50 protein-coding genes and 8 pseudogenes (1 of these 58 cut by a window edge) are annotated in these 56,662 nt (G+C 71.2%); 43 read left to right on the top strand and 15 right to left on the bottom strand.

The features are described 5' to 3' along the window. The 3 genes from LE548_RS38650 to LE548_RS45715 all read right to left on the bottom strand — a co-directional run. Positions 1-1,265, bottom strand: the 5' portion of a protein-coding gene (locus tag LE548_RS38650; protein WP_225101728.1) for an NRAMP family divalent metal transporter. Its footprint begins 640 nt before the window's first position; only the first 1,265 of its 1,905 coding nucleotides appear in the window; its start codon is at positions 1,263-1,265; its stop codon lies beyond the left edge, outside the window. After that, positions 1,262-2,551 (bottom strand): magnesium transporter MgtE N-terminal domain-containing protein, encoded by a 1,290-nt coding sequence (locus LE548_RS46225; protein WP_225101727.1) that lies wholly within the window; start codon positions 2,549-2,551, stop codon positions 1,262-1,264. Before LE548_RS46225 ends, LE548_RS38650 begins: the two co-directional genes overlap by 4 nt. Positions 2,552-2,627: 76 nt before the next feature. Then, positions 2,628-2,753 carry a hypothetical protein gene (locus LE548_RS45715; RefSeq protein WP_263637069.1) on the bottom strand — a complete coding sequence of 42 codons (126 nt, stop codon included), beginning with the start codon at positions 2,751-2,753 and terminating at the stop codon, positions 2,628-2,630. A 279-nt stretch (positions 2,754-3,032) separates the two neighbouring features. Between LE548_RS45715 and LE548_RS38640 the strand changes: the two genes are divergently transcribed. The 3 genes from LE548_RS38640 to LE548_RS38630 all read left to right on the top strand — a co-directional run bounded on the left by LE548_RS38640 (position 3,033) and on the right by LE548_RS38630 (position 4,920). Beyond that, positions 3,033-3,749 (top strand): hypothetical protein, encoded by a 717-nt coding sequence (locus LE548_RS38640; RefSeq protein ID WP_225101726.1) that lies wholly within the window; start codon positions 3,033-3,035, stop codon positions 3,747-3,749. A gap of 62 nt (positions 3,750-3,811) precedes the next feature. Continuing rightward, the gene (locus LE548_RS38635) at positions 3,812-4,387 is read left to right on the top strand and encodes a TerD family protein (protein WP_225101725.1); all 576 of its coding nucleotides are present in this window, start codon (positions 3,812-3,814) and stop codon (positions 4,385-4,387) included. 143 nt (positions 4,388-4,530) lie between these two features. Further along, positions 4,531-4,920: an ArsR/SmtB family transcription factor gene (locus tag LE548_RS38630; protein WP_374116230.1), complete on the top strand. Its 390-nt coding sequence runs from the start codon at positions 4,531-4,533 to the stop codon at positions 4,918-4,920. A 244-nt stretch (positions 4,921-5,164) separates the two neighbouring features. Here the strand turns inward: LE548_RS38630 and LE548_RS38620 are convergent, their stop codons facing one another. Both LE548_RS38620 and LE548_RS38615 read right to left on the bottom strand, forming a co-directional pair. Next, positions 5,165-9,814 (bottom strand): cation-translocating P-type ATPase, encoded by a 4,650-nt coding sequence (locus LE548_RS38620; protein WP_225101724.1) that lies wholly within the window; start codon positions 9,812-9,814, stop codon positions 5,165-5,167. A gap of 101 nt (positions 9,815-9,915) precedes the next feature. Further along, positions 9,916-10,500 carry a hypothetical protein gene (locus LE548_RS38615; protein ID WP_225101723.1) on the bottom strand — a complete coding sequence of 195 codons (585 nt, stop codon included), beginning with the start codon at positions 10,498-10,500 and terminating at the stop codon, positions 9,916-9,918. Between the two features lie 722 nt (positions 10,501-11,222). On the opposite strand from LE548_RS38615, the gene LE548_RS38610 reads away from it, so the two are divergent. The 8 genes from LE548_RS38610 to LE548_RS38575 all read left to right on the top strand — a co-directional run bounded on the left by LE548_RS38610 (position 11,223) and on the right by LE548_RS38575 (position 17,309). Next, the gene (locus tag LE548_RS38610) at positions 11,223-11,402 is read left to right on the top strand and encodes a hypothetical protein (RefSeq protein ID WP_225101722.1); all 180 of its coding nucleotides are present in this window, start codon (positions 11,223-11,225) and stop codon (positions 11,400-11,402) included. A 276-nt stretch (positions 11,403-11,678) separates the two neighbouring features. Then, complete coding sequence (locus LE548_RS38605; RefSeq protein WP_225101721.1) at positions 11,679-13,196, top strand: DUF4158 domain-containing protein; 1,518 nt, start codon at positions 11,679-11,681, stop codon at positions 13,194-13,196. Continuing rightward, entirely contained in the window at positions 13,139-14,704 is a 1,566-nt protein-coding gene (locus tag LE548_RS38600; RefSeq protein ID WP_225101720.1) for a transposase, read from the top strand. Before LE548_RS38605 ends, LE548_RS38600 begins: the two co-directional genes overlap by 58 nt. Positions 14,705-14,714: 10 nt before the next feature. Beyond that, the gene (locus LE548_RS38595) at positions 14,715-15,170 is read left to right on the top strand and encodes a hypothetical protein (protein ID WP_225101719.1); all 456 of its coding nucleotides are present in this window, start codon (positions 14,715-14,717) and stop codon (positions 15,168-15,170) included. A 155-nt stretch (positions 15,171-15,325) separates the two neighbouring features. Next, on the top strand, positions 15,326-15,994 hold the full coding sequence (locus LE548_RS38590; protein WP_225101718.1) for a recombinase family protein: 669 nt from the start codon (positions 15,326-15,328) through the stop codon (positions 15,992-15,994). After that, on the top strand, positions 15,991-16,164 hold the full coding sequence (locus tag LE548_RS38585) for a hypothetical protein (RefSeq protein ID WP_225101717.1): 174 nt from the start codon (positions 15,991-15,993) through the stop codon (positions 16,162-16,164). Before LE548_RS38590 ends, LE548_RS38585 begins: the two co-directional genes overlap by 4 nt. A gap of 246 nt (positions 16,165-16,410) precedes the next feature. Continuing rightward, positions 16,411-16,680: an SHOCT domain-containing protein gene (locus LE548_RS38580; RefSeq protein ID WP_225101716.1), complete on the top strand. Its 270-nt coding sequence runs from the start codon at positions 16,411-16,413 to the stop codon at positions 16,678-16,680. 47 nt (positions 16,681-16,727) lie between these two features. Beyond that, positions 16,728-17,309, top strand: coding sequence for a hypothetical protein (locus tag LE548_RS38575; protein WP_225101715.1), 582 nt, complete (start codon positions 16,728-16,730; stop codon positions 17,307-17,309). A 610-nt stretch (positions 17,310-17,919) separates the two neighbouring features. On the opposite strand, the gene LE548_RS38570 is transcribed toward LE548_RS38575, so the two are convergent. Continuing rightward, a complete protein-coding gene (locus tag LE548_RS38570; RefSeq protein WP_225101714.1) occupies positions 17,920-18,417 on the bottom strand; it encodes an HPP family protein in 498 nt (165 codons plus the stop codon). 329 nt (positions 18,418-18,746) lie between these two features. Between LE548_RS38570 and LE548_RS38565 the strand changes: the two genes are divergently transcribed. From LE548_RS38565 to LE548_RS38535, 7 genes and pseudogenes are all read left to right on the top strand, one after another. Then, positions 18,747-21,434 carry a bifunctional GNAT family N-acetyltransferase/acetate--CoA ligase family protein gene (locus tag LE548_RS38565; protein ID WP_225101713.1) on the top strand — a complete coding sequence of 896 codons (2,688 nt, stop codon included), beginning with the start codon at positions 18,747-18,749 and terminating at the stop codon, positions 21,432-21,434. Positions 21,435-21,462: 28 nt separating this feature from the next. Further along, positions 21,463-22,191: a CBS domain-containing protein gene (locus LE548_RS38560; RefSeq protein ID WP_225101712.1), complete on the top strand. Its 729-nt coding sequence runs from the start codon at positions 21,463-21,465 to the stop codon at positions 22,189-22,191. A 638-nt stretch (positions 22,192-22,829) separates the two neighbouring features. Further along, positions 22,830-23,286 (top strand): annotated as a pseudogene (locus LE548_RS38555) (cyclic nucleotide-binding domain-containing protein). A gap of 26 nt (positions 23,287-23,312) precedes the next feature. Beyond that, positions 23,313-23,966, top strand: coding sequence for a CBS domain-containing protein (locus LE548_RS38550; RefSeq protein ID WP_225101711.1), 654 nt, complete (start codon positions 23,313-23,315; stop codon positions 23,964-23,966). Positions 23,967-24,228: 262 nt separating this feature from the next. Further along, positions 24,229-26,915: pseudogene (gene ppdK, locus LE548_RS38545) on the top strand (pyruvate, phosphate dikinase). A 111-nt stretch (positions 26,916-27,026) separates the two neighbouring features. Next, a complete protein-coding gene (locus LE548_RS38540; protein WP_225101710.1) occupies positions 27,027-27,464 on the top strand; it encodes a pyridoxamine 5'-phosphate oxidase family protein in 438 nt (145 codons plus the stop codon). A gap of 401 nt (positions 27,465-27,865) precedes the next feature. Continuing rightward, positions 27,866-28,438, top strand: coding sequence for a hypothetical protein (locus LE548_RS38535; RefSeq protein WP_225101709.1), 573 nt, complete (start codon positions 27,866-27,868; stop codon positions 28,436-28,438). 380 nt (positions 28,439-28,818) lie between these two features. Here LE548_RS38535 and LE548_RS38530 read toward each other — a convergent pair whose 3' ends face one another. Then, positions 28,819-29,502 (bottom strand): HdeD family acid-resistance protein, encoded by a 684-nt coding sequence (locus tag LE548_RS38530; RefSeq protein ID WP_225101708.1) that lies wholly within the window; start codon positions 29,500-29,502, stop codon positions 28,819-28,821. A gap of 32 nt (positions 29,503-29,534) precedes the next feature. Beyond that, the gene (locus tag LE548_RS38525) at positions 29,535-29,882 is read right to left on the bottom strand and encodes a YidH family protein (protein WP_225101707.1); all 348 of its coding nucleotides are present in this window, start codon (positions 29,880-29,882) and stop codon (positions 29,535-29,537) included. On the opposite strand from LE548_RS38525, the pseudogene LE548_RS46755 reads away from it, so the two are divergent. Together LE548_RS46755 and LE548_RS45695 are read left to right on the top strand one after the other, a co-directional pair. Further along, a pseudogene (locus LE548_RS46755) lies at positions 29,881-31,071 on the top strand (sulfatase-like hydrolase/transferase). The gene LE548_RS38525 and the pseudogene LE548_RS46755 overlap by 2 nt on opposite strands. After that, on the top strand, positions 31,068-32,507 hold the full coding sequence (locus LE548_RS45695) for a sulfatase-like hydrolase/transferase (protein WP_263637066.1): 1,440 nt from the start codon (positions 31,068-31,070) through the stop codon (positions 32,505-32,507). Before LE548_RS46755 ends, LE548_RS45695 begins: the two are co-directional and overlap by 4 nt. Positions 32,508-32,525: 18 nt before the next feature. On the opposite strand, the gene LE548_RS38515 is transcribed toward LE548_RS45695, so the two are convergent. Then, positions 32,526-32,849: a hypothetical protein gene (locus LE548_RS38515; protein WP_225101706.1), complete on the bottom strand. Its 324-nt coding sequence runs from the start codon at positions 32,847-32,849 to the stop codon at positions 32,526-32,528. 166 nt (positions 32,850-33,015) lie between these two features. Here LE548_RS38515 and LE548_RS38510 point away from each other — a divergent pair, with 166 nt between their 5' ends. Further along, positions 33,016-33,291: a hypothetical protein gene (locus tag LE548_RS38510; RefSeq protein WP_225101705.1), complete on the top strand. Its 276-nt coding sequence runs from the start codon at positions 33,016-33,018 to the stop codon at positions 33,289-33,291. Between the two features lie 234 nt (positions 33,292-33,525). Here the strand turns inward: LE548_RS38510 and LE548_RS38505 are convergent, their stop codons facing one another. Together LE548_RS38505 and LE548_RS38500 are read right to left on the bottom strand one after the other, a co-directional pair. Then, positions 33,526-34,398 carry a universal stress protein gene (locus tag LE548_RS38505; RefSeq protein ID WP_225101704.1) on the bottom strand — a complete coding sequence of 291 codons (873 nt, stop codon included), beginning with the start codon at positions 34,396-34,398 and terminating at the stop codon, positions 33,526-33,528. Between the two features lie 24 nt (positions 34,399-34,422). Further along, positions 34,423-35,328 (bottom strand): universal stress protein, encoded by a 906-nt coding sequence (locus LE548_RS38500; RefSeq protein ID WP_225101703.1) that lies wholly within the window; start codon positions 35,326-35,328, stop codon positions 34,423-34,425. Between the two features lie 188 nt (positions 35,329-35,516). Here LE548_RS38500 and LE548_RS38495 point away from each other — a divergent pair, with 188 nt between their 5' ends. Together LE548_RS38495 and LE548_RS38490 are read left to right on the top strand one after the other, a co-directional pair. Continuing rightward, positions 35,517-36,191, top strand: a complete 675-nt coding sequence (locus LE548_RS38495) for a CBS domain-containing protein (RefSeq protein WP_225101702.1) — start codon at positions 35,517-35,519, stop codon at positions 36,189-36,191. Positions 36,192-36,268: 77 nt separating this feature from the next. Next, positions 36,269-36,529, top strand: a pseudogene (locus LE548_RS38490) (response regulator transcription factor); the annotation flags it as partial. A gap of 37 nt (positions 36,530-36,566) precedes the next feature. Here the strand turns inward: LE548_RS38490 and LE548_RS38485 are convergent. Further along, positions 36,567-37,136 (bottom strand): maleylpyruvate isomerase N-terminal domain-containing protein, encoded by a 570-nt coding sequence (locus LE548_RS38485; RefSeq protein WP_225101701.1) that lies wholly within the window; start codon positions 37,134-37,136, stop codon positions 36,567-36,569. 70 nt (positions 37,137-37,206) lie between these two features. After that, positions 37,207-37,485, bottom strand: a pseudogene (locus LE548_RS38480) (helix-turn-helix domain-containing protein); the annotation flags it as partial. A gap of 86 nt (positions 37,486-37,571) precedes the next feature. On the opposite strand from LE548_RS38480, the pseudogene LE548_RS38475 reads away from it, so the two are divergent. After that, positions 37,572-38,031 (top strand): annotated as a pseudogene (locus LE548_RS38475) (LuxR C-terminal-related transcriptional regulator); the annotation flags it as partial. Here LE548_RS38475 and LE548_RS38470 read toward each other — a convergent pair. After that, the gene (locus tag LE548_RS38470) at positions 38,018-38,893 is read right to left on the bottom strand and encodes a CBS domain-containing protein (RefSeq protein ID WP_225101700.1); all 876 of its coding nucleotides are present in this window, start codon (positions 38,891-38,893) and stop codon (positions 38,018-38,020) included. The pseudogene LE548_RS38475 and the gene LE548_RS38470 sit on opposite strands and share 14 nt — an antisense overlap. A 167-nt stretch (positions 38,894-39,060) precedes the next feature. Here LE548_RS38470 and LE548_RS38465 point away from each other — a divergent pair, with 167 nt between their 5' ends. The 10 genes and pseudogenes from LE548_RS38465 to LE548_RS38420 all read left to right on the top strand — a co-directional run. Next, positions 39,061-39,498, top strand: a complete 438-nt coding sequence (locus tag LE548_RS38465) for a hypothetical protein (RefSeq protein ID WP_225101699.1) — start codon at positions 39,061-39,063, stop codon at positions 39,496-39,498. After that, entirely contained in the window at positions 39,495-40,424 is a 930-nt protein-coding gene (locus LE548_RS38460) for a hypothetical protein (protein ID WP_225101698.1), read from the top strand. The genes LE548_RS38465 and LE548_RS38460 overlap by 4 nt, the downstream gene beginning before the upstream one ends. Then, positions 40,411-41,847: a V-type ATPase 116kDa subunit family protein gene (locus tag LE548_RS38455; protein ID WP_225101697.1), complete on the top strand. Its 1,437-nt coding sequence runs from the start codon at positions 40,411-40,413 to the stop codon at positions 41,845-41,847. The genes LE548_RS38460 and LE548_RS38455 overlap by 14 nt, the downstream gene beginning before the upstream one ends. Further along, on the top strand, positions 41,832-42,245 hold the full coding sequence (locus tag LE548_RS38450) for an ATP synthase subunit C (protein ID WP_225101696.1): 414 nt from the start codon (positions 41,832-41,834) through the stop codon (positions 42,243-42,245). The genes LE548_RS38455 and LE548_RS38450 overlap by 16 nt, the downstream gene beginning before the upstream one ends. A 2-nt stretch (positions 42,246-42,247) precedes the next feature. Next, entirely contained in the window at positions 42,248-42,478 is a 231-nt protein-coding gene (locus tag LE548_RS38445) for a hypothetical protein (protein ID WP_225101695.1), read from the top strand. Next, positions 42,475-42,984 carry a hypothetical protein gene (locus LE548_RS38440; protein WP_225101694.1) on the top strand — a complete coding sequence of 170 codons (510 nt, stop codon included), beginning with the start codon at positions 42,475-42,477 and terminating at the stop codon, positions 42,982-42,984. Before LE548_RS38445 ends, LE548_RS38440 begins: the two co-directional genes overlap by 4 nt. Continuing rightward, positions 42,981-44,750: a V-type ATP synthase subunit A gene (locus LE548_RS38435; RefSeq protein ID WP_225101693.1), complete on the top strand. Its 1,770-nt coding sequence runs from the start codon at positions 42,981-42,983 to the stop codon at positions 44,748-44,750. Before LE548_RS38440 ends, LE548_RS38435 begins: the two co-directional genes overlap by 4 nt. Beyond that, a complete protein-coding gene (locus tag LE548_RS38430) occupies positions 44,747-46,141 on the top strand; it encodes a V-type ATP synthase subunit B (protein ID WP_225101692.1) in 1,395 nt (464 codons plus the stop codon). Before LE548_RS38435 ends, LE548_RS38430 begins: the two co-directional genes overlap by 4 nt. Then, positions 46,138-46,758, top strand: a complete 621-nt coding sequence (locus LE548_RS38425; protein WP_225101691.1) for a V-type ATP synthase subunit D — start codon at positions 46,138-46,140, stop codon at positions 46,756-46,758. The genes LE548_RS38430 and LE548_RS38425 overlap by 4 nt, the downstream gene beginning before the upstream one ends. Before the next feature lie 85 nt (positions 46,759-46,843). Then, positions 46,844-47,053, top strand: a pseudogene (locus LE548_RS38420) (IS5/IS1182 family transposase); the annotation flags it as partial. Between the two features lie 299 nt (positions 47,054-47,352). Here LE548_RS38420 and LE548_RS38415 read toward each other — a convergent pair. Then, positions 47,353-48,411 (bottom strand): endonuclease/exonuclease/phosphatase family protein, encoded by a 1,059-nt coding sequence (locus LE548_RS38415; RefSeq protein ID WP_225101690.1) that lies wholly within the window; start codon positions 48,409-48,411, stop codon positions 47,353-47,355. 303 nt (positions 48,412-48,714) lie between these two features. On the opposite strand from LE548_RS38415, the pseudogene LE548_RS38410 reads away from it, so the two are divergent. The 9 genes and pseudogenes from LE548_RS38410 to LE548_RS38370 form a co-directional block, all read left to right on the top strand. After that, positions 48,715-49,395, top strand: a pseudogene (locus LE548_RS38410) (nicotinate phosphoribosyltransferase); the annotation flags it as partial. Positions 49,396-49,572: 177 nt separating this feature from the next. Then, positions 49,573-49,851, top strand: a complete 279-nt coding sequence (locus tag LE548_RS38405; protein ID WP_308030989.1) for a DUF1918 domain-containing protein — start codon at positions 49,573-49,575, stop codon at positions 49,849-49,851. Next, positions 49,835-50,719 (top strand): universal stress protein, encoded by an 885-nt coding sequence (locus LE548_RS38400; RefSeq protein WP_225101689.1) that lies wholly within the window; start codon positions 49,835-49,837, stop codon positions 50,717-50,719. Before LE548_RS38405 ends, LE548_RS38400 begins: the two co-directional genes overlap by 17 nt. A 103-nt stretch (positions 50,720-50,822) precedes the next feature. After that, positions 50,823-51,281 (top strand): CBS domain-containing protein, encoded by a 459-nt coding sequence (locus tag LE548_RS38395; RefSeq protein WP_225101688.1) that lies wholly within the window; start codon positions 50,823-50,825, stop codon positions 51,279-51,281. Next, positions 51,271-54,138, top strand: a complete 2,868-nt coding sequence (locus tag LE548_RS38390) for a cation-transporting P-type ATPase (protein WP_225101687.1) — start codon at positions 51,271-51,273, stop codon at positions 54,136-54,138. Before LE548_RS38395 ends, LE548_RS38390 begins: the two co-directional genes overlap by 11 nt. After that, positions 54,135-54,794: a TrkA family potassium uptake protein gene (locus LE548_RS38385; RefSeq protein ID WP_225101686.1), complete on the top strand. Its 660-nt coding sequence runs from the start codon at positions 54,135-54,137 to the stop codon at positions 54,792-54,794. Before LE548_RS38390 ends, LE548_RS38385 begins: the two co-directional genes overlap by 4 nt. Then, complete coding sequence (locus tag LE548_RS38380; protein ID WP_225101685.1) at positions 54,791-55,447, top strand: TrkA family potassium uptake protein; 657 nt, start codon at positions 54,791-54,793, stop codon at positions 55,445-55,447. The genes LE548_RS38385 and LE548_RS38380 overlap by 4 nt, the downstream gene beginning before the upstream one ends. Positions 55,448-55,542: 95 nt before the next feature. Continuing rightward, positions 55,543-56,085, top strand: a complete 543-nt coding sequence (locus LE548_RS38375) for an MOSC domain-containing protein (protein ID WP_225101684.1) — start codon at positions 55,543-55,545, stop codon at positions 56,083-56,085. A gap of 80 nt (positions 56,086-56,165) precedes the next feature. After that, a complete protein-coding gene (locus LE548_RS38370) occupies positions 56,166-56,636 on the top strand; it encodes a transposase family protein (RefSeq protein ID WP_225101683.1) in 471 nt (156 codons plus the stop codon). Positions 56,637-56,662: the final 26 nt, after the last annotated feature.

Here is a 56,662-nt window from a genome sequence, read left to right as displayed (position 1 = left end):
GCCGCCCCGATGATGCTGGCGTCCAGCAGGACGATCGCGAACAGCACGCCCAGCACGGGGTCGTGCCGGCCGAGGGCGTCGGCGACTCCGGCGGCGTCGGTGAAGTGACCATGGGCGGCGGTGCCGCGGGCCGCGAAGTCGGCGATCATGATCAACGCCGCGGCGCCCGCGACGACCACGACAGAGCCGATCACCGTGTCGGTACGCTCGTAGCCGATGAAGCGCGGGGTGATGCGCTTGTCGATGACATTCGACTGCTGGAAGAACAACTGCCACGGCGCGACGGTCGTACCGACGATCGCGATGATCAGCAGGACGGCCTCGCTGCTGACGCCGCCCTGGACCCCGGGCACAACGAAGGCGCGGGCCACGTGACCCCACCGCGGCCCGGACATCAGGGTCAGCGGGATCAACAGCAGGCTGGCGCCGATGAAGGCGAACATCGCACGCTCCCAGCGGCGGAAGGAACCGCTCGCGGTCACGGCGACCAGGACGACGGCGGCCACCGGGACCACGACGTACTGCGAGACGCCGAGATAGCCGGCGGCCAGGGAGACGCCGATGAACTCGGTCACGATGGTGAGGAAGTTCAGCAGGAAGAGGTCACCGACACTGAACCAGCCCCAGAACCGACCGAACCGCTCGGTGATCAGGCGGGCGTGGCCGACGCCGGTGACCGCGCCCAGTCGTACGACCATCTCCTGATTGACGATCAGCACGGGGATGAGCAGGAGCAGCACCCACAGCAGCGAGTAGCCGTAGTTCTGGCCCGCCTGCGCGTAGGTGGCCACGCCGCCCGCGTCGTTGTCACCGACCATCACGATGATGCCGGGCCCGACGATGGCCAGCAGTGTCAGCAGCCGGGCCTTGAAGCCGGGCCGTTCCTCACCGCGTTCGCCGGGGACGCGGCCGAAGGCGCCCTGGATCTCGCCGAGGTGGGCCTCGTCGAGCAGAACGCCGGGCCGTGCGGGCCGGTGGGCGGCTTTCCGGGCGGCGGCTTCGGCGGGTCGCTTGGGCGGCGGCCCGACCGGATGCCTGCGCTCCGGTGGCCCCGTCGCACGCTTCCGCTCCGGTGTCTCCGGGGTGGGTTCGCGCGCCGCAGTGGTCGGGGGTCCCGGTCCGGCGGGCGGCTCGGTGCGGTGCGCAGGCTTCGGACGCTCCGGTCCGGGGCGGTCGGTCGGAGGTGTCGGGCGGGTGGGCCGATCGGGCCGGCCCGGGGGCTCGGGGTGGCCGGATGCACCTGCGGGCCGGTCGTCCGCGCTCATGATCCGGGGAGCGTGTCGTGCGGGCTGGATTCCTCCCTGCGGTGGGCCGGGTGCGGGGCGGGCTCGCGTCGGCGCCAGTCCTCCGGGATCACTGTCTCCAGGACGTCGTCGACCGTGATGACGCCCAGGACGCGGTCTTCGTCGTCGACCACGGGGACGGTGAGCAGGTTGTAGTCGGTCATGAGCAGGGCGACGTCCTCGACGTCGGTGTCCGGCCCGGCCCGGACCGGATCATGGTCGGCCACCTCGTCCAGCCGAACGGCAGGATCGGCCTGGAGCAGTTCCACGAGGGTGACCACGCCGAGCAGCCGATTCCCTTCCCCGACCAGGTACACGCTGGTCAACGCCTGCGGCTGCATGGTGCGGGCCTCACCCGCCGCCCGCAGTGCCTGCTCGACGGAGCGGTTGCCCGCCATGGCCAGAACATCGAGCGCCATCAGACCGCCGGCACTGGAGGGATTGAACCCCATCAACGTCAGCACCTTGGTGCGCTGCCCGGCGGGAAGCGCGTCCAGGACGGGCTGGCGCCGGCTCTGCGGCAGCTCGTTCAGGGCATCCGCGGCGTCGTCGGCACGCATCCGGGCGAGGACCTGGGCGATCTCGGCGTCACTGCGTTCGCCCAGCAGCCGGGTCTGTGAGTCCGGCTCCAGCTCCTCGAACACGTCGGCCTCGAGTTCGGGGTCGGCGTGCACGGTCTGGAGGATCTCGCGCGACTCGACGCGGTTGGCATCCTCCAGCAGATCGGCGAGGTCCGCGGGCCTCAGCTTCCCGAGGCGGGCGAACGGCCCCCGTACCCGGGCGGAACGGGCGTGGCCGATCAGCGGTTCGAAGGACTTCCAGTCCCGCCAGTCGGGCTGCCTGGCACGCCCTCGGCGGAAACTCCACAGGCGCGGCGGTCTCCGCGTGTCCAGACAGGTCAGGACCCATTGGTCGAGCCGCTGCTCCAGTTCGATGTCGTATGCCCGGACCAGCTCGACATCGGCCACGTCGATCACTCTGTGGCCCAGCACGTCCGACCGCAGCAGCACCTCGCCCTCGCGTCGCTCGAAGTGGCGAAGGTCCACCCGGGGGCTCGCCAGCGTGATCTTCTCCACGTCCAGGTCCGCGACCTGCTCGGCCGGCAGGAAGACCTCGCGCCCGCCCACTCGTGCGACCAGGCCGGTGACCAGCGGATAGTCGCGTCCCCGGAGGCGCACGATGACATCGGCGAGCCGCCCCACCACCTCGCCTTCTCCGCCGACTACCGGTCGGCGGAGAAGTTGTGCGAGACGTACGACACGGTCCACACCCCCACGCTAGACACACATCGGCAAATTGGGACAGAAGCGCCTTTTCGTGTCCCGCGTCCGGGTGATGGCCGTTCTACTTGCAATAAGCGCGCAGCAGGACCACAGCAGACGCCGCGACGCCTACCATCACGACGACGAGGACGATCCGGAGTCCTGCGCCCGCCAGGAGCGGGGCGGCCATGTCATGGGGCTGGCTCATCGTATGCACCTACAGCCTTTCAAGTCGCTGCGTACCACATGTGCTTTGTGTACGGCGGCTCGGCGCCACCGGTTCCACGTCCCCGATGCCGCGTCCAATGCCGGTCGCGCCTCTTGTCCGGCGAGCCGTCGTCCATGCTTGACTAAGGTTTCATAGTTGCGCAATTAGAGAATCATTACGATGCCTGTCGCGTCGGTCCCAGAAGACGGTGCGCGGCATCTCCCTTCAGGTTTGCCTGCCGTCGCCGGGACCCTCTTCACTTCCAACGGGGAGCCACACATGTCCACGCCCGACCGTTTGCCGGCAAGTGGTGGTGCCGCCTTCGAACGGATCCTGGACCGAGCCCTGGACTCTCCGGAAGTGAGTCAGGCGCTGCGTCGGCATGCGGGGAGGGCCACCCGTGAGGACCTGCGTGCCCGGGCGCTGGCGGCGCGAGAAACGATCACGGCCGCAGCCGGAGTCGAGTACCAGGACTATCTTGAGCTGAAGGGAGCGTCCGCCCAGCACGACGAAAGCGCTGCCTCACGTTCGGCAGGCGGGATCCTGCCGGTGCTGGCCGTGTTCGTGCCGAGCCTTTCGGCCATGGCGGGGGCCGTGTTCCTGGTGTTCGGGTATGGGCTGCGCGCCCTGGATCAGGCCCGGCACATCGGCGACGCCCTGGTCACCGCAGGGGCGGTCGCCGCCGTCGTGGCCGTCGGATCCGGGGTCGCCGATCTCATATGGCTGTTGGTCGCCGCGGCGCGCAACCGGTCGTCGACGGGACACGCGGACCATGGCGGCAGAGATCCGCGCGTGCGTCAGGCGTGGGATGCGTGGCAGGCGGCGCTGCTGGAGCGCGGCATGGTGCCGTTCCTCCTCAGCCTCCTGGAACAGGAGCACATGGCAGAAGAAGCCGTCCGTTCCGCTCACGAGGCAGCCGCCGGCTGGGCAGGCGCCGACGGTGACAATCCTGGCAGTCCGGGCTTCATCGGCCCCACACCTCCGCGACTGCGATAGCACGCAGGCACGGAAGCCGCAGAGGCGGCACCCTACCCACCATCATCGCGGGAGGACATCTCATGGGCGTGACCCTGGCCAAGGGCGGCAATGTCTCGCTGAGCAAGGAGGCGCCGGGACTGACCGCCGTAACCGTCGGGCTCGGCTGGGCCGTACGCACCACCACGGGCGCCGACCACGATCTGGACGCCTCCGCGCTGCTGTGCGACGCGTCCGGGAAGGTCTTGTCCGACCAGCACTTCGTGTTCTACAACAACCTCCGTAGTCCGGACGGTTCGGTCGTGCACTCGGGTGACAACCTCACCGGCGGCAGTCACGGTGACGACGAGCAGATCCAGGTCGATCTCGCCGCGGTCCCGCTTCAGGTGGAGAGGATCGCCTTCCCGGTCTCCATCTACGAGGCCGAGCAGCGCGGGCAGAACTTCGGTCAGGTCCGCGACGTCTTCATCCGCGTCGTCAACCAGGCCGACGGCCGCGAGATCGCCCGTTACGACCTGACCGAGGACGCGTCCACCGAGACTGCGATGGTCTTCGGCGAGCTCTACCGGTACGGCGGTGAATGGAAGATCCGCGCCATCGGCCAGGGCTATGCCTCCGGTCTGCACGGCATCGTCCAGGACTACGGCGTCAACGTCTGAGGCCGGCCTCGGCGCCGAGCGGACCCGGTGCGCGTCCCCTTGATCCGCCGCGCGCTGTGGGGTGCGAGCGCCCGTGCACGTCCGACAGGGCAACTTGACTGAACGTCAAGGCACGAAGTGATCCATGCGCAGCGGGAGAAGACGTGGCAGCAGAGGCTGGCAGACTCGTCGAGCCGTCTGCCGACGTGCTCGCGGAGGCGGGCATGCTGCTCGGACCGCTGGTGTCCTCGGTACGGCTGCATCTGCTGTGGGTGCTCTCCCAGGGTGAGAACGACGTGACCCGCCTAGCCGACCAGGTGGACGCGGCGATGCCGGCGTTCAGCCAGCACCTGTCGAAGCTGAAGCTGGCGGGACCCGTCGGCTCCCGACGCGAGGGCCGACGCCAGGTCTACTTCGCCACCGACACGGATGCTTCCGCCGTCGTAAGGGAGTTGACCGGCCAGCTGGCCGTTCGGGCCGGGCGGAGCCCCCCCCGCCTCCCCGATTGCGCGCCCCCGGTACATGAGGCGGTTGCCCACATGTCAGCGGTCTGAGTCGGGCTGGTGGTGGCGGCGGCGTACGCCTGGGCGGGGGTCATGTCTCCAGCCGCGAGAACCGCGGCTGTCTGTGACGACGGGGGATCAAGGCGACCACGGCGCAGCCCGATGACCAGCGGGCCAGCCGCCGGCGCAAAGGACCGGCCGGAGGGCGCCCGCTGGCCTTCGACAGCGTCCAAGAGCCGGCAGAAACGACCTGGTCGTCGCCGAAGTCCGCACCCGGCTCTCTCGTGTACGGCTGTCAGGAGACGATCCGCACGGCGGGACGTAGCCGTGTGGTGAGGTCGGCCAGCAGTCGGTCGGCGTACGGGAGGACATAGGGGCCGAGTGAGGCGGCACCGATCGCGAGGGCAACGCCGGTCCAGGCGAGTGGGCCCAGTGGTGTGCAGTCGAAGAAGTGGCTGACGCCGGGGGTCTGGACGAGGGCGACGAGTACGGCTGCGGTGCCGAGCGCGGTGGCCAGGATCAGTGGGCTGCTGCGGCGTCCCGCGATGGTCTGGGTGAGCTGGGCGCCGACCACGCCGCACAGGGCCATGGTGCTGGTGCGTCGCGCCGTACCGGGCGTAAGGGTGCCGATCAGCCAGGCGATGGCCGCGCCGATCCCGGTGATCAGTCCGCGGTGCCGGATCTGGCGGGTCAGCGGTCGGCCGAGGACGGCAAGGCCGACGGGGTGGTCGTCGGCCTCGGCCGGCGCGTCGGCGGGTTCCGGGGAGTGGGGGGTGACCGCGACCGCCATCGCCGGGAACATGTCGGTCAGCAGGTTGACCAGCAGCAGCTGACGCGTCGAGAGCGGCGACGTACCGGACAGCAGGGTGCCCAGGACGGAGAAGCCGACTTCGCCGGCGTTCCCGCCGAGCAGGATGCTGATCGCGTCGGCCACGCTGTGCCACAGGGCGCGGCCCTCGCCGATGGCGTCGATGAGGACCGACAGATCGTCGTTGGTGATCACGAGGTCGGCGGCGTTGCGCGCGGCTGCCGATCCGCGTGCCGCGATGCCGACTCCGACGTCGGCGGCGCGGATGGCCGCGGCGTCGTTGGCGCCGTCGCCGACCATGCCCACCACGCGTCCCGCCTCCCGTAGCGCCTCGACGACCTGGAGCTTCTGCTCGGGTGCCACGCGTGCCACGACGCCGCAGTCCTTGAGCAGGCGTGCCCGCCCGGCCCGGTCCCGTGCGGCCAGTTCGTCGCCCGTGACCACGGTGACATCCGGTGGCCAGCCGAGGGTGACGGCCACCGAGCGGGCGGTCTCGGGGTGGTCGCCGGTGAGCATCACGGGCCGTACGCCTGCTTCGCCGAGCCCGGCGACCAGGGGGGCGGAGCTGGCGCGGGGGGTGTCGGCCAGGGCCACGAAGCCGATGAGTTCCAGCAGTTCGAGGGGCTTGTCCAGGGCAGTTGCCGCCTCCTGTGCCGCGAGCGGGCGCTGGGCGACAGCAAGCAGCCGCAGGCCCTTCGCGGCGAGGGCGTGTGCCGCGTCGACGGCTGCCCGGTCGGCATCGGGGCAGCAGGGCAGGACGACTTCCGGTGCGCCCTTGACGACCAGCAGGTCCGCGCCGCCGCGGACCTCACTGTCCGTCTCCGCGGCTCGTCCTGCGGCGGCCGCGTAGCCCCGGCTCGCCTCGAACGGCTGGGCCCACACCATGGCCCAGCCTGATTCGCTCGGGGCGGCTGCCAGGACGGCCTCGTCGGTGGCGTGGGCGTGGAGGCCGACCTGTTCGGCGGCGCGCGGGCAGGCCCGGGCGGCGACACGGAGGACCGTCTGCGCATCGAGGTCGGGCACCGAGCGGTCGGCGCCGGTGGCGGTGATGACGCGGATCACCCGCAGCCGGTTCTCGGTGAGGGTCCCGGTCTTGTCGAAGCACATGGTGTCCACGCGCCCGAGCGCCTCCAGGCTGCGAGGCGTGCGCACCAGGACGCCGAGCCTGCTGAGCCGCCGCGCCGCGGCCATCTGCGCCACGGTCGCCACCAGGGGCATACCCTCGGGCACGGCGGCCACCGCAACCGCGAGACCGCCCTGGAGCGCGGTACGCACCGGACGGCCGCGCAGCAGGGACAGGCCGGTCACCGCGGCGCCGCCCGCGAGGGTGAGGGGCAGCACCCGGCGGGTGAGCCGGTGCAGCCGTGCCTGGACTCCTGCCGAGGTGGGAACCCGGGCGGCGAGGGACGCGGCGCGGCCCGCCTCGGTCTGGTCGCCAGTGTGCACCACGACCGCACGCGCGTGGCCCGCCACCACCGTGGTGCCCTCGAAGACCATGCAGCTGCGGTCGGCGACGGCCGCCTGCGGCACGGGATCCACCTGCTTGCGGGTGGGCAGCGACTCGCCGGTCAGCGAGGACTCGTCCACCTCGAATCCGCTGGCCTCCAGCAGCCGCGCGTCGGCCGGCACCACGTCATTGGTGTGCAGCTCGATCACCTCGCCCGGCGACAGGCGCGCGGCATCGACGAGAAACGTCTCACCAGCCGCGGTGTCGGCGACGCGACGCGCCGTCCGCCGTTGCCCCCTGACCAGGGCGGACAACGCCTGCTCGGCACGCAACCGCTGCACCCCGCCGACCAGGGCGTTCATCGTCACGGCGCCGATGACGAGGAACGCGTCCACGGCCGACCCCAACAGCGCCGACGCAGTCGCGCCGACCACCAGAACGGGAGTGAACGGATCATCGAGCTCCGCCCACACGGCGCCTGCCAGCCGCGCACCCACCCGCGCCGGCGCGAACACCGGGTACCCCACCGCAGCGCGCCCGGCCCGGTCCCGTAGCACCGCCCATGCCGTGGGCGCGGCCCGCGACGCCTTCGCCAGCCGGGCCATGACGTCGTCGGGGCGCAGGGCGTGCCAGGGCACCCGCGGTCGGGGGTGCGGGGTCGCGCTGAGGGCGACGGGCAGCGCGGTGAACCAGCCCGACACCAGGGACACGGCGGTCGCGAGGGTGACGGGGCTGAGCCGCAGTTCGAGGGGGAAGGGGATCCGTTGCGACCGTGCCCCGTGGGTGAGAACCAGGAGCTCGGCGAGCGCGGTGCCCGCCTCGGCGAGGAACGTGGCCCGTCGGCTGACCGCCCGCGCCGCGGGTACGGCCGACAGCAGCCGCCAGGCGCCCTCCAGCCCGCGCAGAGCCAGGATGTCCGCGCCCCAGACGACGGCGCTGCGCTCGTCGGTGACGGCGACGGCGATGTCACTGCGGAGCAGCCCGTCGAGCACGTCGCGAGCGGACTCCGTCAACTCCTGTCTTTTTGTGGATCGTTCGTGCGGGATGCGCGCCACTGTCAGCACAGTCCGGCCGCCGTGCTGAAGATCGGCCACCAACTGGGCCAAGGGGACCTCTGCCGGGACGAGTTGGTCGGCGAGGCTTCCGAACTCACCGAGCATGTGGTCGTCCACCACCACGACGTGCAGCCCGGCCCGGCGCGCCGCGTCCAGCACAGCCTCGGACATCGGGTCGACCTCCCAGCCGACCAGGACGGTGCCGACGTCCCTGCCGCGCGCCGACGCGATCATCAGTCCTGTGGCGGGCGGTCCCGTCTCCGCGGGCACTGCCTGCCGAGCCCCCGTGCCAAGCGCCCTCTCGTCGGGCACCTGCCGTAGCCCGAGTCGCCGACCGCGGGGCGGTTTTGCCCCCTCCTCCCGCGCGCTGACGACCGCCGTGGCCTCCAGCCACAACCGGGTACGGTCCCAGCCGGGCGCGCTGGGATGGACCTCCAGCACCGTGCGTCGCGTGCTGCGCAGCGCCTCGGGATGCAGAACCACGGTGTCCACGAGTTCCAGCCGACGCAGCCGCTCGGAGTCGCGGACCAGGACGTCCTCGCGCGCCAGGGCGGTGCCGAGCGCCGCGGTGAAGCCCGCCGGGCCGTAACGCGCGGCCTTGGGCGAACCACCCAGCGCCGCCTCGGCCGCCTCGTCGAGATCGCGGGTGAACAGGAACGTGGTGAGGCCGCCGAACAGCATCCCGTTGACCGCAGCTTCGGCGAACTCGTCGCCGGGACACGAACGCAGCCGCGGACGCTCGACGTCACCTCTGGCAACTGATAGCCGATGCGGGGCGCACAGCGTGTCGTGCACGGCGTCGAACGTCGCGAGCTGAGCCAGGGACTCCACCAACTGGACACCTCGCAGCGCCGCATCGAGCAGCAGCGCACTCGGCGATTGTCCCATTCCGCAGACGGCCGCGTGGGTCGCGGCCAGCAGCAGATCGGCCGCGTCCGGGCCCACCGTGCGGCTCAGCACGGCCCTTGCCCGCGAGTCCTCGCGCAGCACCACGACCGCGGCAACCAGGGCCTCCGGCGCACGCCGCAGAAACGCCAGCCGCGCCGCGAGGGCGATGGTGATGCCCGCCGTGTCGCACGCCAGGGCGAGAGCATTGGTACGCACGCCCCCGGCGGCGCCGGGGTGGGCGTGTTCCAGTGTCTGCTCGCCGATGTGCACCAGCCCGTGCTCGGCTGCCAGTTCGGACACCCTGCCGACCAGCTCTTCACCGGCCGCGTCCTCGGCGGTCTGCACCACCAGCCGCTCCAGCCCGCCGTCCCAGTAGGCGAACAGGACGTCAGGGTGCTCGGCCAGCTCTACGGCCACCTTCCTGGCCGCTGCCTCCAGCCGCTTCGCCGTGGGAGCCGCCGCATCCGGGTGATGCTCCAAAGCGAGATGCATCCGAGATCCGGCGCGCCAGTAACCGACCTGAGGGGTCGCCGCGTTACGGACGACCCTGCCGACCCGCCGCGTCGCCGCCGACACCGCCGCCGCGCCCCTCGCAGCGCCGTGCGCGCCGGTTCGCAGGAGGTCGGCCGCCGTGCGTGCCGCTTCCGTGACCGGCGGGGCGATCCGGCGCCTGGCCTCGACGGGGGCAGCGAGAGCGGATTGAAGGGCCGCGGCCGCGGCAGGCAGCATCAGCGAGCGGAGCAGCATCTGTCACCTTTACAGGCTTGCCGCTCGGGCCGCGGACGGAACGGCGGTCGCCGGGGACGAAGTGGGGAAGGAACGGGGATCTCAGGGGGCGGAAACGTGCGTCAGGACTTCTTCCTCCTGCCTGCCGTGGCGGACGAGGCGCTCGACGCGCTCGCGGCCGCGCGCTTGGACGACCGGGCCTTCGCCGTACCCGAGGAACTCGTCGACTTCACCGGACGGGTCTTCGCCTTCACCGACCCCGACGCCGCCTTGGCAGAGCGGCTCCGCGCCGCCCCTGCAGTGGCCGACGCCTTGGCCGACCTCGCGGCCTGCTTCGCCCTCAGCCCTTCGGTACGGGACCCCGCAGCCTCGTCGGCCGTGCCGGCACCCTTGGGACGCGGCTGCGTGAGCCACACCACCGCCGCGCCCGCCGCGGCCACGGGCCACTCGATCACACCGGCCACGCCGAGCAGCCCGGCACCGGTGTACGCGGCGACCCGCCGGGCGTGGGGGGAGACGATGCCGACGGAGTCCAGGACACCGTCGACCACTCCCTTGACCCGGTCAAAGCCGGGCCTGACCTTCTCGGCACCGGGAACCTTCTCGGCGGCCGTCATCACCGTCTGCACGGGATGCGCCAGCGTGTCCTGGACAAGATGGGTCGCCTTCGTGTCGTGTGAACCACGCGTATGGGAACTGACAGTCATGGTCGCTCTCCCTCTGTAGAGCAGGTGAGGCGCGGCCAAGCGCCGTAACGGCTCTCATTTCCTCCTCACCTTGACAAGATCGTACAACTCCGGCAAGCCTGGAAATATCAACATGCCGCCGAGCGAGGTAATCGGCGGCAGACTTTTCGACGGACATCTCGACGCATCGGTATCTTCCGGGTCAGGGCGCCCGGGAACTAGCCGCCCGGCCCCGGCAGGGGTGCGGCGAACGCCGACCGACACCCGCGTGTGTCCCCGGCCGCAAGGAGGTGAGGGCATGAGTACCCGGTCCGGTCCACAGCCGAAGTCCCGAACCCGTGTCCATCACCGCCTGACCGCGGCTCCCGCGCTCGCCAGCTGACCTGTCGTATGCCGCGCCCCGCCCATCCGGCCGGGCCGGAGCGACGTGCGCAGCGACGGCGCCATGCGTACCGCAGGCGTCAGGCCCGCCCCTACCTCCCCGTGGAGGCCGCCATGCGCATCGAACTCACCTGGCCGCGCCCCGGCGCAGACGACCGCACCCTGACCCTCACGCTCCCCGACGTCCCCGTACTGCGACAGGCGAGCCGCCTGCTGACCCCCGCCGCCCTCCGCCGCGCCATCGCAACCGCAGGCCCCTTCGTCACGGCCGCCGCCCACGCCGGCGGCGCCGGTCCCACTACCCGCGCGGCCCTCCCCTACGCAGTCCGCATCGCATGCCAAGCACTCGACGGCGGTACACCTTGCAGTTCGCCGTCGCCGACATCCTCACCGGTTGGCAGCTCCTCGCCCATCGTGCGGCCGAGAATGCCTCATTGATCCGCGCCATCGTCCAGGCCCTGAGTGCCATCGCCGGCAACAACCCCCGCGAGGGCTTCTTCCTCGACCTTTCACAGATTCACCCGGCCAGTGGCTGGATATAGGTGGCGCCCTTGAGCTCAGAGGGCCCGATGAAGTGGGCGAGGATGATGGGTATGTCGCTTCGCGGGTGTCTCCCGCCGTGCCGTAGATCGTCAGGGCGCGCTCGTCGAGCACGCGACCAACGAAATCGAGGCTCACAGGCCGACCCTTTCAGGCCCCGGTGTCCTATCTCTGACCCACGGTGCAAAGTAGCCGCGGCCCTCTGCCTCTCCCCGTTGCTTCGTGCCTGGCCCCTTCGTTAGGCCGAACGAGTTGTCGACGGAGGGACGGGGACGTTCATGCGTCAGGAGTGGTCACCCGAGGACGTGGTGGCGTGCTGGACGCCGGTAGGCCCTGGCTGGGAGCTGGTCGCGAACAAGTCGGGCCCGACCCGGCTCGGGTTCGTGCTGATGCTGAAGTTCTTCGAGCTGGAGGGCCGGTTCCCCCAGTTCGTGGAGGAGTTCCCGCAGGCCGCGGTCGACTACGTGGCCAACGTGGTGAAGGTGCCGGCGGAGGACTTGGCGAAGTACGACCTGTCGTCCCGCTCCGCGAAGGGGCACCGTACGCAGATCCGCGAGGCCCTGGGGTTCCGCCCGGCGACCCGGGCGGATGAGGAACGGCTGACCGGCTGGCTCGCCGATGAGGTCTGCCCGGTGGAGCTGGTGGAGGACCGGCTGCGCGAGGCCCTGCTCGTGCAGTGCCGCAGCGACCGCGTCGAGCCCCCGGGCCGCATCGAGCGGATCGTGGCCGCCGCGCGGGCGCGGGCGGACCGGGTCTTCTGCGCGCAGACCGCCGCGCGCCTGGGCGAGGTGTGCGCCCGTCGTCTGCTCGACTTGGTGGCGGAGGGCAACGAGGAGGGGACCGCGCTGCTGGCCTCGCTTAAGCGGGACCCGGGCGCGGTGGGGCTGGACTCGCTGCTGGCGGAGATCACCAAGCTGACCGCCGTGCGGCAACTCGGTTTGCCGGAGGGGCTGTTCGCGGACTGCTCGGAGAAGCTGGTGACCGCGTGGCGGGCGCGGGCGATCAAGATGTACCCCTCGGACCTCCGGGACGCGGGCGAGGACGTGCGGACGACGCTGCTGGCCGCGCTGTGCGCGTCCCGTCAGGCGGAGATCACCGACGCCCTGGTGGAACTGCTCGTCGCCCTGGTCCACAAGATCAACGCCCGTGCCGAGCGGCGGGTGGAACGGCAGCTCACGGCGGAGCTGAAGAAGGTGCGGGGCAAGGAGGGCATCCTCTTCCGCCTCGCCGACGCGGCGGTGGACCGGCCGGAGGGGACCGTCAGGGCGGTGCTGTACCCGGTGGTCGGGGAGAAGACACTGCGTGACCTGGTCGCGGAGGCGAAGGCGAACGAGAAGGCCTTCAAGGCCAAGGTCCGCACCACGCTGCGCTCCTCGTACAGCTCGTACTACCGGCAGATGCTGCCGCCGCTGCTGAACACGCTGGGCTTCAAGTGCAACAACACCGCCTACCGGCCGGTGATGGACGCCCTCGCGCTGCTGGCCAAGTACGCCGACGTCGACGGCAAGACGCGGTTCTACGACGCCGGCGACGCGGTGCCGATGGACGGCGTTGTACGCAAGGACTGGCGCGAGGCCGTCGTCGACGACAAGGGCAAGATCGAGCGCATCCCGTACGAGCTGTGCGTCCTGGTGGCGCTGCGGGACGCGATCCGGCGCCGGGAGATCTACATCGAGGGCGGAGGCGGTGGGGCGACCCGGAGGACGATCTGCCCGGCGACTTCGAGTCGACCCGCACCGTGCACTACGCAGCGATCCGCCACCCCGAGGATCCCAAGGAGTTCGTCACCGGGCTGAAGCGGCGGATGACGGACGGCCTGGACCGGCTGTCGGCGGCGCTCACGGACGGCTCGGCAGGTGGGGTGAAGGTCACCACCCGCAAGGGCGAGCCGTGGATCACCGTGCCGAAGCTGGAACCGCTGGACGAGCCCACGGGCCTTCAGGCCCTCAAGGACGAGGTCGTACGACGGTGGGGCGTGCTCGACCTGCTGGACGTGCTGAAGGACGCCGACTTCCTCACCGGCTTCACCGACGAGTTCTCCTTGGTCGCCGCGTACGAGCGCATCGACCGCGCCACCCTTCAGCGGCGCCTGCTGCTCGCCCTGTTCGCGCTGGGCACCAACATGGGCATCCGGGCGATCGTGGCGACCGGCGAGCACGGCGAGACCGAGGCCGCGCTGCGGCACGTGCGCCGGCACTTCATCACCGTCGACAACCTCCGCGCGGCCGTCACCCGGCTGGTGAACGGCACGTTCGCCGCGCGGGATGCCGCCTGGTGGGGCGAGGGAACCTCGTGCGCGTCGGACTCGAAGAAGTTCGGGTCCTGGTCCTCGAACTTCATGACCGAGTACCACGCCCGCTACGGCGGCAACGGCGTGATGATCTACTGGCACGTCGAGAAGAAGAACGTCTGCATCTACTCCCAGCTCAAGAGCTGTTCGTCGTCCGAGGTCGCGGCGATGATCGAGGGCCTGCTGAGGCACTGCACGGACGCCGAGATCGAGTCCAACTACGTCGACACCCACGGCGCGAGCGTGGTCGGGTTCGCCTTCACCGAGCTGCTCAACTTCCGCCTGCTGCCCCGCCTGAAGAACATCGGCAGCATCCGCCTGTACCGCCCCGACGACACCCCGCCCGGCTGGCCCGCGCTCGGCGGCTCACTGACCCGGCCGATCCGCTGGGACCTGATCGAGCAGCAGTACGACCAGATGGTCAAGTACGCCACCGCGCTGCGGCTCGGGACGGCCGAGGCCGAACAGGTGCTGCGGCGCTTCACCCGCGGCGGCCCCAAGCACCCCACCTACCAGGCCCTCGAAGAACTCGGCCGCGCCGTGCGCACCACCTTCGCCTGCGACTACCTCGCCAGCCCCGACCTCCGCCGCGAGATCCACGGCGGCCTCCAGGTCGTAGAGAACTGGAACAGCGCGAACACCGTGCTGCACTACGGCAAGGACGGCGCCCTGACCGGCCCGGACAAGGAGCACGCCGAGACGTCCATGCTCGCGCTCCACCTGCTCCAGTCCGCGCTCGTCCACGTCAACACCCTGCTGCTCCAACAGGTCCTGGCCGAGCCGAAGTGGGCGAAGAAGCTCACCCCCGAGGACCGGCGCGGCCTGACCGCGCTGTTCTGGTCGAACATCAACCCGTACGGCACCTTCCGCCTGGACATGAACAAGCGGCTCGACCTCGCGCCGGCCGCCGCCGTGCCCCGCCCCCGCACCCCGGCGGACACCGCCGCCCGACCCGTCACGGAGACACGATGGCCGAGTTCCACGACTTCCAGGACATCACCGACCCCCGGATGAACGAGGCATCGTGGCGGGCCATCTGTGGCGGGCCTACGCCGCACGCGACCGCGCCGCGGTCGCCGAACACCTCGCGCACCTGGAGGACGACCAGCTGGAGTTCGCCAGGGGCGTGACCGCGAACTTCTACAACGACACTCTCCAGATGCTCCGGGATACCGGCCGCCCGTACGTCCCGGCGTCCCTCGTGCGGGAAGTCGATGCCCTGGCCCGCTTCGCGCCGACCGAGCACGAGTTCGCCGTCACCACGGCCGCCCGCCAACTGGCCCGGGGCGAGGTGACGATGCGGGAGCTGATCGACGGCGGGTCCCTGGAAGTCCGCGACCGCATCCACACCCTGACCGTCTACGCCCTCGCCCTCCTCCTCGTCTCCTTCAGCCGCAAGCGGGTCCAGCAGATGCTCGACAAGGCCGCCGACATGACTGAGGCAGTCGGCGGACAGCCGCGCCCGTACAGCGCCGGGTGACACCGTCCCGCACTCCCCGCCCTTCAAGAAACGTTCGTTTTCTGAAGATCACCGGACAGGGCCCCGCGCACCCCCGCAGGGCCTTCAAAAAACCCTTCAAAAACCAGGGTCATTCAAGAACCCCGGACCACTGTTTTCTGACATGATCCGGGGTCATGAGTGACTTCCCGGCCCCGTCCGGCCACCCCGAACTCCTCGTCGCCGAACCGCTCATAAGAACCGAGATCAAGATCGGGTACGCGCGGGTGTCGACCGGCGGGCAGAAGCTCGAACGGCAGATCGACGCCCTCACCGCCGCCGGGTGCCGCAAGATCTTCTCCGACAAGAAGTCCGGCAAGACCGACCTGCGCCCGGAGCTGAAGGCGTGCCACGCGTTCCTCGACGCCGGCGACACGTTGGTCGTCCCCTCGCTCGACCGCTACGGCCGCAGCCTCCAAGACCTCATCAACATGGTCGCCGAACTCCGCACGCGAGAGATCGGCTTCACCTCGCTGCACGAGAACCTCGACACCACCACTCCCGGCGGCCGGCTCGTCTTCCACGTCTTCGCCGCCCTGGCGGAGTTCATCCGCGAACTCATCGTCCAGGGCACCCGCGAGGGCCTGGCCGCCGCCCGCGCCCGCGGCCGGGTCGGCGGACGCCCCACCGTCGCCACCGAGGAAATCATCAAGGCTGCCCGCGACCTGCTGCCCGACCCCGGCCGTTCCATCACCTCGATCGCCAAGCTGCTGGGTGTCTCCCCGGGCACTCTCTACAACCACATCCCCGACCTGCGCGAACTTCGGGCCGGAGACGTCCCCCACCAGTTGGAGGCCAGCAAGTGACCGAGACCCCCGAGACTCAGGCCGTCCAGCCGCTGACCGTGCCGCACAACCAGGACGACGACCCCTCGATGTACAAGGACGACTTCGACTACAGCCAGCACGTGCCCATCGAGGTGCCTGTCGGTCCGTGGGACTGCCTCGACCGGGCCTGCGAGCAGACGGCTTGCTAATTCCGCCAGGTGATGCAGCACACCGTTGTCGGCGTGACTCTCGGCCGACCTGGGTAGCGCCGAGGACCCGGTGCGCATCCGCGCCGAGTCCTCGCGGGCCGACCGCGAGGACCGACTCACTCACGGCGAAGAAGTGCCAGGTGGTCCAGGGAGCAGGGCCAATCGGCCTTGGCGCACCCACACGGCCTGCGGCCAGTATGGGCGTGAGGCCCATTGTCCAAAGCTCCGCGGGCGGAGGTGGGGCCGGTGATGTACTGGGACGGCGGCTGGGCGTGGATGGCGTTCATGCCCCTGCTGTGGATCGCACTGATCGGCCTCGCGGTGTGGGCGGTGCTCCGCCTGACGCAGGGTCCGCCTGGCGGGCCTTCCCACCGAAGCCACGGCTGGGAAGGCCATGAGCAGCGAGAAACCCCGGAGGAGATCCTCGACCGCCGCTACGCATCCGGCGAAATCGACACAGACACGTATGCCGAAGCCCGCGAACGCCTCGCTAGCCACCATCCGAGGCCCCAATGACCGGGCTCCGCGGGCGCTGGCTGCCGCTTGCCGTGCTGGTCGCCGCGGTGGCCGCACTGATCGCCTCGATCATGTGGATCGGCGGCAATGGCTCCCCGTCGTGGCGTCCAGGCCCCAAGACGATGACGGGCGTGACATCCCGCGAGGGAGTGGTGCACAACCTGACTGAGGCCAGCCGCGCCGCGCAGAGCTTCGCCAACCGGTGGGGTCTGCACGTCGGGGAGATCATGCGGTTCACCAACGGCTACTACGCCCAGCTCCTCGACGCTCACGGAAAAGGCGCCACCGAGGTGCTCATCAACCCCAGCAGCGGCTTGGTCCAGCCGGAGTTTGGCCCGGCCATGATGTGGAACACCGCCTACGGCATGATGGCCGCCGGCACTCGGCCCGGCACTCCGGAGATCGGTCCCGGGCAAGCGGTACGGAACGCCGACCGCTGGCTGAGCGAACACCACACCGGTCTGCATGCGGCGGGACCCGACCAGTTCCCTGGGTACTACACCCTGCACACCCTCCGCGACGACCACCTCGTCGGCATGCTCTCGGTCAACGCGAGCACCGGTGCTGTCTGGTATCACACCTGGCACGGTCGCTTCCTGCATATGCAGCAACAACCCGGCCGCGCATAGTCCGGCCTGCGGCAGGAGGTCAGCCGGGGGAGGTGCCGACTGGTGGCCGTGTACCGCCTCGCCGTCGGGTGAACGGTGACCCTGTGACGGCGGATCAAGTCTCACCAGTCTGAGCCCTTCGTCTTGGCCGTGCCCCGCAGCCCGCGGTCGTCTACGGCCTGGGCGTCACCGAACACCTACACGGCACCGACGGGGTGCGGGCCTGGTCAACCTGGCGATCCTCCGCGGCACCGTCGGCACACACCGCAGGTCCTGGTCACCGGACGACGCTGGGCTCGCTACAACTCAGGCAGCACGACCCGGTGCGGAGGCAACCTCGCGCTCGACCCGGCCGACGTCCTCCACGTCCACGCCGACGACGCCATCCGGCACGGCGTACCGGAAGGTGCACAGATCACCGTGGAGAGCTGGCACGGTACGACCCCGGCTCATAGCCCGGACCAGCGAACTACTCGCCCCCAGCCAGGTCTTCTGCTCCTTGCCCTTCCCAGCGAGCGGAGTGAACCGCCTCGCTTCCGCCCACGCGGACACGGTCACGTCCTGCCCCGAGTACAAGGTCACGGCCGTATGCCTGGCCGGGCCGTGAGACCTCCGAGCGGCCCGCACGCCCCTACGGAATGGGAATGCCGCGTTCCCGCTCCCTTCGGCGAGGCGGCAGCCCGGGCAGTGGTGCGCACAGGTGCGGCGCCTGCTGGGCCGGCCCTGTGTGCCGGACCAGACCAGCCGCGGCGGCCACGTAGTCCCCTGCCGTGAGCAGGCCGGTCAGCCGTCCGTGCTGGTCGGTGACCGGCAGCGCGTCCAGGTGTTCCTCCGTCATCACGGCCGCCGCACTGGGCGTCGATTCCTCGGGATGGACCGTGACCGTACGCCGACCGTGCACGAGGTCGCACACCCTCCGGCGGGACAGCGCCACCGCGGGTTCCGCGCAGGCGACAGCGAGCTCGGCGCGGTCCAGCACACCGGCGCAGCAGCCGTCCTGGCGGACCACCGGCAGATGACGTTGCCCGGACCGCTCGACCAGTTCCCAGGCCGTCAGCAGCGTCTCGTCCTCACTGATCGAGTACGGCGTCCCGTTCATCAGGGCGGCCACGCAAAGCCTCTCATCCACGGCTGCCTCCTCCCACTGAGCGCCGGCCGAGCCGGGACCCGAGTGCCCTTGGCCTTCGGAGTTTCTGCTCGTCACGCTCGCCCGGACCGCGGAGCACGTCTTGAGCCGGTGAGGCCAACGTGAGGGGCCATGGGACCCTCATCGCCCAGTGGGCACAAACGGGATCCGGTCTCCTGGTGAGCACAGAGGCCATACCGGGCGTACGGCAGGCCCCGGCGCCCGCCGTGAGCCAGGGCCACACGGCCCGGCGCGATGCCCGGTCAGCCCCTGTGCGGCCTGGACCCGACGCCGGACGCTGAACGCGGGACCGTCTGGAGGGAGAGTAAGCGATGACCGGCGTCCAGGAAGTCCCCGTGCATGCCCTGCTGGCCGACGGAACGACCGTGCGCATACGGCGGGCGGGTCCGGCCGACCATGGAGAAGTGCAACGGCTGTACGAGGAGATGGCACCGCAGAACCTGCGGCTCAGGTTCTTCTCCGTCAGCCCGGTCTCCGCCCGGCAGGCCGCCGACCGGGTGGCCGGAGGTGAACGCCCCGGCTACCGCGCGCTGGCCGCCGAGTACGAGGGGCGGCTCGTGGGGCTGGCCGAGTACGAAGTCCTGCCGGGCAGCAGCACCGCGGAGATCTCGGTCGCCGTGGCCGATGGCTGGCATCACCGCGGCGTCGCCACTCTCCTGCTGGAACACCTCGCGGACGCCGCGCGTACGGCGGGCGTCACCGCGTTCAGCGCCGACGCCCTGGCCGAGAACCACGACGTCCTCAAGGTCTTCCACGATCTGGGGCTGCGCGTCACCCGCCGCTTCGACGAGCCCGAGGTACACTGCACGGTCGAACTCGCCGAGGACGAGACCTACTTGAGCGCCGTCGAGTCGCGCGGCCGGCTGGCCGACATCGCCAGTCTGCGGCCGCTGCTACGCCCCGGAACCGTCGCGGTGATCGGCGCGGGCCGCCGACCCGGGTCGGTCGGGCGCGCGATCCTGCGCAACATCCACAACGGTTCTTACACCGGGCGGCTGTATGCCGTGCACCCCGAGGCCGCCGCGATCGCCGGGGTGCACGCCTGGCGGTCCGTCGCCGACCTGCCACACGTACCGGACCTGGCCGTGATCGCCGTACCGGCCACAGCCGTCCCCGAAGTGGCCGAGGAGTGCGGGCGAGCTGGTGTGCACGCCCTGCTCGTGGTCTCCGCGGGCCTGGATGCCCAGCAATCCCGGGTACTGCTGGACGCGTGCCGGCGTCATGGCATGCGGCTGGTCGGCCCGAACTGCCTGGGCCTGGCCAACACCGAGGACGACGCCCACCTGGACGCCACCTTCGCCGCTCGGCACCCAGGGCCGGGCACCGCCGGGGTCGCCGTACAGTCGGGCGGCGTCGGCATCGCGCTGCTGGACGGGCTGGCCCGGCTCGGCATCGGCGTGTCGACGTTCGTCTCGCTCGGCGACAAGTACGACGTCAGCGGCAACGACATGCTCCAGTGGTGGGAGAGCGACGGGCGCACCGACCTGGCGCTGCTGCACCTGGAGTCCTTCGGCAACCCCCGCGCCTTCTCGCGCACCGCCCGCCGGGTGGCCCGGACGATGCCGGTGCTGACGGTGGACGCGGGCCGGTCCGAGGCCGGACGGCGGGCCGCAGCCTCGCACACCGCGGCGGCCGCCACTCCGACCATGACCCGGCAGGCCCTGTTCACCCAGGCCGGCATCACCGCCACCCGGACCATCGGCGAACTCCTCGACACGGCCGCCCTGTTGCATGCCCAGCCGCTGCCCCCGGGTGGGAAGGTCGCCGTCGTCAGCAACGCGGGCGGGGCGGGCGTCCTGGCCGCTGACGCCTGCGTGGACGCCGGACTCGTCGTCCCACCGCTTCCCGCCGGCCTGGCGGACGAACTCCCCGCCCTGTTGCCCGGCGGCGCCACAGCGGCCAACCCCGTGGACGTCACACCGGCCGTGACAGAGGAACAACTGCGGGCGAGCGTCAGCCTGCTGGCCCGGCACGGCGCCGTTGACGCGGTCTTGGTGAGCCTGGTCCCCACAGCGGTCGCGGCGGCCACCGGCGAGGACCTGGTGCGCGCCCTGACGTCGACGGCGGGGCCGCTGACCCGCCCGGTCGCCGCGGTGCTGCCCGCCCAGGCTGCCCGCGTCGAGCTACTGTCGACCGCCGGCGGAGGCGCCGTACCCGCCTACTCCGACGCCGAGGACGCCGCCCGCGCCCTGGCCCACGCGGCAGCCCGCGCCGGCTGGCTCGCCCGACTTCCCGGCGCCGTACCGGAGCTGACGGACGTGGATACCGGACGCGCGAAGAGTCTGACCGCCGCCTTCCTGGACGGGAACCCGGAGGGAGGCTGGCCCGACCCGCAGGCGACGGCTGCGCTCCTGGGCTGCTACGGCATCCCGCAGATCCCCTGGGAATGGGCCTGGGACGAGGACGAGGCGGTCGCCGCGGCCGGGCGGCTCGCCGGACCGGACGGACGCATCGTCATGAAGGCGTACTGGCCGGGTCTGCTGCACAAGAGCGAGCAGCACGCCCTTCACCTCGATCTTCAGAACGCTTCCCAGGTCAGGGCCGCCCACCGCGACCTGGTCACCCGGTTCGGTGACCGGATGACCGGAGTGGTGGTGCAACCGCTGGCCGAACGCGGCACCGAACTGTTCGCCGGAGTCGTCCAGGACGAGGTCTTCGGGCCGCTGGTGGTGTTCGGACTCGGCGGTACGGCGACCGAACTGCTCGCCGACCACGCGGCCCGGCTCGCCCCGCTCACCGACCTCGACGTGCACGACCTTCTGACGTCGCCCCACTGCTCCCCGCTGCTGTTCGGCTACGCCGGCAGCCCCACCGCCGACCTCGGCGGACTGGAGCAACTGCTGCACCGCCTGTCCCGGATGGCCTCCGACCTGCCCGAACTGGCGGAGGCCGACCTCAACCCGGTCCTGGCCGGGCCTCACGGCGTCACCACGCTCGACGCCCGCGTCCGGCTCGTGCCACGCCACCCTCACGATCCCTACCTGCGCAGGCTGCGCTGACGGGCGCCACCGCGGAAGGAGGCCAGCCATGAACCCCACCAAGGTCGGTGCAGTCATGACCGACGACGTCGTCACGGCCCGCTACGGCACCCCGTTCAAGGAGGTCGTACGCCTCCTCCGCCAGCACCGCATCAGCGGGCTGCCGGTGATCGACGAGGACGACAAGATCATCGGGGTGATCTCCGAGACCGACCTGATGCGGCGCCAGGCACGCCCACCGGAGCCCGGCGGTCACCTCGCCGCCTGGGTACGTGGCCTGAGCCGCGATGCCCGCCAGAGCGCCGCCCGCAGCCGGGCGCGTACAGCGGGCGGGCTGATGTCGGCGCCCGCTGTGACGGTCCCCGCGGAGGCGGCCCTGTCCGAGGCAGCCCGGCTGATGACGCGGCACGGCATCGAACGGCTGCCAGTGGTCGACGAGGAGGACCGCCTCGTCGGCATCGTCACGCGTCGCGACCTGCTGCAGGTCTTCCTGCGCTCCGACGACGAGATCCGGCGGGCCGTGCAACGTGAGGTGTTCACCAATGCCCTGCGGCTCAGCCCGGATGTCGTCGACGTCGCCGTGTACGACGGAGTGGTCACGCTCACCGGACAGCTGGAGCACCGCGACGACGTCACCGCAGCGGTCGGTCTGACGCACCGCATGGACGGTGTCGTCGACGTCGTGGACCACCTCACCTACGGCTTCGACGACAGGCACGCACAGACGACACGACCGACCGTGCACGGCGCGGCCGAAGGCCGACCGCGACGAACGTGAGGGTCTCGATGCCACCGGGCGTCACAAGGGCAGGCCCGCCGGTTGCGGCGCCACAGGTCGGCAAGGCCCTGGAAGAGACCGCCGCCGAGGACCCGGGCGTGGTCGCTCTCGACCAGGATCGTACTGCCGGTGACCGTGCCCACCCCGCCGAGAAAGGTGAGCAGGGCGGGCCGGGGCCGTGCGGGCGGCCGGGGCGAGTGCATCGAGCGGTGGGTCATGACGGCGGACTCCTCACGTCGCTCTCCAGCTGCCGGGGTACCGAGTTCGAACCGGTGGATACGGTGGATACGGTCGGGGTGGCCGGTCCAAGTGTGGGCGAGTGCAGGACGACGGTCAGGTCGGTGTGGTCCCACAGCTGGAGAAGCCGACCCCGGATCGAGGTCGCGCTCCGCCAGGAGTGTGCCAGGCGGAAAGGGCCGGTCCAGCGCCCGCTCGCGCAGCCGGTCCAGCACCGCCCGGCCGACGCCCTCTTTGCGTCGGGAGGCCTGCGCGGCTTCTTGCGAGCGGTGCGGACCCGGCGGCGCAGCCGCCCGTCGGGCTCGGGGCCGAAGGGCTCCCGGCCGGGCCCGAGTGACCTGTGGTGCCTGGCGCCGACGACGCCCACGCTGGGAGTAGAAGCCACGAAGGGAGCCGGTGCGATGACTTCCACCACCATGAGCGCGGCTCTTGAGCGCGTGCACCGCGAACGGCTGATGCGTCTCGCCCGTGAGGTCCCCTTCGATGCCGGGGTCCGCCTGTTCGAGGAGGGCGGGGCGCGCCGACCGGTTCTGGATCGTGCGCACTGGCACCGTCGCCCTCAACCTGCACGTACCGGGCCGTCGGCCCGCCGTCATCGAGACCCTCGGGCATGGCGAACTGATTGGCTGGTCCTGGCACTTTCCGCCGTACCTCTGGCACCTGGGCGCCGTGGCGACGAGGCCGGTACGGGCGTGGGTGTTCGACGCCGAGACCGTGCGGGTGATATGCGCCGAGGACCCCGAGTTCGGCCGGGCGATCGCGGTCTGGGTCGGGAGCGTGGTGGCTCAGCGGCTGCACGCCACCCGAATCCGGCTGCTCGACCTCTACGCCCCCTACGGCAGCGGCGGTCTGATCTGACCGCCCGAACTTGAGAGGAGGAGGACATGGACAGCAGTCCGCACCGGGTGAGTGACGTGATGACGCGCGCCGTCGTCGCCGTGGGCCGCGAGGCCCTGTTCAAGGACATCGTGGAGCGGATGGAGCAGTGGCAGGTCAGTGCCCTGCCCGTGCTGGAGGGCGACGGCCGGGTGGTGGGTGTGGTGTCCGAGGCCGACCTGCTGCCCAAGGAGGAATTCCGGGGGAGCGATCCGGACCGGTTCACCCAGCGGCGGAGGCTGTCCGATGTCGCCAAGGCGGGAGGCGTGTGCGCCAAGGAACTGATGAGCACCCCGGCCGTCACCGTCCATGCCGACGCCACCCTCGCCGAGGCGGCGCGCATCATGGCGCTGCGGCACGTCAAGCGACTGCCTGTCGTGAACAGCGAGGGTGTGCTCGACGGCGTGGTCAGCCGGGGGGACCTCCTGAAGGTGTTCCTGCGCCCGGACAACGACCTCGCCGACGAGATCCGGCGCGATGTCGTCGACCCGCTCTTCCCAGCCCCGGTCGAGCCCATCCACATCATGGTCACCGACGGCATCGCGACGCTGACCGGACAAGTACGGGACGCCGCCCGGATTCCTCTCGCCGCGCGCCTGGTCCGCGGAGTCGAGGGGGTGGTGGATGTGGACTGCCGACTCATCGCGGCCGGCGCGGAGTGAAACTCCAAGGGACATGCACCAGCCATGGAGGTAGTCTCGGCCTCCGCCCAGGTCTCCCCACCGTGGCCCGATCCGCCTCCACTCCTCGTCCCATCCGGCCATGCGCCGCTGGATGAGTCCGAAGCGGACCACCCACCGTCGGCTCACCTGCTCCGGGGCCAATCGGCCCGGTCAGCGGGGCCGAGAGCACCTCCCCGGCGGCCCTCTCCCGTCCGACGCTGGAACCGTACGCAGACCGCCGTACAGCCCGAGATGTGCCGCCATGGTCCGTTATGTGTACGACTTCCAGGACGGCGACCGGAACATGGCCGACCTGCTCGGCGGCAAGGGCGCCAACCTGGCCGAGATGACCCGGCTCGGCCTGCCAGTGCCGCCCGGGTTCACCGTCACCACCGAGGCCTGCCGGGCCTTCCTCGCCACCGGTGAGGAGCCGGAGGGCCTGTCGGCGGAGATCTCCCGGCACCTGACGGCGCTGGAGACGACCACCGGGAGGCGGCTGGGGCAGCCAGACGATCCGCTGCTGGTCTCCGTTCGCTCCGGGGCGCGGTTCTCCATGCCCGGCATGATGGAGACCGTCCTCGGCATCGGCCTGAACGACGCCTCCGTGCTCGGCCTGGCCAGGGTGTCCGGTGCGGAGCGTTTCGCCTGGGATTCCTACCGCCGGCTTCTCCAGATGTTCGGCAGCACGGTGATGGGTGTCGACCCGGCCCTGTTCGACGAGGCTCTGACGCTGTTCAAGGAGGCCCGCGAGGCTCCTGACGACGTCCACCTCGACGCCTCCGACCTCACCTGGCTGGTGGAGACGTACAAGCAGCTGATCCGCGACGAGACCGGCCGCGCCTTCCCGCAGTCCCCCGCACAGCAGCTTCAGGAGGCGGTCCTCGCCGTGTTCCGGTCCTGGAACGCCGGGCGGGCCCGCGTGTACCGGCGGCGCGAGCACATCCCCGACGATCTCGGTACCGCGGTCACCGTGCAGCGCATGGTGTTCGGCAACCTCGGCCCCGACTCCGGCAGCGGCGTCGCCTTCACCCGCGACCCGGCCACCGGACAGCCCGGCCTGTACGGCGACTACCTGCCGAACGCCCAGGGCGAGGACGTCGTCGCCGGCATCCGTGACACCGTGCCCCTCTCCGCGCTGGAGCGGCTGGACCCGCGCTCCTACCGGCAGCTGCGGGACCACGCGCAGACGCTGGAGCGGCACTACCGCGACCTGTGCGACATCGAGTTCACCATCGAGCGCGGCACGCTGTGGATGCTGCAGACCCGGATCGGCAAACGCACCGCCGAAGCCGCCTTCGCCATCGCCGCGGAACTGGCCAGCGAGGGGCTCGTCACGGCCGACGAGGGCCTGAACCGGGTGCACGGTGAACAATTCGGCCGACTGATGTTCCCCCGCTTCGACACCGACAAGGCCGGCGCGGCGCTCGCCCACGGCGTACCCGCCTCCCCTGGCGCCGCAGCCGGTGCGGCCGTCTTCGACTCCGCGGAGGCGGTACGGCGAGCCGCGGCCGGTGACCAGGTGGTGCTCGTACGCGAGGAGAGCACACCCGACGATCTGCCCGGCATGGTCGTCGCCCAGGCGGTGCTGACCAGCAGGGGCGGCAAGACGAGCCACGCGGCCGTCGTAGCGCGTGGGATGGGCCGCGTCTGCGTGTGCGGCGCTCAGGACGTCGCCGTCAACACCGAGGCCCGGCGACTGACCACCCTCGACGGCACGGTCGTCGAGGAGGGCACCGTCCTCTCGGTGGACGGCTCCACCGGTGCCGTGTACGCGGGCGCGGTTCCGCTCGTCGCCTCCGCCACGATGCGGTATCTGGAGTCCGGTGAGCAGGCGGACAGTGTGGTTGCGGCGGTCGCCCGTGCCCTGGAACACGCCGATGCGGTAAGGAGGTTGGAGGTGCGGGCCAATGCCGACACGCCGGAGGACGCGGCGCGGGCCCGGCGGTTCGGGGCGCAGGGCATCGGGCTGTGCCGCACCGAGCACATGTTCCTCGGCGAGCGGCGCAAGCTGGTCGAGGAGATGATCCTGACCCGAACCGCCACCGGACGAGAGCAGGCGCTGGCGGCTCTTCTGCCGCTCCAGCGACGGGACTTCGCTGCCATCCTGGAGGCGATGGACGGCCTGCCGGTCACCATCAGGCTGCTCGACCCACCGCTGCACGAGTTCCTGCCCGACCGCACCGAACTCGCCGTCCGCGTCGCCTCCGACAGGGCCGCGGGTGGTCAACCGGACACTCACGACGTGGAGTTGCTGGAGGCTGTGAACCGGATGCACGAGGCGAACCCGATGCTGGGGCTGCGGGGCGTGCGGCTCGGGCTGGTGGTGCCGGGCCTCATCGCCATGCAGGTCCGGGCCGTCGCCGAAGCCGTGGTCGAGCGCACGCGGGCCGGGGGCTCCCCGCGGGCGGAGATCATGGCGCCGCTCGTCGGAGCCGTCGAGGAACTGCGGCTCACCCGTGAGCAGGTGGAGCAGGTGCTGGCCGAGGTCGGGGCGGAGACCGGTATGCCGTCCACTGTCCCGCCGGCACGATGATCGAGCTGCCACGGGCCGCGCTCACGGCCGGCCGGATCGCCGAGGAGGCGGAGTTCTTCTCCTTCGGCACCAACGACCTCACCCAGACCACCTGGGGCTTCTCACGCGACGACGTGGAGGCCGCGTTCTTCTCGGCGTACCTCGACAAGGGCGTCTTCGCCGCCTCACCGTTCGAGACACTCGACCGCGAGGGTGTGGGCCGACTCGTCCGGATCGCCGTCGAGGAGGGCCGCGCCGTCCGGCCCGGCCTGGAGACCGGCGTCTACGGCGAGCACGGCGGCGACCCGGAGTCGATCCACTTCTTCCACACCGCCGGACTGGACTACGTCTCCTGCTCCCCGTTCCGGATCCCGGTAGCCCGACTGGAGGCAGGCAGGGCCGCACTGGGCGGGATCGACACGGGCGACAGCAGGTGAGCGCGCCCAGGGACGACTGGCTTGTTCCCGAGGACCGAACGGCACTGGTGAGGGGTGGGGCCATGGAAAACAGTGGAGTCAGAAAGCCGCGCAGGCACAGAGAAGCCAGCCATGATCTGTCCCCCCGATCCACCGCACCACCGCGTCGACCTCGACCGGACCGAGGCACTGCGCCTACTCGGCAGCGTGCCCCTGGGCCGGATCGTCTTCACCCGGCAGGCGCTGCCCGCCGTCCGCCCGGTCAACCACGTCCTGGACGACGGTGACATCGTGATCCGTACACACGAGGGCGCGGCTCTGACCTCACAGGCCTGTGAGGCCGACAGCACCGGTGTGGTCGTCGCCTACGCGGCCGACGCCATCGACCCGGACACGCGTCTCGGCTGGACCGTGGTGGTCACCGGTTACGCCTGCCTGGTCACCGACCCCGCCGAACTGGCGCGCATACGCAGCATGGTGAATCCCTGGGTGCCACAGCAAGGCATGGACCACGCGGTCCGCATCCGTCCCGAACTGGTCATGGGCGTACTGCTCACGGAGACTGCTTGAGCGGCATACGAGAAATGGCCGGGGCGGTGCGAGTACCACGACACTCGCCCCGCCCCGGCCGCCGTCAGACCGTGATCCGGCGTCCGTCACCGTGCAAGGTTCGACGCGCACCCGCACATCAATGTGCCGCGTGCGCAACCGGACGCTGGCCCCCGCCCCCAGCGGGGCCACCTGCGACTGGTCACCGGGAGTGGGGGCTTCCGCCGCTGCAGGCCGCGGGGCTGAGGAAGGTCTTCGGCATGCACACACGACTTCACACACCATCTGCTGGGCCCCATGGCTCTTCCCGGGCGGGACGTCGGGCCGTACGGCCCTCCGTCGAGGTCCCGTCGGCCCCTGTGGCAGTGAGGCCGCAAAGGGCAGCGTCAGAGGCGTCGCCGCATACGAGGAGGTGCCGCCCGATGGACGCGAAGAAGCGGCTGTGGCGTTGGCGGAGCAATCCGCTGCGGCGCCGCGAGGACCTCGTGGAGGCCTGGATCATCCTGGCGATCTGGGTCATGGCCGTGGTCGGCGGGGCCGTCACCGGAGTGCTGACGGCGCGTGCCGCCGGGGAGGTGTTCGCGCAGCAGCGCGCACACCAGCATGCTGTCCGTGCGGTGCTGCTCGCCGACGCGCCGCATGGTGCGTCGGCGGCCTGGACGACGGACGGCCTGGTCCCGGCGCAGGTGCGCTGGACCGCACCGGACGGCACCTCCCGCACCGGCAGCACCCTGGTCGACAGCGGACTGCGAGTCGGCTCCCGTGTGGCGGCCTGGCAGGACGACCACGGCAGGCTCGCCCTTTCGAAGCCCACGGACCCCGCCGAGGGCGCGGTGGAGGCCGCTCTCTTCGGCGCCGCGGCCGGCTTGGCCGTCGCCGCCCCGGTGTACGGGGCGGGAGCACTCGGGCGGGTCTGGCTCGACCGGCGGCGCCTGGCCCGCTGGGACCGGGAGTGGGACCTGGTCGAGCCCCGCTGGGGCCACCGGACCGGCTGATGCGGGCCGAGGCCGATCCGCCCGTCCGCGTGGCTCGGCCGCCGGGCGGCTCCCCGCCCGGCCGAGCTCCGCGGGTTCAATCCCGAAGGCGGCTCCGAGAGACGCCAGGCCAGATAGCCGCCGACCTGGGATCTTCTGTTGCTCGGAGCATGGCGCGTCACACCGTCGGGTTCACTGCCGACAACTGCCGTGCGTTCATCGTCACCCGGGGAGCCGAGATGTGTCTGCCCGTCGGCGGACGTCGTGGAACGTCAGCCGTCCGGCGGGCAGAAGGGACGGACGGCAGTCATGCGGCCAACGCCTCGTCGGCCCTCAATCCCGTTGTCACGGCGTCTGGTCGGCGGGCGGGCGCGAGGGCCGGACGGCCGGATCTCCGATTGTCAGTGCTGAGGGTGAGGGTGCATGTGGAACAGGGACCGCCGTGGCCTCGTGGGTTTGCCCTCGGCAAGGTGGCCGGTTTCGACCCGGAGTTGGATGGCGTGGAACACCTCGACGACACCCACGACGATGGCCATGATGCCGGCCACCAGGGTGAGCGCGCCGATCGAGCCGAACGGCATGACAATCACCACGACGCCCGCGAGCAGAGTGATGATCCCCAGGGTCAGCATCCGGCCGCGGCCCGGCATGTCGCGGGACGATGCCGCGGCCGTCGTCATCATGACGCCGCGCAGCAGCCAGCCGAAGCCGATCCAGAGGGCGAGCAGCAGGATCGATTCCAGGGTGCCCCGGAAGCAGACGAGCCCGAGCAGCACACACAGCGCGCCGGTGATGAAGTGCAGTGCCCGCAGATGCGCGGGCACGTGCGCGCCGAAGGTCGCGGCCAGTTGGAAGACGCCGATGACCAGCAGGTAGACGCCGAAGGCAATGCCGACGACGCGCAGTGTCTCACCCGGCCATGCCAGGACGACCACGCCCAGGGCTATCGATGCCAGGCCGATGGTGAACAGGGCCTGCCAGCCGAGGTTCGCCACGGCTGTCAGGTTTTCGTCGCCCAGAGGCGTGCCCTGGCGCGGAGTCTCGCTCGGCGGACGGTTGCCCGCCGCATCGGACGGGAATGTCATGTCATCCACCTCATTCTCGTGGGGTTGAACGGTCAGATGAGGACCAGGACGGAGATCAGGGCGAGCAGGGTGACGACAGTGGCCGTGAGAATGGCGCCGGAACCCGCAGGGGCGAAGAATCCGGCGTCCAACTGCCGTTCGACGGCCCGGTAACGCCACGTTCCGTAGGCCGAGACCAGCAGTCCGGCGAAGAGCAGGATCAGCCCCGCGGCGACGGCGTGAGCGCCTCGGTGCGGAGCGAACTTCGCCACCGCGACGCCGAGGGCGGCCACGCTGATCCCGGTGCGCAGCCAGGCCAAGTATGTGCGCTCGTTGGCCAGTTGGTCCCGGGCGGCGCTTCCCGTGTTGGGCCGGGGCGCTTCCTGCCCCTTGAGGTGCATGCGTCCTCCCAGACCTCTCACCCGAGGGCGTCCTCAGGGACGGGAGATGCGCGGAGGCACGAGCGTCCACTCTGGTGGCAAGGCCTCTTTCCCAAGTCTAGTGTGGGTTCTGTGCCGTCGCAGCGTCCCGAGAGACGCCAGGGCAGCGAACGCGCCCCGTGGCACCGTTCTTAGCGTCAAACGGCGTGTTGTTCTCCGGGGCATCGCGATGCCCGCATGCGAGGAATCCCGACCTGGGCATGATCGAGGACGGAGGCCGTGCGAGATGTCGCAACCCCAATGGACCGAGTACAAGCCGGGCACCGCCTTCCCCGGGACGATCGGGCGGACCGCAGAGGAGTCGACCCCGGCCTGGCCCCAGCCGCGGCGAGCCGTACCCGGGGAGCCGAACGTGCTGTTCATCGTGCTGGACAACACAGGGTTCGGTCAGTTCGGCTGTTACGGCAGTCCGATCGAGACGCCGCATCTGGACGCGTTGGCGGCGAACGGGTTGCTGTACAACAACATGCACACGACGGCGCTCTGTTCACCGTCACGCTCCTGCATCGTCACGGGCCGCAACCATCACGCGAACGCGATGGCGGCGGTCACCGAGCTGTCCACCGGCTATCCGGGGTACAACGGGCAGATACCTTTCGAGAACGGCATGCTCTCCGAGATGGTGCAGCAGCACGGCTACAACACCTACATGGTCGGCAAGTGGCACCTCGTACCCTCCGAGTACGAGTCCGCGGCCGGGCCGTACGACCGCTGGCCGCTGGGACGAGGGTTCGAGCGGTTCTAAGGCTTCCTGGGCGGGGACACCAGCCAGTGGTATCCGGACCTGGTGTACGACAACCACCAGGTGGATCCGCCCGCCACGCCCGAGCAGGGCTACCACCTGACCGCCGACCTTGCCGACAAGGCGACGACGTTCATCGCCGACGCCAAGCAGGTCGCCCCGGACAAGCCCTTCCATCTGTACTTCTGCACCGGTGCCACGCACGCTCCGCACCACGTGCCGAAGGAGTGGGCGGACAACTATCAGGGTCGTCTCGACGACGGCTGGGACGCCTACCGCGAGTACACCTTCGACCGGCAGAAGCAACTCGGCGTCGTACCGGCCGACGCCCGGCTCTCCCGCATGACCCCGACGTACCGGAGTGGGATTCCCTCAGTCCGGACGCGCGGCGCCTGGCCGCGCGCATGATGGAGGTCTACGCCGGATTCCTCACCCACACCGACCACCACATCGGCCGCCTCATCGCCTTCCTCAAAGAGATCGGCGAGTACGACAACACACTGATCATGGTGGTCTCCGACAACGGGGCCAGCGCGGAGGGCGGCGTGACCGGGACCACCAACGAGCTTCAGTTCTTCAACAACGCCCCCGAGCCGCTGGAGGAGAGCCTCCGGTACATCGACGACCTCGGCGGCACCAGCACCTTCAACCACTACCCGTGGGGCTGGACCTGGGCGGGCAACACCCCCTTCCGCCGGTGGAAGCGCGAAACCTACCGAGGTGGCGTGAGCGACCCCTTCCTGGTCCACTGGCCGAAGGGCTTCAAGTCCCGCGGCGAGATCCGCAGCCAGTACGCGCACATCATCGACATGGTCCCCACCGTCCTGGACGTGCTCGGCATCGAGCCGCTGGCCACCATCAGGGGCATCCCCCAGTCCCCGCTGCACGGCGTCAGCCTGGCCTACACCTTCGACGACGCCTCGGCGCCCACCCGCCATCGCACCCAGTACTTCGAGATGCTCGGCCACCGGGCCATCGACCACGACGGCTGGCGTGCCGTCTGCCCCTGGCCGGGCCCCTCGTTCGCCGAGGCCGGCAAGCCGTTCGGGACCCCGATCAGCGCGGAGCAGCTGAGCGACCTGGACGCCCACCACTGGGAGCTGTACCACATCGACGAGGACATCGCCGAGACCCGCGACCTGGCCGCCGACCACCGCGACAAGCTCATCGAGCTGATCTCCCTGTGGTACGCGGAGGCCGGCACGTACGGCGTGCTCCCCATCGACGGCAGTGGGGTGCAGCGGATGATGCTGGTGCGCCCGCAGATCACGAAGGACCGGACCAGCTACACCTTCCGGCCCGGCACCGAGACGCTCCCCGCGGCGGTCGCCCCGCGCGTGCTCAACCGCCCGTACAGCATCACGGCCGACGTGGAGATCCCCGCCGGCGGCGCCGAGGGCGTCCTGCTCTCCCAGGGCACCAGCGCCGGCGGCTGGGCGCTCTACATGAAGGACCAGCGACTGCACTATGCACACAACTACGTGCGCCGGGAGACGCATGGCGTCTCCTCCAGGGAGCCCGTCCCCGAGGGCCGCCATCAGCTACGCTTCGAGTTCGAACCGACCGGAGAAGCGGACATCGCCCACGGCAAGGGCACACCGGGCAAGGCACAGCTCTACGTCGACCAGACCCTGGTCGGCGAGGCGGGCATCCCGATCACCACGCCCGTCGCCTTCAACCCCGGCGGCATGACGTGCGGCGCCAATCCGGGCTCCCCGGTGACACCCGACTACGCGTCCCCCTTCCGGTTCACCGGCACCCTCCACACCGTCACCGTGAACCTGTCCGGCGAACTCCTCACCGACATCCACAGCGAGGTGCACATGCACATGGCCCGGCAGTAGGGCGGAGGCGGCGGTGGCTCAGTCGGCGTCGTCCAGGAGCAGGCCGAGCTGGATGTCGAGCCATGCCTGCTCCTGGCGCCACGCATCCGCCGCGCTGACGAGCCGGCGGCTCAGGGCCTCGACCGTGTGCGACCGCCACCTGCTGCCGGCCAGACCGGCGATCAGCGCGGCCGTCCGCTCCTCGGCGTCGGGAAAGCGGGTGCGGTTCACGTCGACGCCGTCCATCGCCGCCACCGCGCGGCGGCACAGCGCATCGAGGCGGAGCGATCGCCACGCATAGGGCGCCAGCGTCTGACGCACCGCTGCCACGCGGACGTCGTCGGCGGCTACCGACCACACCATCCGACCCATCCCCTCGCCGATCGAAATAGGCTAAAAGGCTCACCAATCGCCTCATGCTAGGTGTGCGACCTGCCGAATTCACCGGGCGGTGACCCACCTCACGTGGGACGAGTGGGCAGGGCGGGCAATGCGGAGCCAGCCCACTCAGCACGTCTCCGGAGGAGGCATGAACCACCCCACCTCCCTGTCGATGATGCGTCTGGCCCAGTCCTGGGCCGCGGCAGAAGCCGCCTACCAGCGCGTGACCGCCACAGCCGAGCCGGCGCCGAGTCTGCTGGAAGAACTGCACCTCCGCGCGCAGGACCTCGTCCGTGCCACCGAGTGCCCCTGCCCCCCATGCGTCATCCGCCTTGACACGCCCTCGACACTGTCGGCGCGCCTGCGTCGTCGCTGGTACGCGGCCAACCGCGGCGCCAGGTGGATCACCCGGCATTGTCACTGACCCTGACAACGGCATACCGAGCCCTGCGACGCACGATGGACCACTTCCGTACCGCTGCGGCTACTGGACGCTGACCTCGCGCAAGCTCGTGCTGCGCCAAGCCCGGTTCCGCGGGGTGGTGACTCTTCGTAGCACCACGGGAACGAGTCGCCTACTCGAATTCATCGCCCGATCGGTGAAAGCGGCCGATAGGTACGGGAATTCGTCGCCTCCGAGGTCTCTTTGCCTGGGCTGTCAGGAGGGTTCGGGTACGACGGCCACCGGGCAGGCCGCGTGGTGCAGCACCCCGTGGGCAGCGCAGCCGAGTTGGAAGCCGAAGTGGCCGTGGCGGCGCCGGGTGCCGACGACGAGGAGATCGGCCTCGTAGGACGCGGCGAGCAGAGCGTCGCGGGCGTGGCCCTCGACGGCGCGGTGGTCCGTCTTCAGGTCGGCCGGCACGTCGCGCAGGGCTTCCTCCAGCAGTTCGGCCGCCTGCCGCTGTTCCAGATGCGCCGGCTGCCCGGCGATCAAGGGGTGTCCGGTGGTCGCGTGCCCGGGGTGCCGCCAGGCACGTACGGCTTCCAAGGGCACGCCGCGCAGGGTTGCTTCCTCGACGGCGAACCGCAGGGCGGCCGAGGCCCTCGGCTTGTCGCCTACCCCGAGGACAATCCGGCCCCGGGCCCCGGGGAGGGCCCGGTTGTCGTGGCTGCCGCGCAGCACGATCACCGGGCAGTGCGCACGCCCGGCGACCGCCAGGCTGACCGAACCGAGGAGCGTCTCGGCCGCCCCGCTACGGCCCCGACAGCCCAGAACGACGGCAAGGGCGGTGCAGCTCTCGCGGACGAGCCCGACCACCGCCTCCTCGGGCAGCACGCTGCTGGTGACCTTCAGGCCCGGTCGGCGCCGCTCGGCGCGCAGTTCGGCGGTGCCGAGCACGTCCCGGGCCATCACCTTCTCCAGCGGCTTGCCGAGTTCCTGCGCGAGCAGCCCGCCTTCGTACCGCTCCCAGAGAGAGGCGTACACGAGGCGGAGCGGTGCCCCGCGTAGGGAGGCCTCGTCAGCCGCCCAGTCAACGGCGCGCAGACTGGGCTCGGAGCCGTCGACACCGACGACGATCGGACGGTCCATCGCGCTCACCGCTCTTTCGAAGGATCAGTCGTGCGGAACCACGGCGACCGGGGCCACGACGTGGTGCAGGACGGCGTGTGCGACGTGTCCGATGTGGGCGCCGAGGGGGCTGGTGCGCATGCGCCGGCCGACGACGACCAGGGAGGACTCCCGGGCGGCGTCGACGAGGACCTGCGCGGCGCTGCCGCACCGGCTCGACTCGATCACCTCCACCCCCGGGAACTTCTGCCGCCAGGAGCGCAGCACCTCGGTAAGGACCTTGGCCTGCTCGTGAACGAGCGTGCCGTACAGCTCGGCGTCGCCGTAGAAGCGGTAGAAGGCGGTGGGCGGCTCGGGCCAGGCGTGCACGACCCGCAGGGACGCGTTCCGACGTACGGCGGAGTCGAAGGCGAACTCCAGCAGTGTCTCGTCCGGGGAGGCGGTGTCGAGACCAAGGACGACGGGCCGGAAGGGCGTCGCGGCGGACGGTATGCCCACCGGGTCCGTCTTGTGCTCGTCAGCGGCCTGCTCTCCGGCCCTGACCAGCACCACGGGACGTTCGGCATGCGCGAGGACGGCCAGGCTGACCGACCCGACCGCGAACCCGCCGACCGCCCCGAAGCCACGTGAACCCAACACCATCAGCTCGGCGACGTCCGCCGCCTCGGTCAGGGCCTGCGCAGGGTTCCCGCTGAGCCGATCGGTGAGCACCTCCACCCCGGGATGGCGCAGCCGCAGCCCCGCGGCGGCCTCACGGGGAACCTCCTCGCTCCACTGCTGCACCGTCTCGGCCCCCAGCAGCGGGGCCTGGGCCACATGAGCGGGCAACGGCTCGAAGACGTGGACGATCTTCAGCGGCAGACCACGCAGCTGCGCTTCACGCGCCGCCCACTCAGCGGCGGCCCGGCTCTCCGGCGAGCCGTCGAGGCCTACCGTGACGGTTCGGGTCATGGTCTCCACCTCCCGGGACAAGGAATCCGCTTCCAGCATGCTGACGCCGCACTCACGGGGTCAGGGGCCGCACGTCCCCTGTGTGAGACCGACCGGCCCGGTACAGGGACTGGTGGCCCCTGGCCCGTTCCGAAGGCAACAGACATGCTGAAATCGGACTGGCAGTCGCAGATCTCACGGAGTTCACCATGTACGGCACCTCGCGCATCGTCAGCGATGTCATGACCCACACGGTCGCCGCCGTCGGACGGCGAGCCCCCTTCAAGGAGATCGTGGACCTGATGCAGGACTGGCGGGTCAGCGCCCTTCCCGTGATCGAGGGCGAGGGCCAGGTGGTTGGCGTGGTCTCCGAGGCCGACCTGCTGCCCACGGAGGAACTCCGCGACGCCCCCGACGCGGGTTACCTCCAGCTGCGTCAGCCGGTCGACGTGGCGAAGGCTGGCGCCCTCACCGCGGGGGAACTCATGTCGTCGCCCGCCGTCACGGTGCGGGCGAACGCCACCCTCGCCGAGGCCGCACGGATCATGGCGCGCGAGGGAGTCAAGAGGCTGCCCGTTGTCAACGAGACCGGTCTGTTGGAGGGCATCGTCAGCCGCGCCGACCTGCTGAGGGTCTTCCTGCGTGACGACGAGGACATTGCCGAGGAGGTGCGCCGCGAGATCGTGTCGTACCTCTTCCCGCTGTCGTCCTCGGCCGTCCAGGTCGAGGTCGAGGACGGAGTCGCCACGCTGACGGGCCGGATCCGCGACACCGCCCTGGTACCGGTGGCCGCGCGGCTGGTGCGGGCCGTGGAAGGTGTGGTGGACGTGCGGTTCGACCTCGTGCGCGACGACCATGGAGTGAGCGGGACGGGTCAGTCCTAGTCCCTACGGCCCCCGCGGAGGAATGATCGGCGTCGTGGACAGCCTGTCCGTTACCCAGGGAACGAGAGGAGGCTGTCATGACCGAGTCACGCACCTTCACGGCACAGGATCCGATCTGGGTGTTCCTGCTCGACGACCACGAGATCGTACGACGCGGCCTGGCCGACCCGCTGAACGCCGAACCGGACATCTGCGTGGTCGGTGACGCGGACACCGCCGAGCACGCGCTCACCCGCGCCCCCGCCCTGCGCCCGCACGTCGCCGTGCTCGACGTGCGACTGCCGGAGCGGGACGGCATCTCGGTCTGCCGGGAGCTGCGCAGCCGGATGCCGGAGCTAGTGCTCTGACCGGGAACGTTCGCCGGGGTCAGCTCGATCAGTCGGGTCGTGCTGCTTCCCACCTCCATGAGGTTTGGCGAGGGAGACCGTCGAGTTCTCCGCGGCCGGTGCACCAGAGGAGTACCGGGGTGGGGTCTCCGGGAGGGGCGGTGGGGAAGAGCCGGTTGAGTACTGCTGCGCTCAGCGGTGCTGGTGGCAGCCAGTCCACGGACAGTCCCTGCGTGATGTCGTAGGTGTGCAGCAGGGTTTCGGCGACGCCCATCGCGGCGAACCCTTCGGGGTCGCACGGGCCCCAGTGCCAGGCCCTCAGGGTCGGGTTGGCTGTGGCCAGGGCGCTGCTGAGCAGTCCGCCGCAGGCGGTGACGGCCTGGAGCACTTCGGCCGGAGAGGCAGTGGGGCGAACGTTCAGGTCGATGGGAAGGTAGGTGTCGGTGGGCTGTGCTGCCAGCTGCGCTGCGTAGGCCAGCAGGTCGTGGCCGATGTGGGCTGCTGTTTGCCAGCAGGTCCATTCGAGCGGCCCAGCCGGTACTGTCCAGTCCTCGGCGGTATGGGGGCCGAGCACCTGCAGCATCTCTGCTAGGGCGGCGTCGACGTCCTTATGGTCCATGCAGAGCTCCTGGCGGTCCGTGTGGTGGGAGTGGGCTGGGCTGGTTGTCGATCCTTCACGCCGCCGGGCATCTGGCACGTCCGCCCCAGCGGATGCCCTTCTCGCTGCGGATGCGGGCGCCCAGACAGGCCAGGCCGATCTCGTTGAACCGGTAGATCACATTCCGGACGGTGTCCTCGTCGGCCTGCACCAGCTGCGCGATCACCAGCACCCGGTTCCCGCCCGCCGACGCCAGCAACATCATTGCTCGCCGGTAGCGCACCGAGTTGGTACTTCCCCGGCGCACGATCTGTTGCAGCTTCTGCCCTTCCTGATCGGTCAGTCTGCGCACCCGCACAGGCTCGGCCACCACACCTCCAGCGATCGGAACCGACGTCACCGCCCATCCAACCGCCCTAATCACCAACCCGGTGAACCTTCCCGGTCACAGCACCAGCGTGTCCGATGCTGACCTCGTTCGACGACGGACGCCCTGCTGGACGCCATCATGGCCGGCGCTTCCGGTTACGTGCTGAAGCAGATCAAGGGTTCCGACCTTGTCTCCGCAGTCCGCACCGTCGCCTCCGGGCAGTCGATGCTCGACCCCGCGACCACGGCCCGTCTCATGCACTCCCTGCGGGCCGACCCGGCCGAGACACCGTCGCTGCCGCCCGAGCTGGCCGGTCTGACACCACGCGAGAGGGATGTCCTCGCCTTGATCGGCGACGGTCTCACCAACCGCGAGATCGGCAAGAAGCTGTACCTGTCGGAGAAGACTGTGAAGAACCACATCTCGCGGATGCTGGCCAAGCTGGGCGTACAGCGCCAGGTCCAGGCGGCCGTCCTCGCGACCCACCTGGACCAGCACGACTCCGTGGCGGCACGCCTGAGGGCGCCCGAGGTCAGCCTGTCGTGAGGAGGTTCTTCACCTCGACGACGTCGGCGATCCCCTCGACCTCGGCCACCAGCCTGTCCATGGTCGCGGCCGGCACCCGTCCGGTCAGCTCCACGATGCCGTCGTGGACGGCCACCTCTACGATGCCCCGCCCGCCCGGCGGGCAGAGAGCCTCGATCCTGGTCTCGACCTCCGCACGGATTCCGGCATCGTCCCTGATGAGGGCCTGCAACAGCGCATTGCGGCGCACGACGCCGACCAGACGGCCGTCGTGGTCGGTGACAGGCATCCGCTTGAGCCGGGACAGCGCGGCGAGCCAGGCGGCCTCGGCGACCGTCGCACCCGGTAGCACGGTGATCGCGGGGCTCGTCATGAGGTCGGCGGCGGTCTCGCCGCGGGCCTTGCCGTGCAGCCGGCGTTCGCGTAGCCAGCCGATGTGTCCGGGCCGGTGGCCGGACGCCTCGAAGGCGACCTTCGCCAGCAGGTCGGACTCCGAGACGACGCCGAGCACGTGGTCCTCGGTGTCCACGACGGGGACGGCACCCACGTGTTCGCGTGCCAGCAGGCGGGCGATGTCGCGGTACGGCAGGTCTTCGCGGAGGGAAGCGGCAGGCACGTCCATCACGTCCCGCACCAGCGGGAGCCCGGTCTCGGGCGGTGAAGCCTCTTGTGTGGGGGAGACGGTTGAAGGTGCCGGGCGGGCAGGGCCCTGGGCGGCGGCCGGCGCGGCCTGGGTGCCGGAGTGTGTTGCGGCAGCCGCGGCGACGGCGCCCAGGTAGCGGACCAGCATCTCCTGCCGCTTCTCCTCGCCGGGGCTCCAGCGGCGGGAGGGCTGGGACCGTCGGGCGTCGGCCTGTGTGGAGAAGTTCTCGTGCGTGTTCACGATGGCCTCCGGACTCCGTCGAGTCGTCTGCTGTCCCAGTCTCCCGCTCCCCTCACCGACGCCAAGAGCCGAACGGCCCTGGTGCGACGGTATGACGGCCTATCCGGTGCGGGGCGGAACGGGAACGGTGAAACTAAAGGGAGCGCCGACTGGCAGGAGGCCGGCCGATGAGCCTGCGGGACTTTCTGGAGCGGTTCCGCCCGGCGGGCACGCCGGGAGCGTCCGCCACCGGCGTGCCCCCCGACCGTACAGTCGAGCGCGCCGCCGAACTGGAACCCACCCTCGCGCGGTTGGCAGACGTACAGAGGGACGCAACCCGCATCCGGGCCGCTGCGGACGAGGCGGCACAGGCCCTCCGGCAGAACGCCGAGCGCGAGGCGGCACGTCTCGTGCTGGCCGCCCGTGAGCAGGCCCCGGAGGTGAGGCGACAGACCGCCGAACCCCTCCTCCGCGCTGCACGGCGCGAGGCGGACGCCCTGCGAGCCGCCGGAGACCGCAGGGCCTCGGAGGTCCGGGTACAAGCCGGGGAGCGTATGCCTGATCTGGTGGAGCGCGCGGTGGCCGAGGCCCTGCGCCTGGCACGCGGGAGGGGCGAGGCGCCATGAGCGCGGGCTGGGTGGCCGGTGCGGTGCGGGCGAAGGCGCTCGTCGCCCGGTACCCGGGGGCCGACGGGGCACGGGAGATCGCCGCGAGCCCGACGCTCGACGACGGCCTACGGCGCCTCACCGCGACCCCGTACGCGCGGTATGCGCGGACCTCGACCGACCTGCCGGGGGCGCAGATGGCGGTATCCGCCACCCTGCTGTGGCACCTGCGGGTGCTGGCCGGCTGGCTGCCGCCCGGTGGCGCCCGGCTGCTCGTGCCGCTCGCCGCAGGCTTCGAGATCGCCAACGTCGTCACCCGGCTGCCAGCGCCGGACGGCCGCCGCACGGACGTACCCGAGCCGTACCGGCTCGGGGCACTCGAGACCGCCTGGCGGAGCCTGGAGCGCGCCGACACGCCCCCGCAAGTGCGGGCGGCCCTCGCCGCCTCACCCTGGGGCGACCCTGGTGACGACACACCGTGGGCCCTGGTCACCGGCATGCGCATGGCCGCCGCGCGGCGCACCGCAGTCGCCGTACCGGCCGCGCGCCGCTGGGCCCAGGGATGTGCCGTGCTGCTGACGGCCCGCGAACGGTTCGTCCACCGGCGCTCGCTGCCGGAGCCCGTACGGCGCGACGCGGCACGACTGCTCGGGGAACGGGCAGCGGCCGCCGCCACATATGACGAGTTCCGCGCCGCACTGCCCACGGCGGCTCGGTGGGCCTTGGTGGACGTCGAAGAGCCGGACGGGCTATGGCGGGCCGAGGCCCGCTGGTGGCGGACGGTGCAGGTGGACGGCATGGCGCTGCTGCGCGAGGGCCGGTACGGGCCCGGCGTGGTCGTGGGCGCGGTCGCGGTGCTGTCGGTGGACGCCTGGCGGGTGCGGGCGGCACTGGAGTCCGCGGCGCGCGGCGGACGGCCCCGGGAGGTGTTCGATGCCTTGGCCTGAGGCGATGACACCGGTCCGGATGCACCGCGTGGCGGTGGTCGTGCCCCAGGCGGCCCTGCGGGACGCGCTCGTGCGGCTCGCCGAGGAGGGCTGTGTGGAGCTGGACCGTGCCGAGGAGGCCGCTCCGGGCCCGGCGGCCCTGCGACTGCAACGGCTGCGGGGACGAGGCACCGAGCCCGAGAGCACCGCTTCAGCTGTCCTGGCCGCCACCGTGCCCAACCTCGACCTCCTCGAACAGCGACGCAGCATGGCATTGCTGGCGGGCGAGGCCCAGCTGGAGGAGCGTGCGGAAGGCGCCGTACGGCATGGTGAGGTCGCTGCGCTGGCCGGGTGGTGCCCGGCGGGTGAGGTGGCGCGCGTCGGGGCCCGTCTTGCCGCTGCAGGGGGCGCGCTGGTGCCCCTGCCGTCTCCTCCCGGTACGGATCCGCCGACGCTGCTGCGGCCGGGCGGGCCCGTCTCCTTCACTCCGCTGGTGACGACGTACGGCACACCGGCCTACGCCGACCTCGACCCCTCCTGGCCGGCCGGTCTCGCCTACGTCGCCATGTTCGGGATCATGTTCGGCGACGTGGGACACGGTGCGCTGCTTCTGCTCGGCGCGCTCGCGCTGCGTCTCAGGTGGCCCCGCCGGTTCGCCCGACTGAGGCGGCTGTGGCCGTTCCTGGCGGGCGCCGGAGCCGCCGCCGTGCTCGCGGGCGCCGCCTACGGCGAGTTCTTCGGACCCACCGGACTGCTGCCGGTGCTGTGGCTGAGCCCGCTCGACAGCCCCGCGCGCCTCCTGGGTGCCGCCGTGCTCTTCGGGGCCGGACTGCTGGCCCTCGCGCATGCCGCCGGTGCGGTCAACCGGGTACGTGAGGGCGGTTGGGGCACGGGGGTGTACGCGGCGTCCGGTTGTGCCGGGCTGCTGTTCTACCTGGGGCTCGCGCTGGCCGGGGCGGGACTGCTCCTGCACCGGCCGCCCGCAGCAGTTGCCGGGGCCGCACTTGCCGGGGCGGGGCTGGCGCTGGTGGCGTACGGCCTGTTCCGGGCCACGGCGGGCGGGGGCGCGGGGCTCGCAGAGACGGTGGTGCGGCTGTTCGACGTCATCGTGCGCACGGGCACCAACACCTTGTCCTTCGCCCGGCTCGCGGCTTTCGGCCTCACCCACGCGGCGCTCGCCGACCTGGTGTGGCGCGGTACCACGGGCCTGGCCGCGCGCGGTGCTGCCGGAGTCATGGGTGCCGTGCTGCTGTTCGTCGTGGGTACGGCCGTCTCGTTCGGTCTGGAGGCATTGGTGGCTGGTGTGCAGGCTCTGCGGCTGGAGTTCTACGAGCTGTTCTCCCGGCTCTTCGAGACGGAGGGCCGCCCGTTTCGTCCCTGGCACGTTCCTCCGGCGGAACCTGCCGATCGCGCTGGGAAGGTGGTCCCATGCTCACCTGGCTGATCGTCCTGCCGGTCCTCGCCGCGGTGCTCGGTGCCTTCCGGCTGCTGCGTCGGCGCCGGACCAGGCACGCCTTCCGCTGGCTCCTGGCCACGAACCTCGCCCTTCTGGGCGGGGCCTGTGCCGTCCTGGCCACGGCACTCACAGGTCCCGCGCAGGCCTCTGCCCAGGCTGCTACCTCCGGCGGGGCGGGTGGGTCCGCCCTGATCGGGGCGGCTATCGCGGTGGCCGGGGCCTCGATCGGGGCCGCGATCGCGGTCGCCTACACGGGTGCCGCGGCGCTGGCCGCGCTGAGCGAACGACCGGAGATGTTCGGCCGGGCGATGGTGATCGTCGGCCTGGCGGAGGGCATCGCCGTGTACGGGCTGGTGGTCGCCATCCTGCTGATCGGGAAAGCCTGATCATGGGCACGGTGGCCGCCATCGGCGCACGGACCGGCGTGTGCGGCCTGGCGCTGGCCGGGGTCGACGTCCTCGTGGCAGAGGATCCGGACGCCGTCCGCCTAGCCTGGCGAACACTCCCGGGCACCGTCCGCCTGGTGATCCTCACTGCCGAGGCCTCGGAAGCCCTCGGAAGCGCGGCGACGGCGCTGCCGGACCCGTTCCGGCCTCTGACGGTGGTGATGCCCCGATGACGGTGCCCGTGGACGCCCTGGATCCCGTGCGCGCCGAGTTGCTGCGTGCGGCACGGGCCTCGGCCGATGCCGAGCTGGACCGCGCACGGGCCGACGCGGAGGAGACCCTGCGCGAAGCGCGGAGTACGGCCGAAGCGGTGCTCGCGCGAGCCCGGGACCTCGGCGCGGCCGACGGTGCAGCCGCGGCGGGCCGGGAGCGGGTCCGGGCGGCACAGGAAGCCTGGGCGGCGGAACTCGCGGCCCGCGCCGACGTGTACGCCGAACTCCGCGCCAGGATCCGCGCGGGCGTGCGCCGGGCGCTGGCGGAGGGCACCGTCCCGCAGCTCCGGCTTGTGGAGGCCGCGACGGCCCTGTTGGGACCGCAGGCACGGGTCACGGCCGCCGAAGGCGGCGGAGTGACAGCCGAGGTGCCCGGCCGCCGGGTCGACCTGTCGGCGGATGCCCTCGCCGACCGCGCCCTGGACCGGCTGGGAGTGCAGGCCGAGACGCTGTGGGGGCCGCCGTGAGCGGCCCCGGAGGCTCGGCGCCGGCTCGGTCCGGCAGCGACGGGCACGCGCGGGGCACGGCGCGTGTCCTCCGGGTCGCCGGTCCCCTCGTGGAGATCGTCTGCCCCGCCTCGGTCGCCATGCACGACCTGGTCGTGCTGGGCCCCGACCGGTTGCCGGGCGAGGTGGTCGCCATCGGCGGCGACACGGCCACCGTCCAGGCGTACGAGTACACCGGCGGGCTGGCCCCCGGGCACCCCGCGGAGCCACAGGGTCGGCCCTTGTCGGTGTGCCTTGCTCCGGATCTGCTCGGCGGTGTGTTCGACGGACTGCTGCGCCCGCTGGACGGCGTCGGCGACCTCCTGCTGACCACCGGCCCGGACTCCGCCCCCCAACGCCACACCTGGCCGTTCGCACCAGGGGTGTTCGAGGGCGGGCAGGTCGCGGCCGGGGACGTGCTCGGCGAGATCGGGGCGAGCGTGTCCCTGCGGCTCCTGGTGCCTGCGGACCTCACGGGCGAGGTGAGCCGGATCGCGGCGGCGGGCGAGTACTCTTCGGACGCCGTGCTCGCCGTGGTGGGCGGGCACGAGGTGCGGATGGCGCAGTCCTGGCCGGTGCGCAAGCCGCGGCCGGTGTCCCGGCGGCTGCCGGCCGACGTGCCGCTGAACACCGGGCAGCGGGCCGTCGACCTGCTCTTCCCGGTGGCGCGCGGCAGCACGGTCGCCGTGCCGGGCGGCTTCGGCACCGGCAAGACCATGCTGCTCCAGCAGATCGCCAAGTGGTGCGATGCCGACGTGATCGTCTACGTCGGCTGTGGCGAGCGCGGCAACGAGATGGCGGACGTCATCGAGGAACTGGCCGAGCTGACCGACCCGCGCACCGGGGGCCGGCTGGCGGACCGTACCGTGACGATCGCGAACACCTCCAACATGCCGATGATGGCCCGCGAGGCGAGCGTGCACACCGGCGCGACCGTCGCCGAGTACTTCCGTGACATGGGCCTCGACGTCGTCCTGATCGCCGACTCGACGTCCCGATGGGCGGAGGCGCTGCGCGAGTTCGCCTCCCGCATGGGCGAACTCCCCGCCGAGGAAGGCTATCCGGCGGGACTCGCCTCGCAACTGGCCGCGTTCTACGAGCGAGCCGCCGCCGTGCGCACCCTCGCCGGCGCGACCGGCTCCGTCACCGTGATCGGCGCCGTGTCCCCACCGGGCGGCGACCGCACCGAGCCGGTCACCGCACACACCGAACGCTTCGTACGGTGCCTGTGGAACCTGGACCGCGACCTCGCCTACGCACGGCACTACCCGGCCGTGTCCTGGACGGACTCCTTCTCCCGCGACGCCGCCACACTGGCCGCCGCGCACACGCGGGCCGGCGCCCCCGAATGGACCGAGCGGCGCGGAAGGGTGGCGCGGCTGCTGGCCGAGGCCGACCGGCTGGCCGACCTGGTCGAACTGGTCGGTATCACGGCCCTGCCGCCCCGGGAGCGGATGAGCGTGCTCGCGGGACGGCTGCTGCGCGAGGCCCTGATCCAGCAGAGCGCGCTGTCCCCGGCGGACGCCTACAGCGCCCCCGAGAAGACCGCGGCGCTGGTGGAGGCGGTGCTGACGGTGGTCGACCGCTGCCTGGAGCTGGCGGACTCCGGCGCCCGGCCCGAGGACGTCGAAGCTGTCGACTTCACGCCGTTGTTGAGGGCACGTGAGACGGCGGGTCCGACGGAGACCGCTCCGGTGGCGGCGGGCCGAGACTCCGTGCTGGCCCGGCTGAAGGAGGCAGCGGCGTGAGCGGCCGCGCGGAATTCGAGTACACGGGTGTGCGGGAACTCCGCGGCCCCCTCGTGGTCGTCGAGGGGGTGAGCGGGGTCGGCTGGGACGAGTTCGCCACGATCGTCCTCGGCTCCGGTGAACGGCGGCACGGGCTGGTCCTGGAGGTGGACCGGGATGTCGCGGTGGTGCAGGTCCTTGAAGATACGGCCGGCATGGACCGGGGCGGCACCCGCGTCGCGTTCTCGGGCACACCGCTGCGGATCCCGGTCGGCGCCGGATGGCTGGGGCGGGTGTGCAACGGGCGGGGCGAACCGGCCGACGGCGGACCGCCGGTGCTCGGCGGCACCTACGCGGCGGTCGGCGGCGCACCGATCAACCCTGTGCGCCGGGAACCGCCGAACGAACCGGTTCTCACCGGCGTGAGCGCCGTGGACGTACTCACCACGCTGGTACGGGGCCAGAAGCTGCCGGTGTTCTCGGCGGCCGGGCTGCCACACCTGGAACTGGCCGTACAGATCGCGGCCCAGGCGACGTGTGGCGGCGAGCCGTTCGCCGTCGTGTTCGCCGGTATGGGGCTCACACACGCCGACGCCGCGTTCGTCCGCGACGGGCTCGCGGAACGCTCCGCCGCACGGGAACTGGTTCTCTTCCTCAACACCGCCGATGATCCGGTGATCGAACGGCTGCTCACCCCCCGCCTCGCCCTCACCGTGGCTGAACACATGGCATTCACTGAAGGCCATCATGTCCTGGTGGTGATGACCGACATGACGGCTTACGCCGAGGCGCTGCGCGAGGTGTCCGCAGCGCGCGGCGAGATCCCGGCCCGCCGCGCCTACCCCGGCTACCTCTACAGCGACCTCGCCTCCCTCTACGAACGCTGCGGCCGGATCAGGGGTCGGCCCGGGTCGGTGACCGTGCTGCCGGTGCTGACGATGCCGGCGGGGGACATCACCCACCCCGTCCCGGATCTCACCGGCTACATCACGGAGGGACAGGTCGTCCTGTCTGCCGAGGCGTACGCCACCGGCACGTACCCGCCCGTCGATCCGCTGGCCTCGCTGTCGCGTCTGATGCGCAAGGGAACCGGAGCCGGACGCACGCGCGCCGACCACCCGGCCGTCGCCGCGCAGCTGATCGCCGCGCTGGCCAGGTCCCGGCAGGTACGGGAACTGGCCGACCTGATCGGGCGGCAGGCCCTCAGCCCGACCGACCTGCGCCACCTCGACCTGGAGGACGCGTTCCGCACCCGCCTCCTCGCCCAGGGCACACAGGAGAACCGGCCGCTGGACGCCTCACTGGACCGAGCCTGGGAGGTGCTGCTGACCCTGCCGCACAGCCAACTCGGAATGATCCCGACGGAGCTCCTCGACGCCCACCATCCGTCGCGGGAGGAGGCGCCATCGTGACCGTGCACGGGCGGCGGGTGCCGCCGGGCCGGGCCGGGCGGCTGCGGCTCCGCCGCAGTCTCGCCACCGCCCTGCGCGGAGCGGACCTGCTGGAACGCAAACTCCGCCTCCTGCTGGACCGGGAGCAGGCGGAACGCCGGGCGGCGGAGGAAGCGGGCCGGGTCTGGCGGGAACGGCTCGCCGAGGCGGACAGCTGGCTGGTGCGCGGGGTGCTGCTCGGCGGCGAACGGGCGCTGGCCGAGGCGGTGCCCGCGGACCGGTCGCGCATCGATGTCCAGTGGGCCGCGCTGATGGGTGTACGCCATCCCGCGGCAGTGGACTGGGCCGACCCGGTCCGCTCCCCGGCCGAACCGACACCGCCCAACACCGCCCTCACGCACGCCGAGACCGCCTACCGCGCTGCGGTCCGCGCCGCCGCGGAGCACGCCGCCCACCGGGCCGCCGCCGACCTGCTCGCCGCCGAGGCCGAGCGCACCCGGCAGCGGGTCCGTGCCCTGCGCCGGCACTGGATCCCCCGGCTGCAGCGCGAACTCGCTTCCGTGGAGCTGGGGTTGGAGGAGGCCGAACACGAGGAAGCGGTACGGCGCCGCTGGGCTGCCTCCCACGGCCCCCGGTGACGGCACGGCAAGGAGCGCACGACGAGGGCGGGCCCATGCAGGGGCCCGCCCGATGCCGCCGACCGCTGTCAGCTGGCGTACCGTGCTGACCCTCAATAGCGTCAGTCGGCCGAAAAACACCCCCGGGTTCGTCGTCCTGCCCCGACTTCCGGGTAGTTGAGAGGTCGCTGGCCTGGATCATGCACGTCCGTCGGAATGCCCGGGACTACGAACGGCTCATCCAGCACTCCGAGTCGCTGATCACCTGGGCCGCGATCACCCTCATGACCAGGCGCATCACTCGCCGAAGCTCCCGCAGGAACGGACAGCCAGCGTCCCGAGAAGCCGAACGGGACTGATCGCCTTCAAGGACAGCGTCGCTTCCTCGGCCCACGCGGCCCGAAACGCGCCCCGGGCCCCACTCTCCCACTGCCGCTGCAAGCCCGTCGTCCAACCTGAGCTTTACGTCGGCCACTGACCGGCGCCGGGCTCGATGCAACACCTCGTCCAGCACTCGGTCCCGGAGCTGGTTGGTGATGAGCCCACATTGGCACGGATCGCTGAGGCCCTGGCTGACATAGCAATCGATGGAGAGGCAAGTCGCCCCACCGACCGCTATGTCAGCCAGAGCAGCGACACTGCCCAGGGCTGGTTGCCGGCGGGTGATCCGGCCTTCGTCGTGCTGAGATGCATCGATACCGACACACCCGCGTGATCGGACGGCCACAGTCCGTTGGGTGTCCGTTCGTTCGCGCGGTCTCCGATCACTTTGGCGACGACCGCCGACAGCCGCGGGGGCTGGTAGAAGACGTAATCGATGCGGTGGTCCAGCTTGGACGGCAGGTTGCGCAGATTGGGGTCCTGCAAGGCGGTGAATCCGTCCCCCGGACCGTGCACAACCTTCCAGGCGTCGTCGTAGCCGCCGGAGGTGAACGTGAGGTACGGGCTCTCGGTGGGCAGGGAGTTGAAGTCCCCGACAGCGGCAACCGGGTACGGCGACTGGGCCAGTGCGGCGTGCAGCTCGTTCGCCTGGGCGTTTCGGATGGTTGGCACCGATGCGTTCAGATGTGTGTTGGCCACCCGTACCGTCTCCGACCGGTCGTTGGCATTGCCCTTGGCGAGGCTGACGTCCACCGTCGACCAGCCGTTCCGGAGGGTGAAGGGAACGCCGCACGCGGTGGGGACGACAAGCTTCGCCGCGTAGAGGTGGGACTGCGGATTCGTTACCGGGAGCCCGTCCTCTACCAGGATCACGTTACGGTCCGTGTAGCTCGCCTTTTCGGTGGCGCTGATCGGCACGGTGGCGGTGCCGATCGTGTTGATCACGGCAGCGTGATAGTGGAGACCATGCTCGCGCAGCGCGCGGAGAAGGATGGTGAGAAAGTCATAGGTGGTGTGGAGGGAGCCGTTCAGCGGCCCCTTCTGCCACAGGGCGACCTCCTGCAGACCGGCGACCTCGGGGTGTTCCCGCCGGAACAGCCGGGAGATCGCCTGGGCACGGGACGGGAAGTCGGTGGCGACCATCTGGTCATAGTCGAGGCCGGCTCGCCTGGTAAATTCCGCACAGGTGGGGGCGGTAAGCAGCCCCGGGAAGTCGGTGCCCTCATCGATGTTGTAGGTGGCGACCTTCAGCTGCCGTGTGGGAGCGGCCTGAGCGGGGGCGGCCAGACCCAAGCAGCGTAGCCACCAGTCCCGCGACGGCGAAGAGTGCCGTCATCCTGCGTGCCAATGCGCTCTCCTTCTCGTACTGACGCAAAACCACTGAAACAGTGGATACCAGCACGAGCTTCCGAGGACGTGACGACCGCAACTCGTGATCACCCGTTTCCGCAGTAGATCACCCGTTCACGCAGCTGCGAGGACCCCCGAACCCGACACCGCATGGCACCTGCATTCGGAGCCGACTTGGCTCCGATACCGAAGACCGCATGGCTAACCTCGATCTTTCGTGACGGTCCGTCAGGCGTTCGCCCGCCGCATCCCAGCCCGGTCACCTTCCTGGTCGACACCTACGACACGGTGGCGGGCGTTCGGACGGCGGCCAGGGTGCTGACGGACCTGCGGCGCGGACCGGGCTGTGCCATCCGCCTGGACAGCGGGGATCTCGACGCGCTCGCGCGGCAGGCGCGCGCCGTGCTGGACGCCGCCGGGCTGAGGGACGTACGGATCGTGGCGAGGGGCGGACTCGACGAGTACGGCGTGGACCAGCTGGTGCGCGCCGGCGCACCGATCGACGTGTACGCCGTCGGAACACGGGTCGGGGTCGCCGTGGACGCGCCCTACCTGGATGCCGCCTACAAGCTCGTCGAATACGACGGCCGCCCGGTGATGAAGCTGTCCTCGGCCAAGGTCACCGCCCCGGGCCGCAAGCAGGTCTTCCGCCGTACCGGGCGGCCCGACGTCATCGCCCTGCGGCACGAGGAACCGCCGAACTCCGCGCGGCCGCTGCTGCGCACGGCGATGCGCGACGGACTCCGCACGGGACCGTCGGACCGCTGGGAGGACGCCCGCGAGCGCCTGCGCGCGGACCTCAACGCCCTCCCCGGCCCGGCACTCCGGATCCACGATCCCGAACCGGTCCGGCCGGTCACGTCCCCGGCTCTTCAGGAGCTGACCGCCACGGTGCGCAAGGACCTCGAAGCCCGCCTCCGTCCGGAACCTGTCGACATCGCGGTCGTACGTTCCGCGCCACCAGTGGGCCGGAGATCACGGATCCGGTGGGCCGACGGGGCCCGACGCGGGGACCAATGGCCCCTGGAGCCCCGACGCACCAGGGGCTTCGATGGGATCGGCGGCGGCACCCGTCCGTGCCGCCGCCCGGAGGAGGCGAGAACGATGACCGCTCCCGCACCGGCCAAGAAGGCACACCCCGGTACACGTCCTGAGATGACCGGCGCGCGCATGCGAGCCCGCATCGGCGACGAGATCGTCGTACGCGGTATCACCACTGGTGTCGTGGCCCGCGACGGGGAGGTCGTCGGGCACCACCACCCCGACGGCGGCCCGCCCTACGACGTGCGCTGGGCCGACAACGGGCGCGTGACCCTGTACTTCCCCGGACCTGACGCCTACGTCAGGCACCTGGCCGGAGGCGGCCATGTCCAGGCCCAGTGACCGCGCTCTGATCGTCGTCGGCGTCGACCCGGACCGCTCCCTGCGCATGGCGCTCGGCTGGGCGGCCGACGAGGCGGCCCGCCGACGGCTGCCGCTGCGCGCGGTCCACGCCGAGGGCGTGCCCACCGGCGGCTACAGGAGGCGGGAGGTCCCGCCGTCCTGGGAGGAATGGAACGACGCGCTGCACAAGGTCGGGAAGCAGGTGCTCGAAGAGGCCGCGGACTTCGTCGCGGCGCGGCACCCGCAGGTCGAGGTGGACACTCTGCTCGCCGAGGGCGACCCGGTGTGGGTGCTGCGTGAGCAGAGCCGCGACGCCACTGCCCTCGTCCTGGGCTCCCGGCACCTGAGCCGGACCCAGGAGGTGTTCGGCTCCGCCTCGGTCGCCCTGCCGGTCATGGCCCGCGCGCACTGCCCTGTCGTCATCGTGCCGGAGCCGGAGCACATCACTCAGGACCCGCCGTACTTCGTCGTCGGCGTCGACGGCAGCGAGCACTCGGCCGCCGCCGTCGACCTGGCCTTCGAGGAGGCGGCCCTGCACGGCGGCGCCGAGCTGCGGGCCCTGTACGTCTGGCAGCCGGGGCACCTGCGGATCTTCGACGAACACCAGTCGCAGCAGGAGTGCCGCCGGCTGCTGTCCGAGGCCGTGGCCGGCCGCCACGCCCGCTACCCGGAAGTGGACCTGCGCCACGAACTGGTCGTAGGGCATCCCGTGCAGGTGCTCACCGACGCCTCTGCCCACGCGCTGGGCCTGGTGGTGGGCACCCGGGGACGCGGAGGCTTCGCCGGCATGCTGCTGGGCTCGGTCAGCCAGGGAGTGCTCCAGCACGCCCGCTGTCCCGTCATCGCCGTGCCGTCGACGCCCGCGTGAACCGCGGGTCATCACCCCGGTCGCGGCCATGGCCCACGTTCACCCGAGTCCCCGACCGCCGGTGACCGAACTGCTCGGCATCGTCTGAGGGAGGAGTGGTCCCGTGAAGGTCTCCCAGGTGATGACCGCTCCGGCCGTCAGCGTCGGTCCGCAGGTCTCCCTCGCGGAGGTGATCCGGGAGATGGCCGTGTCCGCCGTCGGGTCGGTTCTCGTCGTCGAGGACGGGCTGCTGCGCGGCATCGTCACCGACCGCGACCTCGCCGTACGCGGCCTGGGCGGCGGCCTGGACCGGGAGGCACGAGTGGACGAGGTCATGTCGGAGCGTGTCGTCACGGTCGACGCCGACGCCGACCTCCAGGTGGCATACCGGACGTTCAGCCGCACCGGGGTGCGCCGGCTTCCGGTCCTGGACGGCGGGTGCGTGGTCGGCGTGCTGACGGTCGACGACCTGTTCCTCGACGTCTTCCAACGGCTGGGCGACCTGCTGGGCCCGGTGGCCTGGAGCGTGCTCCACGAGCCGCCCGGGCCTCCTTCGACGGTCGGAGCCCCGCATGAGCTTTGAGCCGGCCTGGCGGGGAGCGGGTCCACGCGGCGGCGTGTCCGGGACGGCCGCGCCGCCCGAGAGCGGCCCGCCTGCGGACCTCCCGCCTCCGTCCGACGGACCGCCGGGCGACCGGCCGGCCGTCCCCTCCTTGTCGGCGAGCGAGGTCTACGCCGCCCTCGGGACGTGCCCGCGTGGTCTCACCCCGGCTGAGGCCGACGCCCGGCTGGCCCGCCACGGACCCAACGAACTGCCCGGCGTGGGCCACAGGCACGTGTGGCGCCGTCTGCTCGCGCAGTTCACCGACCTCTTCGCCGTCGTCCTGCTGGTCTCCTCGGCGATCACGTTCCTTGCCTACCTGCTGGGGCAGCCGCGGGATCCGGCCATTCTCCAGCTGGCCCTGGCGATCCTGGGCGTGGTGCTGCTGAATGCCGGTATCGGCTTCGCCCAGGAGTACTCCGCCGAACGCACGGCGGAGTCGTTGCAGGCGATGGTGCCGCACACCTGCCGGGTGCTGCGGGACGGGGAGCCGCGGGAGCTGTCCGCGCGGGAGCTGGTGCCGGGTGATGTGGTGGTCCTGGAGGCCGGGGACGCGGTGCCGGCCGACTGTCGGCTGGTCGAGGCGCAGGACGCCGCCGTCAACAACGCCGCGCTCACCGGCGAGAGCGAGGCCGTCACCAGGGTCGCCGGCGCCGTTCCGGCCGGACCGCCGCTAGAGGCGCGCAACTGCGCGTTCATGGGTACCGACCTGGTCGCCGGCACGGGCAAGGCCGTCGTGTTCGCCACGGGTACGGCCACCGAGTTCGGGCGGATCTTCCGGCTCACCGCGGCGGCACCCCGGCAGCAGACGCCGTTGCAGCGCCAGGTCGCCGCCATGGCCCGCCGGGTCGCGGGCGTCGCCTTGGCGACCGGGGCCGTGCTGTTCGCGGTGCGCGTGCCCAGCGGTCAGCCGTTCGTCGACACGTTCGTCTTCTCGCTCGGCGTGATGGTCGCCCTCGTACCGGAGGGCCTGCCGGCGACACTCTCCGTCTCGCTGGCGATCGGTGTGCGCCGCATGGCCCGCCGGCACGCACTCGTCAAGCAACTGCTGGCGGTGGAGGCCCTGGGGTCGACCAGCGTGGTGTGCACCGACAAGACGGGCACGCTCACGCAGGCCGAGATGACCGTCGTCCAGCTGTGGGCGGACGGCGTGTCGCACGCCGTGACAGGTGTGGGGTACGCGCCGGCCGGAGAGGTCGCGGACGCTGGGCCGGTGCGGGAGTTGCTGCGGGCGGCGGCCTTGTGCAGCAACGCCCGGTTGGTGCCGCCGAAGGGGCGGGACGGGTGGCGGGTGCTCGGTGACACCACCGAGGGGGCCCTGCTGGTGGTCGCCTTGAAGGCCGGTGTCGATCCGGCGGTGGAGGAAGCCCGTACGCCACGGACAGCGGAGCATCCGTTCGATTCCGTGCGCAAGCTGATGAGCACCGTGCACCGCGCCGAGGACGGCACCTACCTGGCGTACGTCAAAGGCGCACCGCTGGAATTGCTCGCCCGCTGTGACTCCGTCGACCGGGACGGCCGGCAGGAGCCGCTGACGGATGCCTCCCGCGCCGAGGTGGCCGCGGCCGCCGACGGTATGGCCGGGCAGGGCCTGCGGGTGCTGGCGGTCGCCCGGCGGCGAGTCGATGGTCCCCGGCCGCCGATCGGGGACGTCGAGTCCGGGCTGACCCTGCTGGGACTCGCGGGGATGTACGATCCGCCGCGCCCGGAGGTGCGGGACGCGGTGGACGCGTGCCGGCGGGCCGGGATCCGCATCGTCATGGTCACCGGTGACCACCCGCTGACCGCGGAGGCCGTCGCCCGCCGTGTCGGCATCGTGCGAGGGCCGCGCCCAACGGTGGTGACCGGCGTGCAGCTGGACGCGCTGGACGACAGAAGCTTGAACGCCCTGCTGGCCGAGTCCGCCGAACTGCTGCTGTGCCGGGTCGCTCCCGAGCACAAGATGCGCGTGGTCACGGGGTTCCAGCAGCGGGGCGAGGTCGTCGCCGTCACCGGAGACGGCGCCAACGACGCGCCCGCTCTCAAGCACGCGGACATCGGCGTCGCCATGGGCGCCTCCGGTACCGACGTCGCCCGCGAGGCCGCCGTGATGGTCCTGCTCGACGACTCCTTCGCCTCCATCACCACGGCGGTGGGTCTGGGCCGCTCCGTCTACCAGAACATCCGCAAGTTCCTGATCTATCTCTTCAGCCACAACATCGGCGAACTCGCGCCGATCCTTGCCGCCACGTTCGTAGGGTTCCCGCTGGTGCCGATCAGCGCCGTACAAATTCTCGCCATCGACCTCGGCTCGGACGTACTCCCCGCTCTCGCGCTCGGCGCCGAGCCGATGGAGGCCGACGTCATGGACAGCCCGCCGCGGCCGCGCCGGGAACGGCTGTTCTCGGCCGCCGTCATGGGCCGCATCCTGTTCCTGGGCGGCATCCAGGCCCTCGGCGTGTGTGCCGTCTTCTTCTGGCACATCCACGCCTCCGGCATTCCCTACGCGGACTTCACCAAAGACCTTCCGGTCTACCGGGAGGCGATCACCATGGTCCAGGCCGGCATCGTCGTCAGCCAGTTCTTCAACGCCCTCGCGGTGCGCACCGACCGGCAGAGCGTCTTCCGTGCCGGCCTGCTGTCCAACCCCTGGCTGCTGGCGGCGGGCTGCGTCGGTATCGCGTTGATGGCCGCCATCAGTTACGCGCCGCCGCTCCAGGCGGTCTTCCACACCGCACCGCTGGCCGCCTCCGACTGGGCGGTCCTGGCCGCGTTCGGAGTTCTGCTGCTGGCCGCCGAGGAAACCCGCAAGTGGGTGCTGCGTCACCGCAGGACGGCGCCGAAGGAGGGAACGCGATGAGAGTGATCATCGTGGGCTGCGGCAGGGTCGGGGCCACCCTCGCCGCACAGCTCGTCACCGAGGGCCACGACGTACGACTCGTCGACCGGCAGCCAAAGGCGCGCGCACTGCTGCCGCTGGGCTTCCCGGGCGACTTCCTCGTGGGCAACGGCTTCAGCCGCTCCGTACTGGAGGCGGCCGGCATCGCCCACGCGGACGCGTTCGTCGCGGTCACCTCCCGGGACACCAGCAACATCGTCAGCGCGCGGACCGCGAAGGAGACGTACCGGGTCCCGGTCGTCCTCGCCCGCGTCTACGATCCGCGCCGCGCCGACATCTACCAGGAGTTGGGCATCCCGGCCGTCTCCAGTGTTCGCTGGGCCGTCAGCCGCATCCACCAGATGCTGCTGCACCGTCATCTCACCCCGGAACTCGCATTCGGCAACGGCGAGACCCTCCTGGTCCGCTCCGAGCTGCCGGCCTACCTGACCGGACGGCAGCTGACCGAGTTCGACGTCGACGGCGAGATCCGCGTCGTGGAGATCACCCGCGCCGGCCGCTCGCTGCTGCCCGCCCACGGTGTCCCGGCCGAGCCCGGGGACCTGGTCACCTTCGCCGTCGCCGCGACCGCACTGGGCCGGCTGCGCGGCTTCCTCGACAAGGAGCTGGGAACGTGAAGGTCCTGATCGCCGGCGCGGGCCGCCTCGGCACCCAGATCGCCCAGGTACTCTCCGCCGCACGCAACGACGTCACCCTCGTCGAGTACGACGACAACCGCGTGGCCGAACTCGAAGGCCTGCCCCACGTGCGCCTGCTGGCCGGGGACGCCTGCGATGCCGGGCTGCTGGAGCGCGCGGGGGCCCTCACATGCGACCTCGTCATCGCCACCACCGGCCGGGACGAGGACAACCTCGTCATCAGTCTGCTCGCCAAGCGCCGGTTCGGCGTGGGACGCGTGGCCGCACGCGTCAACAACGCGGAGAACGCCTGGCTCTTCGACCAGCGGTGGGGCGTGGACGTGGACGTGCCCGCCGCCACCCCGCTGATCTCCCTCATCGAGGAAGCAACCGGCGCCACCGATACTGTGGCACTGCTGCGGCTGAGCAAGGCCGGCGTCGAGGTCATCGAGACCGCGATCACCGAACAGTCCCGCGCGGCAGGGCACACCCTGGGCGAGATCACCCTGCCCGCCGGTACCGTCGTCGCCACCGTCGTACGCGACGGACGGCCCACCGTCCCCGGCCCCGAGGTACGACTGCTGCCCGGCGACGAACTCCTGATCGTGTCCCATGAGGCCACCGAGCAAGAGATCCACGCGGCCTTCCAGTAACGACCCCACCCGCGATTGATCGCGGATGCTGTGCCTTGAGGGGCGAGGGCTAGGCTCGTGGCTGATCATGGTTACTGACGAGGGGGTTCCGAGGTATGAGCGGGAGAGTGACGGCGGTCAGCAGCAACGGGGAGTACTCGTTCACCAAGCCGAACCGAGACAGCGTCAGACTGCTCGCTGGGCTTGGTGTGGAGGGGGACGTGCACGCCGGTGTGACGGTCAAGCATCGCTCGCGCGTCGCGCAGGATCCCACTCAGCCGAATCTGCGCCAGGTCCACCTCATTCATGAAGAGCTCTTCGCCGAGGTCGGCGAAGGAGGGTTCAAGGTGGCGCCCGGCGAACTCGGCGAGAACATCACCACGCGCGGCATCGATCTGCTCGGTCTGCCGGTCGGCACATTGCTGCGCGTCGGCGACTCCGCGGTCTTGGAAGTCACCGGCCTCCGCAATCCCTGCCTGCAGATCGACAACTTCCAGGACGGGCTGCTGAAGCAGGTCGTCGGCCGCGACGAGGCGGGGAACATCGTGCGCAAAGCCGGAATCATGAGCATCGTGAGGGAAGGGGGCGTGGTGCGCCCTGGCGACACGATCGAAATGGAACTTCCCAGCGGTCCGCACCGACCCCTGGACCGGGTCTGACCAGCCTCCCGGGCAGGCCGTGACATGACGATGGCCGCGCGGGTTCTTGAGGTGTGAAGATCAAGCAGGCCCGCGCAGCCATGGCCCATCCTGCCTTCTGTGGCGTCGCGCGCCAACATCTCGGCGAGTTGATCGAAGAACTCGCGCCGCGTTGGGAAGCGCGCTGCGAGTCCGCGCGGCACGAGCGGCGCCGGGGCGCCCGCCGACGGCAGGCCGGAGCCGGGCCGAAGTACGAACTGGTCTTCACCGACCGGCTGCTGGCCACCCTGGTTCACCTGCGCACCGGCCTCACCCACGAGGCCCTCGGCGTGATCTACGAGGTGGGCTCCTCCACCATCGGCCGCGCCATCAGTGAGATCCGCCCGCTCCTGGCGGAGCGCGGATTCGCCATCCCCAACCGGCTCGGCCTGCGACTGCACACCCTGGAGGACGTGTTCGCCTACGCCGCCGCCGAGAACATCACCCTGCGCATCGACGGCACCGAGACCCAGGTCCGGCGCCCTAATACTGCAACCGCATCTGGGGTGACGATCAACGTCGCCTGTCGTTGATGTGACTGTGTGCTGATGCGCTGACG

The organism is Streptomyces sp. CoH27 (assembly GCF_020181035.1).
GTDB classification, from domain to species: domain Bacteria; phylum Actinomycetota; class Actinomycetes; order Streptomycetales; family Streptomycetaceae; genus Streptomyces; species Streptomyces camelliae.
This window is presented reverse-complemented; position numbering and strand designations above follow the sequence as displayed.

Bases quoted from the DNA above. Each gene is read 5' to 3' on its own strand.
- LE548_RS45715 (WP_263637069.1), bottom strand. From the start codon at position 2,753: ATGAGCCAGCCCCATGACATGGCCGCCCCGCTCCTGGCGGGCGCAGGA.
- LE548_RS38640 (WP_225101726.1), top strand. From the start codon at position 3,033: ATGTCCACGCCCGACCGTTTGCCGGCAAGTGGTGGTGCCGCCTTCGAA.
- LE548_RS38635 (WP_225101725.1), top strand. From the start codon at position 3,812: ATGGGCGTGACCCTGGCCAAGGGCGGCAATGTCTCGCTGAGCAAGGAG.
- LE548_RS38620 (WP_225101724.1), bottom strand. From the start codon at position 9,814: ATGCTGCTCCGCTCGCTGATGCTGCCTGCCGCGGCCGCGGCCCTTCAA.
- LE548_RS38615 (WP_225101723.1), bottom strand. From the start codon at position 10,500: ATGACTGTCAGTTCCCATACGCGTGGTTCACACGACACGAAGGCGACC.
- LE548_RS38605 (WP_225101721.1), top strand. From the start codon at position 11,679: ATGCGTCAGGAGTGGTCACCCGAGGACGTGGTGGCGTGCTGGACGCCG.
- LE548_RS38590 (WP_225101718.1), top strand. From the start codon at position 15,326: ATGAGTGACTTCCCGGCCCCGTCCGGCCACCCCGAACTCCTCGTCGCC.
- LE548_RS38565 (WP_225101713.1), top strand. From the start codon at position 18,747: ATGACCGGCGTCCAGGAAGTCCCCGTGCATGCCCTGCTGGCCGACGGA.
- LE548_RS38560 (WP_225101712.1), top strand. From the start codon at position 21,463: ATGAACCCCACCAAGGTCGGTGCAGTCATGACCGACGACGTCGTCACG.
- LE548_RS38550 (WP_225101711.1), top strand. From the start codon at position 23,313: ATGGACAGCAGTCCGCACCGGGTGAGTGACGTGATGACGCGCGCCGTC.
- LE548_RS38540 (WP_225101710.1), top strand. From the start codon at position 27,027: ATGATCTGTCCCCCCGATCCACCGCACCACCGCGTCGACCTCGACCGG.
- LE548_RS38535 (WP_225101709.1), top strand. From the start codon at position 27,866: ATGGACGCGAAGAAGCGGCTGTGGCGTTGGCGGAGCAATCCGCTGCGG.
- LE548_RS38530 (WP_225101708.1), bottom strand. From the start codon at position 29,502: ATGACATTCCCGTCCGATGCGGCGGGCAACCGTCCGCCGAGCGAGACT.
- LE548_RS38525 (WP_225101707.1), bottom strand. From the start codon at position 29,882: ATGCACCTCAAGGGGCAGGAAGCGCCCCGGCCCAACACGGGAAGCGCC.
- LE548_RS45695 (WP_263637066.1), top strand. From the start codon at position 31,068: ATGATGGAGGTCTACGCCGGATTCCTCACCCACACCGACCACCACATC.
- LE548_RS38515 (WP_225101706.1), bottom strand. From the start codon at position 32,849: ATGGTGTGGTCGGTAGCCGCCGACGACGTCCGCGTGGCAGCGGTGCGT.
- LE548_RS38510 (WP_225101705.1), top strand. From the start codon at position 33,016: ATGAACCACCCCACCTCCCTGTCGATGATGCGTCTGGCCCAGTCCTGG.
- LE548_RS38505 (WP_225101704.1), bottom strand. From the start codon at position 34,398: ATGGACCGTCCGATCGTCGTCGGTGTCGACGGCTCCGAGCCCAGTCTG.
- LE548_RS38500 (WP_225101703.1), bottom strand. From the start codon at position 35,328: ATGACCCGAACCGTCACGGTAGGCCTCGACGGCTCGCCGGAGAGCCGG.
- LE548_RS38495 (WP_225101702.1), top strand. From the start codon at position 35,517: ATGTACGGCACCTCGCGCATCGTCAGCGATGTCATGACCCACACGGTC.
- LE548_RS38485 (WP_225101701.1), bottom strand. From the start codon at position 37,136: ATGGACCATAAGGACGTCGACGCCGCCCTAGCAGAGATGCTGCAGGTG.
- LE548_RS38465 (WP_225101699.1), top strand. From the start codon at position 39,061: ATGAGCCTGCGGGACTTTCTGGAGCGGTTCCGCCCGGCGGGCACGCCG.
- LE548_RS38460 (WP_225101698.1), top strand. From the start codon at position 39,495: ATGAGCGCGGGCTGGGTGGCCGGTGCGGTGCGGGCGAAGGCGCTCGTC.
- LE548_RS38455 (WP_225101697.1), top strand. From the start codon at position 40,411: ATGCCTTGGCCTGAGGCGATGACACCGGTCCGGATGCACCGCGTGGCG.
- LE548_RS38450 (WP_225101696.1), top strand. From the start codon at position 41,832: ATGCTCACCTGGCTGATCGTCCTGCCGGTCCTCGCCGCGGTGCTCGGT.
- LE548_RS38445 (WP_225101695.1), top strand. From the start codon at position 42,248: ATGGGCACGGTGGCCGCCATCGGCGCACGGACCGGCGTGTGCGGCCTG.
- LE548_RS38440 (WP_225101694.1), top strand. From the start codon at position 42,475: ATGACGGTGCCCGTGGACGCCCTGGATCCCGTGCGCGCCGAGTTGCTG.
- LE548_RS38405 (WP_308030989.1), top strand. From the start codon at position 49,573: ATGACCGCTCCCGCACCGGCCAAGAAGGCACACCCCGGTACACGTCCT.
- LE548_RS38400 (WP_225101689.1), top strand. From the start codon at position 49,835: ATGTCCAGGCCCAGTGACCGCGCTCTGATCGTCGTCGGCGTCGACCCG.
- LE548_RS38390 (WP_225101687.1), top strand. From the start codon at position 51,271: ATGAGCTTTGAGCCGGCCTGGCGGGGAGCGGGTCCACGCGGCGGCGTG.
- LE548_RS38385 (WP_225101686.1), top strand. From the start codon at position 54,135: ATGAGAGTGATCATCGTGGGCTGCGGCAGGGTCGGGGCCACCCTCGCC.
- LE548_RS38375 (WP_225101684.1), top strand. From the start codon at position 55,543: ATGAGCGGGAGAGTGACGGCGGTCAGCAGCAACGGGGAGTACTCGTTC.
- LE548_RS38370 (WP_225101683.1), top strand. From the start codon at position 56,166: ATGGCCCATCCTGCCTTCTGTGGCGTCGCGCGCCAACATCTCGGCGAG.